Raw genomic sequence first — 55,663 nt, 5'->3', positions numbered from 1 at the left:
AGAATCAGCTCGCGGCCCTGGGGCCGGTGCCAGAAACCGGCACAGAAGCTGCGGATATTGCGATACGGCGCACCGACCTGAATACGCAGTTGGCGCGGCTTCAGGCCCCCGTTTCGGCAGCCGAGGAAGCCTATAGCCGGGCCAATGGGATAATCACTGAAATAGACCGCATTATCCGTGAACGGCAGGCTAATGCCCTGATCTCGATCGGACCATCGCCGCTGAATCCGGCCTATTGGAACAGTAGCGTCGACGAGCTCTCGGCGGCATTGTCAGGTCTGTGGAACGAGTTTGACGCCAACCGCAAGAGCGAGGTTCGGCAAGCAGCATTTCGTCAGAATATGCCGATCACGGTGGCGTTCGCGCTGACTGGGTTTGTGCTGCTTCTGCGCGGGCGTTGGTGGGCGGCGCTTCTCGGCCTGCGGGTGCACGACAGGGATCTTCGTGGCCGCGATGTGTGGCACTTCATGATCTCGCTGGGCAAAGTTCTGGTGCCGGTCGCCGGGCTGGTGTTGCTAACTCAGGCGGTACTGTCAAGCGGGTTTGTGGGCTTTAAAGGTTCGACTTTGGTCACCTCGATTCCGCAATGGGGCACCAATCTTTTGATTGTGCGCTGGCTGAGCGACCGGTTGTTTCCCGACGGTAGCTTGCCGACACCTTTTTCCGTAGCCCCCGAGCATCGCGCAGAGGTCCGCCGGTATGCCACCGCGTTGGCGGTGTTTGTTGTTCTGGCCGACGTGGCGCGGCAGCTTTCTGTTGTCGGCAATTTCAGCCCCAGTACCGACGCTGTGATCGGATTTCCGCTGGTGTTGTTGACCGGGTTGGTTTTGTTCCGTACCGGCCAGTTCCTGTTGGCCCAGATTGATCTGGGAGCCACGCCCGCGACCGAGGATTTGAACTATCGCTACCGGCTGGCGCGTCTTGTCGCGCGCGCGGCAGTTGTCGTGGCTGTTGTCGGGCCGCTGCTGTGGGCCGTGGGTTATCGCAATGCGTCCGAGGCGCTGATCTATCCGTCGGTGACGACGCTGGCGGTCCTTGGTATGGTGGTGGTTCTACAACGGTTGGTCAGCGATCTGTATGCGCTTGTCACAGGCCGCGATCAGGCCGAACCTGAAGCCCTGCTTCCGGTGCTGGTCAGCTTTGCGCTGACGCTGGCTGCGGTGCCGTTTCTTGCACTGGTCTGGGGCGCACGGGTGACCGACCTGACCGAGATCTGGAGCCGCTTTCGCGAGGGGTTCTCGGTCGGGGATACACGGATTTCACCCACCGATTTCCTGATGTTCGCGGTGGTGTTCGGGATCGGGTATATGATGACCCGCCTGATACAGGGGGCATTGCGCACATCGATTTTGCCCAAGACCAAGATCGACCCCGGCGGGCAGAATGCGATTGTGTCCGGTCTTGGGTATGTCGGTATATTCGTGTCGGGTCTGGTGTCGATCACCAGTGCCGGGATCGACCTTAGCTCAATTGCGATTGTCGCGGGCGCCCTGTCGGTCGGGATCGGTTTTGGTCTTCAAAACATCGTGTCGAATTTCGTGTCAGGCATTATTCTGTTGATCGAGCGTCCGGTGTCCGAAGGGGACTGGATCGAGGTTGGCGGCACGATGGGCTATGTCCGCGATATTTCCGTACGCTCGACCCGGATCGAGACCTTCGACCGTTCGGATGTGATCATTCCGAACTCGGATTTGATCAGCGGAACCGTGACCAATTACACCCACGGCAATACGCTGGGCCGGGTGATCGTTCCGGTCGGGGTCGCATACGGCACGGATACACGGAAGGTCGAGGCATTGTTGCGCGAGATCGGAGAGGCGCATCCAATGGCTTTGGCCAACCCAGCGCCTCAGATCTATTTCAGGGCGTTTGGTGCGGATTCTCTGGATTTCGAGATCCGGGTGATCCTGCGGGACGTGAACTGGTCGCTGACGGTAAAATCCGACCTCAATCATGAAATCGCCAAACGCTTTGCTGAAGAAGGGATCGAGATCCCCTTCGCTCAGCGCGATGTTTGGTTGCGCAATCCCGAGGTGCTGCGGGGGGCGCCGACTGCTGCGCCGCAAGCCGCGCCGGAAGCGGACGATATTCCTGACAAGCCAGAGACCACCGACGACGGAGAGATACCATGACCGACCCCTTGTTCCGCAACGACGCCTATCTGCGCCGGGCCAGCGGGACTGTCACGCAGATCACGCCCGAAGGTGGGATCGTTCTGGACCGCAGTCTGTTTTACCCGACTGGCGGTGGTCAGCCTGGGGACAGTGGGAAGATCACTTGGGGGGCCGCAACGCTAAGCATTGCGACAGCAGTGAAGGGCGAGGGCGACGCGATTGTGCTGATCCCGGCCGAGCCTGTGGCGCTGCCATCTGTGGGCATGCAAGTGGTGCAGGAGCTGGACTGGGAACGCCGCCACCGTCACATGCGGGTGCACACGGCGCTGCATTTGCTGTCAGTGGTGGTTCCGCTACCGGTCAGCGGTGGCGCAATCGCTGCCGAAAAAGGACGGCTGGATTTCGATATGCCCGAAGCCCCTCAGGATCGTGACGCGCTGGAGGCCGCATTGAATGATCTGGTGGATCGCGATCTTCCGGTGACCGACGACTGGATCAGTGATGACGAATTGCGGGCAAATCCGGGGCTGGTGAAAACGATGTCGGTGATGCCGCCGCTGGGGCAGGGTCGGGTGCGGTTGGTGCGGATCGGGCTGGGGCCGGATCAGATTGATCTGCAACCCTGCGGCGGCACACATGTGGCTCGCACCGGCGAGATTGGGCAGTTGCTGCTGGGCAAGATCGAAAAGAAGGGGCGCCAAAATCGCCGGGTGTCGGTGCTGCTGGGGAACTAAGGCGGGCAGATCACCCTTCAGAGTGCGAAATCCCGTCTTCTTTGGGTTCGGGCAACCCTTCACGCGAAAGCAGGATGGCAAAGGGGCGCAATGCGGGCACTTGACTGCATACGATCATCATTGCCACCATGATCGGCACCGACAAGAACATGCCCGGAATGCCCCAGACGGCGGCCCAGAAGGCAAGGCTGATGATGATGCCAAACGAGGATAGTCGAAGCGCCCGCCCCATCAGCATCGGGTCGATGATATTGCCGTTCACGAACTGGATCGCGCCAACCACCAGAAATACTGCCGCAGTTTGCCCTGGCTCGGCCGTCTGAACATAGGTGACTAGAGCCACCAGAACTGTCGCCACGATCGAGCCGATGTTGGGGATATAGTTCAGCACGAAGGTCAGGATGCCAAGTGCTCCGGCCAGTTCAAGTTCAAACAGCCGGGCAACGACAAAGACCATCAGCCCGGTCACGGCGCTAACAGCGGTTTTTACCAGCAGGTAGTAGTTTACCCGGTGAATGATCGTTCCCATTACCCGGCTGACCTGCCGCGCCTGAACGTCGTCGCCAAAAAAGTTTTCCAGCTTGGTCGAGAACCATATGCGTTCTGCAAACAGGAAACCGACAAAAAGGATGATCAGCACAGTCGCTGACATCAGATTTCCCGCCTGACCCGCAGCGCTGCGCAGGTAGCCCGAGACCTCGATCGAGGAGACAGAGTTGTAAACAGCACTCTGCGCATCGTCCCCCAGCCATGAAAACATTGCGGCAATAGCGGACGGAGCGCTTTCGGCATAGGCGAGGGTTGTGGCCAGAACGGTGTTGACCTGACTTAGGATGATTGAGGTCAGCGTTAGCAACGCCGCCGATATCAGCACTAGGGCACTGACAGATGCGACGAGGTTGGGAATACGGAAAGGCCCGATCCTGAGCCGGGCAATGAAATTTATCGCATCGCTGGTCAACGAGAACAGCACGATTGCCGTCGCCAAAGAGATAAGCAGGAAGCGCGCCTGAACGAGAAGAAACAACACCACGGCGAAGGCGATGATCATCAGAGCGCCGGTCTGCACCCGGTCCAGTTCGGGCCGCCGACTCGAGGTCGGCAGACTGCGGGGTTGAGGCGTCCGGCGGAGGGAATTGTTCATGAAACGGTTCTGATCTCTGGTCTGGTTTCAGCGCGTGTCAATCAGAGTATGTGCCAAGCCGGAGGCGGATACAACGGCTTGCGTATTAGCTGCATCTGGGGTCTTGCAATCGGTCCAAAGGTGAGGATAGAACGGCCTCCACGGACAGGTGGCCGAGTGGTCGAAGGCGCACGCCTGGAAAGTGTGTAGGCGGGAGACCGTCTCCAGGGTTCGAATCCCTGTCTGTCCGCCACTTGCACATTGCAAATCCGAAAACAGGTCCCTCGCGGGGCCTTTTTCTTTATGCGCCAAAGGGGTTTACAGGGACCATCCGCCCTTCGGAGACTGGCCGTCAGCGCGGGATCGGTCTCCGAACGCCCAACGTCTCTTTCCACCCGCCCTTCGCTCTCGGCGAGACGGATTCAAAATCCCCATATTTTTCAATGATCTGACGAAATCGCCTTGCGCCCCTGTTTCGCTGGTTCCGGCTTGTTTCGATGCAGGCGGAGACGCGACACGGGCGGCGTGGTGGTTCGTAAGGCTTGGGAGTTTCGCGCGAAGTCTCTGATGACAAAAGCAGTTTCACCCGGCAATGGCAACGAGCCAGCCAGGCGATAGATCGGCGCCAAACCTGCCATGACGGCCTACTCCGCGCCTTCAGGTTTGCCGGTCAGTATGGTGTTGATGATGGCGACGTAGCGGTCCGCGAGGTTGCGGACATTCTGGTGCGCGAGGTCAATGATCGCCCGCAACTGTGCGTGGTCCCCAATGGGATCATAGCCATGAGACTTCATATGCTCCTCGATGGCAGCGATCCTGATCGGATTGTCTGCTAGAAATTCGCGAAAGTCCTTTTCAGCCTTCCTCGCATTGCAGGCACGACAGCTGGGAACCAGATTGCCAAGCCGATGCTCGCCGAGTGCATGTTTGTTAATGGGCACGACGTGATCCATGACCTGTTCACGAAAGCGGGTTGATCGGTGAGGTTGGCGCGCTGCGGTTGTCCTGGGGATGGCCGACTGGGTCTCTCGGCTTCTCTGGGCCGCACAACGGCCGACCGATTCGAGGTGCTGCTGTCGCAACGTCTGATCCTGCGCGATCTTGGCGCCTTCATCGATCCTGATGCTATGCGGTGCCGCAGCCTGACCGTGCGCGAGGCCGACCGGCTGCAGACCGTCCCCGATGACTACTTGCTCTTATTGCGAACGTCACCGCGCTAGACCGGACCGGCCGTCAAGTTCGACGCATTTGCTGAAAACCTATGTGGTATCTTTTCTGACCAGAACCAACGCCGATCCATTTGCCAAGCGTTTGTGGCAGGCTCTGCCTGCACCGGAGACAGGTGCAAAAGAGTAGGGCCGCGCATATTTTGATAACGCGCGGCCCTGTTGGGTTCGCCGGGCAATCGTTTACCCGATGATTGCGTTCAGCGTCTGAGAGGGGCGCATCACAGCTGCGGTTTTGGCCGCATCCGTGTGATAGTAGCCACCTAGATCCGCGGCAGCTCCTTGAGCGGCAGCAAGTTCCGAGGTGATCTTTTCCTCGTTTGCGCTTAGCGCTTCTGCGACAGGCGCGAAGTGCGCGGCAAGCTCTGCATCGCTTGTTTGTGCCGCCAAAGCTTCGGCCCAGTAGCGGGCGAACCAATAGTGGCTGTCGCGGTTGTCAGGCTCGCCGACTTTGCGCGATGGCGAATGACCATTGTCCAGAATGCCTTGGGTCGCGGCATCCACCGCCGCCCCCAGCACGCGGGCTTTTTCGTTGCCTTTGGCATCGGCAAGGAAGGTCAGGCTTTCGCCCAATGCGCAGAACTCGCCAAGGCTGTCCCAACGCAGGTGGTTTTCCTCAACCAGCTGCTGAACGTGCTTGGGGGCCGAGCCGCCTGCGCCGGTTTCAAACAGCCCGCCGCCGTTCATCAATTTGACGATCGAAAGCATCTTGGCCGAGGTCGCCAGTTCAAGGATGGGGAACAGATCGGTCAGGTAATCGCGCAGAACGTTGCCAGTGATCGCAATCGTGGTCTCGCCCTTGGTGATCGTCTCGAACGACGCGCGGGTCGCCTCGCGCGGGGCCATGATCTCGAACTTGTCGGCAACGCCCTTGGCTTCAAGGATCGGTTTGACATAGGCGATCAGCTCGGCGTCATGGGCGCGGGCCGCGTCCAGCCAGAAAATCGCGCGGCAGCCTTCGGCCTTTTGGCGATCAATGGCCAGGTTCACCCAGTCCTCAATCGGTGCCTTGCGTGCGGAAGCTGAACGCCAGATGTCGCCCGCCTCAACCGCGTGGCTGTGCAGCACGGTGCCATCGTCAAGGATCATCTTGACGGTGCCTGCTTCGGGGATCTCGAACGTGGTCGGGTGCGAGCCATATTCTTCGGCTTTTTGCGCCATCAGACCGACGTTTTGAACGGTGCCCGCAGTGGCGGGGTTCAGCTTGCCGTGCTCTTTGAAGAACTTGATGGTTTCGTCATAAACCGGCGCATAGGAATTATCGGGGATCACACAGTTGGTGTCCGATTCCTTGCCATCCGGGCCCCAGCCCTTACCACCGGCGCGGATCAGCGCAGGCATGGACGCATCGATGATCACGTCGGATGGGACGTGCAGGTTGGTGATGCCCTTGTCGCTGTCGACCATATACATCGGCGGGCGCGATGCCATGCAGGCATCGATATCGGCCATGATCGCCACGTTGTCTTTGACGCGGGCCAGCAGGTCGCCAAGACCCGAATTCGGGTTCACACCCAGCTCGGTCATCGCAGCGCCGTGTTTGTCGAACACGGGCGCTAGAAAGGCTTTGACCGCGTGACCAAAGATGATCGGGTCAGAGACCTTCATCATCGTGGCCTTCATGTGCAACGAGAACAGCGTGCCTTCGGCTTTGGTTTTCTCGATCTCATCGGCCAGAAACGCATCAAGCGCGGCGGCGCTCATGAAGGTCGCATCAACAACAGTGCCAGCAGGATAGCTGACGGCGTCTTTCAGAACGATTTCACCAGCGGCTGTTTCCAGCACGATCTTGGCGGTGGCATCCTTGGCCAGCGTTGCGGACACTTCGTTCGAGAAGAAGTCACCACCAGACATAAAGGCAACGCGCGTTTTGCTGTCTGCGGTCCAGTCGCCCATGCGATGCGGGTTGTTCTGTGCAAAGCTTTTGACCGCCTTGGCCGCGCGACGATCCGAATTGCCCTCGCGCAGAACCGGGTTCACCGCCGAGCCCTTGAGCCCGTCATACTTGGCGCGCACAGCTTTTTCTTCGTCGGTTTTTGGCGCTTCGGGATAGTCCGGCAAAGCGTAGCCCTGAGACTGAAGCTCTTTGACCGCCGCGACAAGCTGCGGCACCGAGGCGGAAATATTCGGAAGTTTGATCACATTTGCGTCGGCTGTCTTCACCAGACGGCCCAGCTCGGCCAGATCATCGGACTGGCGTTGCGCTTCGCTCAGATATTCCGGGAAAGTAGAGATGATACGCCCGGCAAGGCTGATGTCCTTGGTGCCCACAGACACGCCAGCCGCAGCGGCGAATTTCTGGATGATCGGCAAGAAGGACGCAGAAGCCAACTCGGGCGCTTCGTCCACTTTGGTGTAGATGATATCTGACATAGGAAACCTCCTGAAAGTGAGTTGTCCGAGCTTTACCGGATGCATCTGGAGACGTCTACAGTATACCGTTGTATACGGCGCTAAATGTCAGGATAGGGGCAATTTGTCCCGCGTGATCTCAGCGCTGTGGTGATCAGATCGATGTTCGCAATAGGTAGTTAGTTCGGCTATTCATGCTTGCCCGCGCCACCAAAACCGCGCTGCGCCGCTGCGCGGCAGCCTGAAGCCCAAAAACTACAGGCACCTTTTATGCCGAAAGCCGAGGGGAGAAAGCGAGCGCGCGAAGACGTAGAAACCAGCTTTCAATTGCTATTTCACGTATCGGGAAAAACTGAAAAATTGGGCAGCGTGTTGATAATGCGATGGGTGCAGTGCGGTCTTCACAGTCTACGACTAGGTTTTTGGGCCCGAAAGCAGACCAGACATGTTTCGCTATGTCATAGCCGATATAGTCAATACTTGCTTCTATCAGGGTCACTATTATCCAGTTCCAAGGCCGTTCGCCCGGCTTTTAGGTCAATCAGCCGCGACCAAACGCCGAACTGCGCCCAGCCGACACATCGTCCACCCCGTGACAGCTTGTAGCATTCAACCTTTCAGTTGTTTCGCGCGATCCTCGGCAATTAGCTGTACCGCTGTAACCTTGAGAATGGCGAAGCCTTTGCGAACGTCCTCGTTCTGTGGATTTAGGAAACATTGGAGCGCGATGCCGAACGACGCGGAAAGTATGAAGCGGGCGAGGGCGGCGACCGGAAACCCCGCGACGCTGGTGGTCTTGGGCTCATAATTGGAAATACAGTTTTCGATCATCGTTGCGAGTTGCGATGTGAAGTCTGCGACTTCGGCCTGAAACGGTGCCGACGTCATTGCCACATTGGAAAATTCGAGGAAATTGCGATAGGTGTCGGGGCTGTCGTTCAGAATCGCCTCGTTATAGTCGATGAGCGCGATAATCTGAGCTTCAAGGGACACCAGCCCCTGAAGCCTTTCGCTCAGAGCCGCGATGTAGCCGCTTTGCATGCGCGTCATTACGGCCGAGAACAGGCTGTCTTTGTTGCCATAATAATAGCTGAGCTGGCTAAGCACCACGCCTGCTTCGTCGGCAATCCCCCGCAGCGTGACCGCTCCGCATCCACGTGTTGCGATCGAAGTGAAGGCCGCATCCAGGATACGTTCTGCCGTGGCCTCGCCCTTTGTGAGGGCTGCGGCGTGGCTTGTTGAAGCGCGTGATGTTGTCTGTCTCGGCGGCACCTTCGATCCCCTGCTGAGTTTGCGCGCCACAGAGGTGTGGCAAGCTCGCGTGGTGGGGAAGCTATGCCTTCGCGCCTTCAGCGTCCACCCAGCTTCTTGATGGCTACCCTGACGAGCGCTGTTGCCCCCGCGCCCCCGGCAAGGCCGCCCCCGGCATCGCCCAGCATGGCAAAGAATGAATTTGCATCGCCCACAAGTCCACCGACCAGCAAGCCGCAGGCCAACCCGCCGATAGCTCCGGCGATGATCTTGACGGGCTGTGTGATATCATTCCAACCACGGGAGGTACTGATCATCTGGCCACCGAAGATACCCATGATAATTTGCACGACAAACGTAACGAATATGTCCATTGCGGGTCTTTCCCTCATATGGCGCAAGCGCCGACTTCTGAAATGCAGGGGGCAGGCCACAGTGCCTGGCGCTGTTAGTTTTCTGCGACGGGTTGTACGCGGTGCAGGGCGGCCTGAAGAGCGGTTTCGAAGTGATTGGCAGCGATTGAGAACGATGTGAAGCCTTGCCCGGGCTGCGCTTGGACGGACCCGCTGATCGCCTGCATCTTCGCTGTTTGACAAAGAACTGCCAGATCGGCACCGGTCAACCCGTCTGACGCGGCAGCCAAACCAGCCAGATCAACGTCATCGGCAAGGGGGGCGCCCAGACAGTGCACCTGAAGGATGGCAAGACGGGTTTCGCGGTCCGGCGGGGGCAGTTCAATGACCAGATCAAACCGGCCGGGCCGCAGCAGCGCCTGATCGACAAGGTCAGGGCGGTTGGTCGCGGCCAGAACCACCACGCCTGAATCGCCATCGATTGCATCAAGTTCCAAAAGAAATTGCCCGACCATCCGGTCGCCGATCTGGCCGTCGCCGGTACTTTTCCCACGTGTTGGCGTGATTGCGTCGATCTCATCAAAAAAGATGATCGAGGGCGCAGATTGCCGCGCGCGGCGGAACACCTCGCGGATGCCGCGTTCGGATTCGCCCACCCATTTGGAAAGCAGTTCGGGCCCGCGCGCCACTATAAAGTTCATCTCTGTCGTGGTGCCTACCGCCTGTGCCAACAGCGTCTTGCCGGTGCCCGATTCGCCGGTGAGCAGGATGCCTTTGGGCGCATGGGCGCCAGCATGCTGAAATCGCGCGCCATATAGCAGCGGCCAGTCGAGCGCTTCCTTGAGCTGGCGCTTTTCCTCGCCCAGCCCGCCGATATCTTCCCATCGGGTCTCGGCAATGTCTGATGAAAGCTCGCGCATGGTCGAGAGGCGAAAATTCACCAGCGCCTGCTGGAAGTGAGCCAGCCGGACGAAGAACGGTGATCCGGCGTCCTCGGCGTGTCCATCGCGCGCACAGGCCATACCGGCCTCACGGCAGAGCGCAGCCAGATCCGCGCCAAGAAAGCCATGCGTTACTGCGGCTATCCACTCGAGATCGACATCGGCGGCTAGGGGCATGAAGCGCGTATGAATCTCGAGGATTTCGGCCCGCCCCGCCTTGGTCGGAGGGTTGATCGAAATTTCGCGGTCAAAGCGACCTGGACGGCGCAGCGCGGGATCGACCGAATTGGGCAGGTTGGTCGCTGCCATCACAACAACCTTGCCGCGCGAAGTCACACCGTCCATCAGCGCCAGAAGCTGCCCCACCACCCGTTTTTCGACCTCGCCCAATACCGTTTCACGGTTTGGCGCAAGTGCATCAATCTCGTCTATGAACAGGATCGTGGCGGGGTGTTTTTGCGCTTCCTCGAAAATCTTGCGCAAAAGCTCTTCAGACTCGCCATAGTGCTTTTGGATGATTTCTGGTCCGTTGATCGATAGGAAAAATGCATCGGTCTGCTGGGCGATCGCGCGGGCGATCAAGGTCTTCCCACAGCCGGGCGGGCCATAAAGCATCAGGCCGCGCGGCGCATCGACGCCAAGCTGTGCAAAGATTTCTGGACGGTGCAGCGGCAGTTCGACCATTTCACGGATGCGCGCAACCTCTGCGGAAAGGCCGCCGACATCTTGATATGAGGACCTTCTATTCTGGGGGTCTACGACGGAAATTGATGTGTTCCGATCCGCGACGACCGCCCCAGGGGGGATGGTTTCGACCACGCGCAGCCATGCGCCGCCGTGGTCGACGATACTGCCGCGCATCAACACGTGATCGCCAAGCGCCCGAATGTCCGGCGCCGACACGGGCCGGGGTGCGGGGGGCTCTTCGGTAGTAAAGAAGCGCGCCAGTGAGCTGCCCTCGGTTGGCGCGGCCCGCTGAACAACACCAAACACAATACGCTTGGCAGGTGATAGCGGTGTTGCTTCTACCGCTATCACGTCGCCCTCAGCCGCGCCGACACTGGCCCAGAGCATTGGCCCAAGGGCGAGGCTTCCCTGAGTGATGGAGCCCTGCGTGACAACGCGGCCCGCAGTCCGCGCAATCGCCGTGAGCGCTACGCAATCGCCGTCTTTCCAGCCATGTGCAACCATGTCACTAGGGGGCATTGCCACGGCATCTCGCATCCCGCCTGACACGGCAGGATGCGACGACAGCGTAAACATCGAAGTTTTGCCGTCTTTCATGGTCACCTCTGACGACGGCTGATGGCTTGCCCAATACCTGGCACAGCAGGGATGCGCACGCGCTTGATGTCCTTCACCAGGTACGGACCAAAGGCAAAGGTGAACAAGCCGTAGCTGATGAATGCCACATGGAAGGACCAGTAGCCGTTAAGCGCGAAGACACCTGTCTTGAAGTAGGGCAGGAAGGTCAGCGGCAGGAACGACAGGCCTGAGAACAACGCAAGTGATGCGACCCATTTCGGGACCAGCCCTGGTTCTTCCTTGTCGGTCATGACCATAATGAAGACGGCGATAACCTCGATGGTCGTGATCCAGTAGGTCATGTCAAAAAAGTACCAGCCGATAAAGTGGACCATCTTGATCGTCTCAGGATCGACGACCCCGGCGACTTCTGCGCACCAGGCCCACATCGCAGGGACGAACATCAGCACCCAGCCGGTCAGAAGGCCGCCACAGAGCTGAATAAGAGACAGGATCGGAACCGTCTCGCGGCGCCACATCTGAACGCTCACCTGACATGCCCAAACTAAATAGAGAATACCGAAAGCGGTGGACAGCGATTGTCCAAGCAGGATTCGGTCCTGATATTTCAGGTAGAAGTTGTCGACGAGTTCCTGCGCCGTGAACGACGGATCGGGGGGCGGATAATTGTGCGCCATGACCACCCAAGACAAGCCATACAGCACGACAAACGCCGGGCCGCACCAAGCGCATATTATCTGAATTTTTCGGGTTAACTTTTCATCCATGGCGGATTTCCTAACCTAAGCCAAATTTTGAACGGTCAAAAAAGGACGGTCGACCGATTTTGTTTGTATATAGGACAGGTGTCCAATTGCAAGCTGGGGTTCAGCGTCGGACTCAGGTTGCGTCGGTTCGTCGCAATGCAGCCAACCTCAAACGTTCAGGTCGGTCCAATGTTCACTGACGAAGCCGGGGAGGCCCACACGTAGCCGTGGCTGGCCGCGTGAGAGTGTGATTGTGTGTGATGTACGCAGGTCGTGGGAAATTTGTGTCCCGGTCCGACGGCCTGCCTCTTACAGACTCATGTTTTCATGGGAATGACGACGGCAAGACCGCACTCCATTTCCCCAAAAAGCGTGGAGGTTCGTCGAGGAACAAGCGCTTCGCATTGCGGACTAGGAGAGAATGCGTGGGTGCAACCGAGGATTGCCCGGAGCCGTCAGGTGGTGCGCGCGTGCAAGCGGCCAAACTGCGGGGCGTTGGGGGGGATCCCGGCCAGGTGCAACATGTGCCAGGCCAGCGCCAGATTGCTGGACAGCACCGGAACCCCGATCCGAGCTTCCGCCTGCGTCACGATCCCGGCCGTGCGCAGGTTGGTGCACGAGACGATGATGGCATCACAGGGGCCACGATCGGCGAGGTTCTCAATCGCGGCGAGGATCGATGCCTCGCTGATCCGCGCCACCACGCGGTCGTCGGATTCCTCGAACGAGCCAAAGGTGACAATCTGATTGCCTGCTGCCTCTAGTCGCGCCTGCATCCGGGCGGACACCTCTGGGACATAGGGCGTTAGAAATCCAATCCTGTGGGTGCCAAGCACATCGCAGGCAGCGATCAGCGCGCTCAGAGGGTCGGTCACGGCAACATCGGGCAGGGCAGAGTGTACGGCGTCCCGCACCCCGTCGGGGCCGATCACCGTCGCAGCAGAGGTGCAGCCATAGCCGATCACGTCGAACGGGGCCGAGGCAGGCAGCAATCCCGCAGCTGTTGGCAGGTCGGCCTTCATCTTCATCAAGGTGTCGGGCTGCACCTCAGTGTTCATCGGAATGCGGCTATGATACAGTGCCACGCCCGGACGCGGTAAAAGCTGGGCCAATTCTGGCTCCAGCGTTTCGTCGGTTTGCAACACGATCACCCCAAGCTTGGCTCTGGTGCCAATACCGGCGTCGGGCTTGAAATCGAGCTTCATCGGGGTCTCTCCAGTCAGATCACAGGTAATTCGGGGGCGGCGCGGGTCGTCAGCACGCGCGGCGCGCCGTTTTGGATGACGATATTTTCCTCGTGCACCATCATTCGACCATCCCCATAGCCAAGCGAAGGCTCCAGCGTTAGCACCATGTTCTCCGCAAGCACAGTGGTGTCGAAGGCGGCGTGCGACGGCCATTCGGTCAACTGCATCCCGAGCCCGTGCCCGAGCCGCCCAACATCGCCGCCTGCACTGTCCATTTCCGCGATCACTGTCTGCATGGCGGTGAACAGGTCGCGGCACGTGGCGCCGGGGCGTGCGGCCTCGATCCCGGCTTCGGTTGCGCGCCACAGGGTGTCATAGGCGCGGCGCGACAGGTCATCGGCGCGGGTGATGGCGAAGTTGCGGTCGAAATCGCAGAAGTACCCGTCATAGGTGGCGCCGGTATCCAGCATCAAAATATCCCCCGCCTGCAAAGGCCGGGCCGAGGGGGGCGAGATCACATCATGATAGCCGCCCTGATCCGCACCGCCAACCAGATAGGGCACATCGTCGGCCCCCTGCGCCAGCAGTTCACGGCGAAATTCGCGAAAGGTTTCGCTCAACGGTTGGCCCGCTTGGGCCAGTTCAGGCAATCGGGCAAACCCATGCGATCCGATCCCGCAGATATGGGCGAGTTTGCCGATTTCCGCCTCGGATTTTACCATGCGCATCGCGCGGATGATCGGCGTGGCATCGGTGATCCACAGGCCGGGAAGCGAGGTTATCAGCCGTTCATAGTCGCCCAGCGGCATCCGCAGGCTGGTCTCGTGCCCCATCGGCAGCCCCAGCCGCCCGCCCTGTTGGGCTAGCGGTGCCAGCAGTTCTTGCAGTAGGGAAATGCCGTCATCTTCGGGAGAGGGCGAGCTCCAGCAACGGATGTCGTCGATCCAGGTCTGGCGCATCAGCGCGGCGCCGATTTCGGGGATCACCGCGATCGGTTTACCGTTGGCGGGCACGAACAGGAACCACGGTCGCGTGGGGCTTTGCCAGAACAGCGTGTGGAAGCCGGTGAAATAGCGCACCTCGGCCTCGGTCATCAGCAGCATTCCGGCAAGGTCCTGCTGTGCCATCAGGATTTGGGCGCGGCGTAGGCGCGCCTGATATTCAACCGGGGCAAAGCCGCGGGGTGCGGCGTCAGCCATCTGCGCGCTCGCGCATGAGCGCTGCGAAAATGTCTGGATCGGTCACGCCCTCAGACCCGATCAGCAATACACGAGAGGTTGGTTTCAGCCCGAGTGCGGCGCGCAGCGGGGCCTGACGTGCCGCAGCGATCAGCCCGGCCAGACCCGCGACGCCGCTTTCGCCAGCCTCGATCGCCGGATCAATGCCGATGGGGCGGGCAAGGCGGCGGATCGTTGGGCCGATCAGGGTGTCGGGAATGGTCAGGTAGTCCCGCGCCAGCTCTGACAGGATGTCCCAAGCCATGCCCGAAGGTTCGCCGCACGACAGCCCTGCCATTATGGTTTCGCTCTCGATCTGCACCGTGGTGGCCCGGCCCTGTCGGGCGCTTTCGATGAGGCAGGCGGCCAGTTCTGGTTCAACCACGACAACGCTGGGGGCGTCAGCGCCCCAGTATTGCACCAGCCCGGCCGCGACAGATGCGGCCAAGCCGCCAACCCCGCCTTGCAGGAACACATGGGTCGGGGGGCGGTCCATCGCATCGCAACATTCGCGGGTCATCACGCCGTAGCCCGCCATCACATCGCGCGGCGGATCGGTATATCCGGGCCAAGAGGTGTCAGAGACCACGAACCAGCCATGCGCGGCGGCCTCGTCACGGGCTAGTGCAACGGAGGCGTCGTAGTCGCCCGCGATGCGGATCACCTCGGCACCCAAGGCGCGCATCGCCTCGGCGCGGGCCTCACTGACCTCGGCATGGATATAAATCCGGCAGGGTGCGCCGAACCGCTGACATCCCCACGCCAGCGAACGCCCGTGATTGCCATCGGTGGCCGATACAAGCGTGATCTTGGCGGCCTCGGTGGCAAGGGCACCGGTGCGGATGTCCTCCATCGTCACATCGCGGCCCAAGGCGGCAGAGATCTGTCGTTGCAGTACCCTGAGCGCGGCATAGGCGCCGCCAAGCGCCTTGAAGCTGCCAAGGCCAAAGCGCGGGCTTTCGTTTTTGTACAGAACCTCGTTCAGCGACAGGTCATCGGCCAGCTGTGGCAGCGATACAAGCGGCGTGGGGGCGTAGCCCTCCCAGCAGGTGATTTCCGTCATAGCACGGTCGAAATCAGCAGGCGTGATCACCCGCGTGGCGGCATCGCCGGGAGTGGGTTGGGCGGCGAAATGCGTAAGGCGGGCGTCGTCGAAAATTGTATAGGGCATTGGGCCTCCGACTGGGGATGGGGCGAACCTATACCAACCGCAGGAATGTTCCACGAGTTTTGCGGGTGCACGTGCGAATTTCGCCGTACCCAAGCGCTATTGTCGGAAAACCGACCGAGGCGGGCAGGGGCGGTCCTCGCCTCCGATCACGATCAATCGCCTGCCATTTTGGTGTTTCAGAGCTAGCTCTGTGGTCATTTGGGCAGATATCTGTGGTTCGGCGACTTGAAAGCCGACTCTCGCCCTTATCCCCCGGAATGTTCATATGAATATCAATTTGATTTCATATCGACGTTACAATGCACTCGTACCGCTGGCTGAAAGCAAGGACCAGCCCCGAAATGACCGACATCAGCGCAAAACTTTCGACGCGGCAATTCCAGATCCTCGAGCGGGTTCAGGCTGAGGGGTATGGCGCGATTGATGCCTTCGCGGCCGAGTTCGCGGTCTCGACGCAGACGATCCGGCGCGACGTGAATGCGCTGTGCGAAACTGGTGAACTGCGCCGGGTGCGCGGTGGGGTCGAGCCGATGCCCGCCAGTCAAAACCAGTTGTATGCCTCGCGGCAAATTCTCAACGCGGGCGCAAAGCGCCTGATCGCCGAAGGGGTGCGGCCCCAGATCGCGGATGGGGCGACGCTGGCGATCTCGATCGGCACAACGCCGGCAATCGTCGCGCGCTCGTTGGGCGACCTGGAGGATCTGACCATCCTCACCAACAATCTGAACATTGCGATGTGGGCCTGTGAGCGTCCGGGCTGGTCAGTGCGTGTTCCTGGTGGGCCGCTGCGTGCGGGCGACCGCGATATCCTTGGGCCCGAGGCGTTGAGCTTCTTCAACCGCTATCAGGTGGATGTCGGCCTGTTCGGGGTTGGGGGCGTGGCCAGCGACGGCACGCTGCTGGACTTTACCGAGGACGAGGTCGGCGCTCGGATGGCAATACTTCGGAACAGTCGACGCTCGTTTCTGGTGCTGGATCACAGCAAGTTCGGGCGCGTTGCCCATGTGCGCGGCGGCCATATTGGCGATGTTTCGGATATTTTCTGCGACCGCGCCCTGCCGGTCGAGATCGCGCAGATAGTGGCGCCCGGCGAGTCTCGCTTCACTCTGTGCGCGCAGGCTGATCAATGAGCGGTCGTAGTATCTCTTTGCACGGTGTGTGCAAAAGCTGGGGTGAAAACCAGGTACTCAAGGATATCAGCCTTGAGATCCCCGAGGGCAGCTTCACCGCGCTGCTTGGGCCTTCGGGGTGCGGGAAATCCACGCTGTTGCGGATCATCGCGGGGCTGGAAAGCGCCAACTCCGGACAGGTGCACATCGGCGAGGCTGATATGACCGCAGCTCCGCCCGATCAACGCAACCTGTCGATGGTGTTTCAATCCTACGCACTGTTCCCGCACCTGAATGTGGGGGACAACATCACCTTTGGCCTGCGCACCCGGCGCGTTCCCAAGGCCGAGCGCGCCGCGAAGCTTGAAGCCACGGCAGACCTGTTGGGCCTGTCCCCCTATCTGGATCGCAAACCTGCCGAGCTGTCGGGCGGGCAGCAGCAGCGGGTCGCGCTGGCGCGTGCTGTGATCGCCGATCGGCCCGTTTGCCTGATGGACGAGCCGCTTTCGAACCTCGATGCCAAGCTGCGCCAAACCATGCGGACCGAGCTGCGTTCGTTGCAACGTCAGTTGGGTTTTACCATGGTCTATGTGACCCATGATCAGGTCGAGGCGATCACGATGGCCGATCAGGTGGTGTTGCTCAACGAGGGGCGCATCGAGCAGGTCGCCGCGCCGCGCGATCTGTATGAATGTCCGGCGTCGCCCTTTGTGGCGCGCTTCATTGGCACGCCACCGATGAACATCCTGCCCGCGATGGCGCTGGGGCCGAAGGGGGCCGAGCTGGAGCGGCTGGCGGGTTGTGGCCTGTTGATCGGGATCCGCCCAGAGGCGTTGAGCCCTTGCGGCCATAGCTCGCTGCGGATGCGGCTTGTTGCGCACGAATATCTGGGGGCTGACCTGTTGCTGCAAGGCGATCTGGGCGCGGCGCCGCTGGTCGTGCGGGTCCACAGCCAAGGCTGGCCCGAAGCAACCGCGGATCTGCCCCTCGCGGTGCGGCCTGACGATTTTCACCTGTTTGATGCGACCTCTGGCCAGCGTGTGCACTTGGCCAGTCTCGCATCGTTCCTGACCGACTGGGGTGTCCCGGCGGCTGCGGCGGGCCACCACGCGCCCGCCACCCCACTTCAACCCGGCGTCGATGCGCCATTTATCACTCAAAAGGACCACTGACATGCTTGCCTTCTCACTCAAAAGCGTCGCCGCGTCCGCGGCCATCGCGCTTGCTTCGGCCCTTCCGGCTGGTGCCGTAGATCTGCAGTTCTATTTCCCCGTCGCTGTTGGCGGTGGTGCCGCTAACACCATCCAGTCGCTTACGGACGAGTATCTGGCCGCACATCCCGATGTGAAGATCGACGCGATCTATTCGGGTTCGTATCAGGATACGATCACCAAAGTGATCACTGCCGCCCGTGGCGGCAACGCGCCCCAACTGTCGGTCGCGCTTTCGGTGGATATGTTCACCCTGATCGAAGAAGACATGATCGTGCCGTTCGACGATTACCTGACCTCGGACGAGGACAAAGCATGGCTGGCCGGTTTCTATCCTGCATTCATGGAAAACAGCCAGACTGGCGGCAAGACCTGGGGCATCCCGTTCCAGCGGTCAACGCCGGTTCTGTACTGGAACAAGCAAGCCTTTGCCGAGGCCGGTCTTGACCCCGAAACCCCGCCAGCAACCTGGGAAGAAATGGTCGAGATGGGCCAGAAGCTGACAAAGAAAGACGCCAACGGAAATGTCACGCAATGGGGCGTGCGCATTCCGACCTCGGGCTTTCCCTATTGGCTGTTCCAGGGGCTGACGACGCAGAACGATGTGATCGTCGCCAACAACGAGGGCAACAAGACAAACTTTGACGATCCCAAAGTTGTCGAGGCGCTGCAATATCTGGTGGATCTGTCCGGCAAATACGGCGTGATGGAGCCTGGCATCGTTGAATGGGGTGCCACGCCCAAAGCCTTCTTCGAGGGTCAGACCGCGATGATGTGGACCACCACAGGCAACCTGACCAACGTCCGCACCAACGCACCGTTCGACTTCGGTGTGGCGATGCTGCCTGCAGGCAAACGTCGCGGCGCGCCCACGGGTGGCGGTAACTTCTATCTGTTCAAAGGCACCTCGGATGCGCAGATGCGCGCGGCTGTGGACTTCATCCAGTGGATCACCGCGCCCACGCAGTCGGCCAAGTGGACCATGGCAACGGGCTATGTCGCGCCGCGCCCCGAAACTTGGGAAACCGACACGATGAAAGCCTACGCTGCCGAGTTTCCGCCGGTTCTGGTCGCCCGTGACCAGCTGGAATTCGCCGTGGCAGAGCTGTCGACCTATGAAAACCAGCGCGTGACGCAGATCTTCAACGACGCGCTGGCAGCGGCCATCACCGGCCAAAAGGATGCGGCAACCGCGCTCAAGGATGCACAGGCGCAGGCCGAAGCGATCCTCAAGACGTACCGCTAAATACAACCGGCAGCGGGGCGGGCCAAACTGGCCTGTCCCGTTCCAACCCCGGAGGGATAAGATGAGCCGTCGTCACTGGATTCAGGCTTGGTTGTTATTGCTGCCAGCGATGGTTTTTCTGATCGCCTTCACCCATGTTCCCGCTGTCACCACGATCTGGAACAGCTTCTTTTCAACGCCGCGCGGCCGCCGCCCCAGTGTTTTTGTCGGGCTAGACAACTATGAACGTCTGGTCGCTGATCCGGTGTTCTGGAAGGTTCTGGGCAACAATCTGTGGTTCGCACTGGGTACAATCCCGATCTCCATCCTGTTGGCAATCGTGATGGCGCTATTTGTGAACCGCCAGTTCCGGGCACGCGGCTTGGTGCGGATGGCCTATTTCACGCCGACAGTTCTGCCGCTGATCGCGGTGGCGAATATCTGGTTGTTTTTCTATACGCCGGGCTTTGGCCTGATTGATCAGATACTTGGCTGGCTGGGCTTTGGTCAGACCAACCTGCTTGGCAGTCCCGATACCGCGCTGCCTGCGCTGATGGCAGTGACGATCTGGAAAGAGGCGGGGTTTTTCATGATCTTCTACCTCGCGGCGCTTCAATCCATCCCGCCCTCGCTGACCGAGGCGGCGCGGATCGAGGGCGCAGGCAGCTGGCGCATCTTCTGGCAGATCACCTTTCCGCTGATGATGCCCACCACTCTGTTCGTGTCGGTCAATGCGGTGATCAATTCGTTTCGCATGGTCGATCACATTTTTATCCTCACCGGTGGCGGGCCTGACAACGCCTCGTCGTTGTTATTGTACTATATCTACGAGACCTCGTTCAGATATTGGGACACTTCTTACGGCGCGACACTGACCGTGGTGATGATTGCACTTCTGTGCCTGATCGCCATCGGACAAGTGTTTTTCCTTGATCGCAAGGTGCACTACAAATGACCGGGTTTGACCGCCACCTGCAAACTTTCGGCGCGCTGATCCTGGCCGCACTTTGGGTTCTGCCTCTCGCCTATGCGATCTGGACCGCGATTCACCCCGCCGCCTATGAGGCCCACTTCGTCCTAAACGCCCCCCTGACCACGGATAATTTCGTCAAAGCGTGGAATGCGGCGCCGTTCGCGCGTTATTTCCTCAACACCTTTGTTCTGGTCACCGCGATCCTGGCGGCGCAATTCATCCTGTGTACGCTGGCCGCTTATGCCTTTGCCCGTTACCGTTTTCCGGGGCGGGGGTTTTTGTTCTTTCTGGTGTTGTTGCAATTGCTGGTCATGCCCGACATCCTGATCGTCGAGAATTATCGCATGATCCATAGCTTGGGGCTGGTCGATACGATCACTGCGATCGGGTTGCCCTATGCCGCCTCTGGCTTTGGCATCTTTCTGATCCGACAGACCTTTCTGACCATCCCGACCGAACTTGACGACGCCGCGCGGATCGAGGGGGCCGGTCCGCTGACGATTCTGTGGCGGGTCTATGTGCCGTTGGCCCGACCGACTTATCTGGCCTATGGGCTGGTGTCCGTCAGCCACCACTGGAACAATTTCCTCTGGCCGCTGATCGTCACCAACTCGGTCGAGACCCGGCCCGTGACCGTCGGATTATCGATTTTTTCGACCATCGACGCCGGGGTTGAATGGTCAGTCATCAACGCGGCGACGCTGATGACCTCGGGCCCCTTGCTGATTGGCTTTTTATTGTTTCAGCGCCAGTTCGTTCAGAGTTTCATGCGCGCCGGGATCAAATAACGCATTCGGAGCGCATGATACTTCCGCGTCTTGGCTTGCCGTCAAACGTGACGATCTGGCCCCGACGCAATACCGCGTTGGCCGACATGCCGGTTCGGCCACGTCCGATCGCTTGGGGGGCGTGACGGGGGGGAACTTTCGCCCCTGATTGCCCGTCTAGAGGCGCTTGGGCGGGCCTTCTGAGGTTGGTGTTCTCAGCCCACCGTGGTTTTTCGAAATGTTCACTTGAGCGTCATTGAGGTTCATATGAGTGTTACGGAATCGCTCTATTGCAGCGCAAGAGGCGACAATATCGTCTCTTACATCAACCGACATCTGTCCCGGCGCAGGCCTTTCTGCCACCGGGCCTGGGAGAGCGATATGACGTTCAAGACTGTTATCATGGCAACTGCGATGACCGCCGTTGCAACCACCAGTGCAATGGCCGCCGATAAGGCCGAGGTGCAGTTCTGGCACGCAATGGGCGGCGCGTTGGGCGAATTGACCGACAAATTCGCTGCTGACTTCAGCGCCAGCAGCGACACCTGCCACATCAACGCCACGTACAAAGGCAACTACACCGAGAACATGACCGCAGCGATAGCCGCGTTCCGTGCGGGCGAGCAGCCCCACATTGTTCAGGTATTCGAAGTTGGCACCGCCACCATGATGGCTGCCGAAGACAAAGGCGCGGTTTATCCTGTCTACAAACTGATGAAGGACGCTGGCATCGACTTTGACCAGTCGGCCTATCTGCCCGCCGTTATTTCCTATTATACCGACACTGAAAATAACCTGCTGTCGCTGCCATTCAACTCCTCCACCCCGGTTCTGTGGTACAACAAAACCGCGCTGGACGCCGCAGGTCTTGCCGTTCCCACCACATGGGACGAAGTCGAAGCTGCCGCCCGCGCGCTGAAGGCCAATGGCGTTGCCAAACCCTTCTCGTTTGGCTGGCAGTCCTGGACCCAGATCGAGAACTTCTCAGCTTGGCACGACATCGAGATGGGCACCAAGGAAAACGGCTTTGGTGGTCTGGACACCGAGTTCACCTTCAACAACGACGCTGTTGTAAACCACATCCAGCGCATCGCCGACATGGGCAAAGAGGGTCTGTTCGTCTATGGCGGTCGTCGCGGTGACAGCCGTGGCATGTTCACCAGCGGTGAAACTGCTCTCTGGATCAATTCCTCAGCCTATTATGGTGGGTTCAAGAAGGACATCGCCGATTTTGAATTCGGCCAGACCATGCTGCCGCTGGATACTGCGATTGCAGACGCACCGCAGAACTCGATCATCGGCGGTGCGACCCTCTGGGTTCTGAACGGCCACGATGCGCCCGAGTACAAGTGCACCGCCGAATTCTTCCAGTACCTGTCGGAGCCGGAACAACAGGCAATGTGGCATCAGAACACCGGCTATGTTCCGATCACCACTGCCGCCTATGAGCTGAGCAACACGCAAGGGTTCTACGAGACCGATCCGGGCACCGATACGGCGATCAAGGAACTGAGCCTGAACGCGCCGACCCCCAACTCCAAAGGCGTGCGTTTCGGTAACTTCGTTCAGATCCGTGACGTCATCAACGAAGAGCTTGAGGCTGTTTGGGCTGGCGACAAGGATGCCAAAACCGCGATGGATACCGCAGTTGAGCGGTCGAACGCGCTGCTGCGCAAGTTCGAAGCCGCCAACTAACACGGGAAAGTCGCGGGCCGGTATCACTCCTGAGCCGACCCGCTTCTCCAGCGCCGCCCCTGCACTTCGGTGTGGGGGCGGACAGACATGTGATCGAGCCCCATGCAAAAACGCGTCATATTCCGCTCGGCCTGGTTGCCGTATCTGCTGCTCCTGCCGCAGATCGCTGTCACGCTGATTTTCTTTTTCTGGCCCGCCTATCAGGCGCTCGAAAGCTCGTTCTTCATTGAGGATGCGTTCGGGTTTTCTCGCGATTGGGTCGGCCTGCAAAACTATGCCGAACTGTTCCGCGACGAGGGCTATATCCGCTCGTTCCGCACTACGCTGGTGTTTGGCCTGTCGGTCGCTGCATTGTCGCTCAGCGTCGCGCTGGTGCTGGCGGTCGCGGCCAATCGGGTGCTGCATGCGGCAACGGCATACCGGACGTTGCTGATCTGGCCCTATGCGGTGGCACCGGCCTTGGCGGGCGTGATCTGGTATTTCCTGATGAACCCCTCGCTTGGAATCGTCGCGTATTGGCTTAAGCTGATGGGGTATGACTGGAACCACTACGTCAACGGCGATCAGGCCCTGTTGATGGTCATCGTCGCCGCCGCGTGGAAGCAGGTCAGCTATAATTTCCTGTTCTTCCTAGCTGGGCTGCAATCCATCCCAAAATCCATGCTAGAGGCGGCCGCGATCGACCGGGCAGGGCCCATGCGCCGATTCTGGAGCATTACCTTCCCGCTGTTGACGCCGACGACCTTCTTCCTGCTGGTCGTCAATCTGGTCTACGCCTTTTTTGAGACCTTCTCGCTGATCCACGCCACCACCGAGGGTGGGCCGTATGACAGCACCTCAATCCTGGTCTTCCGAGTCTACAATACCGGTTTCGTCGGTCAGGATTATGGCTCCAGCGCGGCCCAGTCGGTGATCTTGATGATCATGGTCGTGCTGATGACCTTTTTCCAATTCCGGTTTGTTGAAAGAAAGGTGAACTACTGATGGTCGAGAACCGCCCCTTTCTCAGCTTCGTCACTCATGTCACGCTGATCGTTGGCGTTGGATTTTTGTGCTTTCCGGTCTGGATGGCGCTCGTCGCGTCGTCGCATGGGCCAGAGGCGCTGAGCCACAGCCCGATCCCACTGTGGTTCGGGGATCAGATGTGGCAGAATTATTCGGATCTGCTGTTTGGCGGCATGCCCCAGGTCGGCGGCGTTCCCGTGGGCCGGATGATGCTTAACAGCCTATGGATGGCGTTGGGGATCACGATCGGCAAGATCTCTGTCTCGATCCTCGCGGCCTTTGCGATCGTCTATTTTCGCTTTCCGTTCCGGATGATGTTCTTTTGGATGATCTTCGTCACTCTGATGCTGCCGGTCGAGGTGCGGATCCTGCCGACCTTTGATGTGGTCGCAAAGCTGGGCATGTTGAATACCCGTCAGGGCCTGATCATTCCGTTGATGGCGTCGGCCACGGCCACCTTCCTGTTCCGGCAGTTCTTCATGACGATCCCGGATGAGTTGGTCGAGGCCGCAAGGATAGACGGCGCCGGGCCGCTGCGCTTCTTCTGGGATATCCTGCTGCCACTCAGCCGTACCAATATCGCGGCGCTGTTCATCATCCTCTTCATCTTTGGCTGGAACCAGTACTTGTGGCCGTTGCTGATCACTGCTGACGAAAGCCAATACACTGTCGTGATGGGCATTCAGCGGATGGTTAATTCGGGCGAACAATTGCCGGTCTGGCATTACATCATGGGCACCGCGATCCTTGCGATGATCCCCCCGATTTTGGTGGTGGTTGCGATGCAAAAGCTCTTTGTCAAAGGGCTGGTCGAAAGCGAGAAATAAAATGGCTGAAGTCGAAATCAAACTCCTCAACAAGGTCTATTCGGGTAATACGCGGGCGGTGACAGATGTGAACGCCCATATCCGTGATGGTGAGTTCATCGTTCTGGTCGGCCCCTCGGGCTGTGGCAAATCGACGATCCTGCGGATGATCGCGGGGCTGGAAAGCATCTCAACCGGCGAGTTGTTCATTGACGGGCGCAAGGTCAACGGCGTTGAACCCGGCAAGCGCGACATTGCGATGGTGTTCCAGAACTATGCGCTTTATCCGCACATGTCGGTCCGCCGGAACATGGAGTACGGTCTCAAGAACGAAGGGCTTCCGCGCGACCAAATCGCGACCCGGATCGCCGAGGCCGCGCGCACGCTTCAGCTTGAAGACTATCTGGATCGCAAACCGCGCAACCTGTCGGGCGGCCAGCGCCAGCGTGTTGCCATGGGGCGCGCGATTGTGCGCGATCCCAAAGTGTTTCTGTTCGACGAACCACTCTCGAACCTTGATGCAAAACTGCGCACTCAACTGCGGTCAGAGCTGAAGGCCCTGCACCGGCGATTGGCCGCGACCTTTGTCTATGTGACCCACGATCAGGTCGAGGCGATGTCGCTGGCCGACAGGATCATCATCATGAACGCCGGTCGGGTCGAGCAGATCGGCACACCTCTGGATGTCTATGAACGCCCGGCGACGCGGTTTGTGGCTGATTTCATCGGCAACCCCTCAATGAACCTGATGACTGGCATCGTGGCCGAAGATCGGGCCCGCGTGGTGCTGACATCCGGGCCAACGATTGCGCTGTCCACTGAGGTCGAGGCTGCACCGGGTACTTCGGTGGATCTGGGCATCCGCCCCGAACACCTGCGCGTGTCCGATACAGGTGGGGCTGACCTGACACTTTCGGTGCATATGGTCGAACATCTGGGTGCGGACACCATCGTTCATGGCCACATCGGCCAAGACGCGGGTGCGCTGTCATTGCGGGTTGATGGGGTGCAGGACTTTCGCGAGCACACACAGGTCCCGCTTGCCATCGCGCCGGGCCACCTGCATCTGTTCGACACCCAAACCGGGCAGCGGTTGAATTGCGCATGAATGGACCATCCGCAATAGAGCCGCTCGTGCGGATCATCGGCCACCGTGGGGCGCGTGGGCTTTTGCCGGAAAACACACTGTCGGGGTTCCGGTTCTGTCTGGAAACCGGGGTTCGCTGGTTGGAGCTCGACATTCTGGGCTCGGCGGATGGGGTGCCGATGGTGGCGCATGATCCGCAGATCATTGGTGCCAAAACCCGTCGGGCCGATGGGCAGTGGCTTGGCGGAGACACGCCGCGCGTCGCCGACCTGACGCAGGCCGAGTTGCGCGGGTTGAACATTGGCGCACTATGCCCCAACAGCCCTGAGGCTGCGGAGTTTCCCGATCAGGCCAGCCTGTCACAGGCCGCGATCCCGACCCTCGAAGAGGTGCTGGCACTGGCCCAAAGCCACCCTGGCGCCCGGTTCCTGATCGAATTCAAATCCGATCCGCGCGACACCGCGCTCGCGGCATCGGCCCACAGCACCCTCGAAGCCTCGATCGCGACAATCCGCGCGCAGGGGCTGGCGGGGGAGGTCTGCCTTCAGTCTTTCGATTGGGCGATCCTTGATGCCGCCGACCAGATCGCGCCGGACATGGCGCGGGCCTATCTGTCGCTGAGCGAACACCCGGACCGCCGGATGTTTACCGCCTATGCGGGGTCGCCGTGGTTCGGTGCTGCGCGCGATGATGTTGATCCAACCGATCTGCCCGGGGCGATTCATGCACGTGGCGGCGAAGTCTGGTCGGCCTATCATCAGGACCTTACGCGCGATCAGGTGCGCCGGGCGCAGGATCTGGGGCTTCTGGTCTATGCTTGGACCGTGAACACGCCCGGTGCAATCGAGGCGATGCTGGACTTGTGGGTGGACGGGATCATCACCGACTATCCCGGTCGCGCACAGCGCGCCGTTCTGAACCGAGGGCGGATCGCATGTTGACACGTGACGCGGCAATTGATCGCTACAATGCCATCCGTGCACGTCTGCCGCAGGCGAGCGGCCCTGCCGCGTGGTCCAGCGCCAACAATCTTGGCGCTTTGGCGGCGGAATACGACGTTTTCGTCTTTGATGCCTTTGGGGTGCTGAACGTCGGCGCCACGCCAATCACGGGCGCACACGCGCGCATTCAAGCGCTTCAGGCGATGGGCAAGCAAACTTTCGTCCTGACCAATGCGGCCGGCCTGACCGATGCGCAGACCACCGCAAAATTCTGCGCCCTTGGGCTCGACTTCGAGGCTCTAGAGGTCATTTCAAGCCGTCAGATATGTCTGGAAGGTCTGAAGCGATCTTTCGACATTCGTCGCTGGGGGGTGATCTGCCCGGCTTGCGGCCTGCCTGATCTGCCGGGGATAGAGTTTGTCGACCTGATAACCGCGCCTGACGGCCTTGATGATGTCGACGGGATCGTCCTGCTCAGCACAACTGGCCTGCCTGACACTTGGTGCGACGGGCTTGAGGTCGCCTTGCGGGCGCGCCCGCGTCCCGTGGTCGTGGGCAATCCTGATCTTGTAGCCCCGCGCGAAACCGGTCTGTCAAAAGAGCCAGGATTTTATGCGCACGACCTGATCGACCGGCTGGGGATCGCGCCGGTATTCTATGGTAAACCCTTTGCCAACGCGTTCGAGGCGGTCGAACGTCGCCTGACGCCGGGGTTCCCCGCCGCAAAAATCGCCATGATCGGCGATACCCTGCACACCGATATTTTGGGGGCGGCGGCGCGCGGTTGGGGGACGGTTCTGGTGACCGGGCATGGGCTGTACCGTGGCGCCAATGTTGATCAACTGATCGAAATCAGTGGCATAGTTCCCAACTGGGTCATACCCTCGATATAATAGGGCGGAACGCGCAGTAGGACCGATGATCGAGCTTAATCCCAGACAAAGGGAAATTGTCGAACGTCTGCACTCTGCCGGACATCAGACCATTCAGGAGCTTTCGTTACATTTCAATGTGGCGACACAGACATTGCGCCGCGATATAAATGCGCTTTGCGATGCTGGTCTGGCACGCCGGGTGCATGGCGGCGTCGCACCGCCCAGTAACCCGGTCAACCTGAACTTTCATGCCCGGCGCATACTGAACGAAGGCATCAAGCGCGCCATCGGGCGCAAGACCGCCGGGATGATCCCGAACGGGGCAAGCGTTCTGCTGGGAATCGGTTCGACCGTGCATTACGTGGCCGAGGCGCTTTTGAACCACACCGACCTGATGATCGTCACCAACAATCTGGATGTTGCCTCGATCCTCTGTGCTGCCTCGACTGCCGAGGTGCATGTCATTGGCGGCGTGCTGCGCGGTGAAGACCGCGACATGGTTGGTGAAAGGGCCATGCGCGACCTTGCCAGCGTGGTGGCCGATTTTGGCATTATCGGCGCGGGCGCACTTGATCCGACGCATGGCATCATGGACTTCAAGCGCAGTGATGCGGATATGAACTGTGCCATCTTGCAAAACAGCCGCCGAACCATCCTGGTGTCCGACAGCAGCAAATGGGACAAACATGCCCATTTTCGCGTGTCCGGGTTTGAGGCGGTGGACGTCTTTGTCAGCGATGATCATGCGATGTCCCGGCATTTGAACGCGACCGCCCCGATCGAACTTGCACGCTGCGATCCTCTTTAGGCGCTTTTCTGAGCCGGGGCGGTTGCGATATCCGTCGTTCCCGCGTCCGGTACGTAGTGCTGAGGATCGTTTCCATGAACGTCGCATTGATGTGCACCACGAAATCGCCCGGTTCTGGTGGAACAGGCTGGCCTGCTATTCGCTTCGGCGAAGGGAAGGCCTTCTGCCGGGGCCGGAAACGGGAACTGCTCAAAAAGAAGTCGCGAAAACGCACATTCGACAAAACGTGCGGCGGAATTTGGATAATATTCATCTAAATATCCACGTGGCAGGAGTAGTTTTTTTGGTCACGCTTAGGGCGCCCCGCTTCAGGCGCTCGCGCATACAGAAGTACTAAGTCGCGCGCGAACCCGGTTTCGAATCGCGTTCCACTCGGAAGCGCCGAAACCTCTAAAGTTTCGATATTATCAATTTATTAGTGTGAATAATGATGCGAAGGGCATCAAGTCCCGCGGTTCGATTGACGCGCCGGTGGGTCTTCAGCCCGGACTGACTGTGCCAAATTTGGATGTGTAAACCAACAGAATTGGCGGGCTTTGGGGAATGCGTAATGTTTAATCATTTGCATGTAGGTTTTTGAACTTTAAGGGATTTATATGCGCTTTTCCTGCTGTTCTGGGTCTTTTTCTGCCTGTGTGGCGATAGTAGGCAGCGAAAACTCTATGCACATGATGCTGAAGCGGTAATATTCACATAAATGATATGAAAGACACGCCGATGAATGATCTCCTGTCCTCAATCATAACGCGCCCGCTGGCGCTTGGCGGTGTCGGCCCACGGGTGTTGGTCAAAGAATGTCTTGGGGTTGCGGGGATCGCCACGCGGTGCGGCTCGGCGGCTTTTGCGATGGCTCCAACTGAAACTCGGCACTCGGCGGTTGTGGACCGGTTGATTGACCAAGGGGCGCAGATCACGGGCACGGTCACGATGCACGAGCTGGCCTTTGGAGTGACGGGCGTGAACACCTTTGCAGGAACAGCACCGAACCCCGGCTGGCCCGACCGTATCCCCGGCGGGTCGTCGTCGGGCGCGGCGGCTGCGGTGGCGGCGGGGCTTTGTGATTTCGCAGTGGGCACAGATACCGGCGGCTCGATCCGCCAGCCGGCTTGCTGTTGTGGCGTGTTCGGCCTGAAGCCCAGTTTCGGCGCAATAGACCGCCGCGGTGCGATCCCGCGTTCTTCGTCGCTCGACGTGATCGGGCCATTTGCGGCCAGCGCCCCAATGCTGACCAAAGCCGCAGCGATGATGATCGAGGGGTTTGCGCCCACACATATCGACACGCCTCGGCTGATCCGGCTCGACGTGTCGGCAGATGCCGATATCAATGCGGCGGTGGATACTGCGTTGGCGGGGTTGAGCATTCCGATCATCGCGCTGCCTTCGTTCGAGGACGCGTATCGCGCGGGGCTGACGGTTATCAATTTTGAGCTGGCACAGGAATTTGGCCAACTGGCGCGCTCTGACGCGACGCTGGGGGTGGATGTTAGATCCCGTATCCTCGCGGCCCTTTCCCTTACGGTGCGGGAGATGGCCGAAGCTGAGGTCGTTCGCGCGCGCTTTACGGCTGAAGTGGATGCGGCGCTCGAGGGGGTTGATGCACTTGCGCTGCCCACCATGCCTTGCGTGCCGCCAACTCTGGATCAAGCACAGGATCCGCGCGCGCTTATCCCGCTCACCTCTCTGGTGCGCCCGTTTAACCTGTCGGGCCATCCCGCCATCACTCTGCCACTGCGTACTCATGCGGGCCTGCCCGCCGGGCTGCAACTTGTCGCCCGCAAAGGGGACGAGGCGCGACTTTGCGCACTGGCCGAGGCGTTGTCAGACCGGCTCGACCCCGTAGATTTCTCGAAGGACACGCAATGACCCGACCTGAACCTGATTTGGCAAAACAGGCGCAAGACGTCGCGCTGACGGAGCTTTGTGGCACGATCCGTGCTCGCCGCGCCGAGTTCGACACGCTGCGCCACATCCCCGGTGATATCGTGGAGGCCTTCAAGGACGTCGGCATATACCGCGCCTTTGTTCCCGAGCGTTTCGGCGGCGATGCGATCACGCCGATGGCATTTCTGAAGCTGATCGAGACGATTTCGTCCGCCGATCCCTCGGCCGGCTGGGTCGCCAGCTTTGGCGTGTCGTCAACATATCTTGCGGCGCTGCCCGAGGCGACCTTCGCGGCGATATATGGGGCGAACCCCGATACGGTGTTCGCTGGTGGCCTGTTCCCGCCGCAACCTGCTTTGCGTGTCGCTGGGGGGCTTGAGGTGTCGGGGCGGTGGCCGTGGTGTTCGGGCTCGATGGGGGCCGAGCTGTTGGGCGGGGGCATCAAGATCGAAGGGGACGAGACGCCGTTGCCCCGCACCGCCGTGATGCCCCGCGACAAGATCACGATCGACGAAACATGGAACACAATCGGCCTGCGCGGCACCGGCAGCCACGACCTTGTCGCTGAAAAGGTGATTGTGCCCGAGGACTGGACTTTCATCCGCGGGTCCAAATCCACGATGGAGGACGCGATCTTTCGCTATCCGGCGATGGCGCTGGCGGCGCAGGTACTGGCCGTTGTGGCGTTGGGGGCCGCGCGCGAGGCGCTGGATTTCATCCGTTCGGACGCGACGCAGCGGGCCTCGATCACCGGCGCGCCGAACCCTGGCGCGCGCGCATATGTGCAAAATCACCTCGCCCGCGCCGAGGCAACGCTGGCCGGTGCCCGCGCACAGTTTTACGACGTCACCGCGCAAGCTTGGGAGGAACTGCAGCACGCCCCCGAGGTCGGCCGCGAGACCCATGTCAAACTGCGCCTTGCCGCCACCATGGCGGCGCATGACGGCGCCGAGGTTGCGCGGCAGGCGTTTCTGATGGGCGGAGCCGGTGCGATGATGACGGGCCATCCGTTGGGCCGTTTGATGGTCGATGCGGCCTGCGTCGCCCAACACGCCTTTATGGGCGAAGGGACGTGGACCGCCGCCGGGGCGGCCATGTTCGGCGAACCAACCCCGCCGGGCTTTCCCTGATTTCTTTCTCTCGCTGCAGTCAAGACACCGAAACCACCGACAAGACCCCAGAACAGGATCCCAGATATGAGCGATGCAAAACCTCTCCGAACGCTTCTGTGCTTCAACAACCACCCGACCTTCTTCAGCTTGCCGTTCGACCAGATCGGCCCAGTCTGGCAGGCGACGCAACAACTGATGTCCGGGATCGCCAAGATGGAGGGCGTCGAGATCGTCGGCACCTTTGACGACGACCAGACCATGGTCGGCGCCTCGCAGGGGTTCCCCTTTACTTGGTACATTCTGGCCGATTTTCGCAGCCGTGACGACGTGCAGGCGGCCTGCAACCTGCTGAGGACCATCGTCGTGGGCGAGGGCAACGACCGGCTGTGGAAATACATGACGGTCGAGGCCCGCATGGGCCGCGCGCTGGAGATCCCCGACCTGTGAGCGATCTGGCCGATATCCTTGCCCGCCTTGAAAGGCTGGAGGCAGAGTCCGCCTGTCGCAAATGCCTGTCCGACTACATGGACATGTGCGACCGACTTGGCGCGGCCACCAATCTGGATGCGCTTGGTGTATTGTTCACGCGCGGCGCGGTCTGGGGCGGGGCGGGGGACCGCTATGCCAAGGATTTCGGCGCACATCACGGGCGGCAGGCGATCACGGATTGGCTGGGCCGCTTCTGCACCACGCCGCCACATTTTGCGATGAATGCGCATTTCCTGTCCTCTGAGGCGGTCACGCATAACGCGGACGGCACCCTGACCGGGCGTTGGCTGATGCTACAAACGCCGACGTTCGACGGCGGGCAGTCGTTCGTGATGGCCGCCCGGCTTGAGATCGACTTTGCCCATGAAGAGGGCGCTTGGCGAATGCACCGCTTTTCCACTCGCAATCTTTACGCGCGTCCGGTCGGCGACTGGAACGCACCCGCACAAATCCCGGCCCCGGCCGACACCTGAACTGGCACCCGAAAGGAGACCTCATGTCCTTGGATGAATTCCCCAGCGGCCCGCAGACCGATACTCTGATGAAGGGCGACCGCGTCGCGACCCCGATGTACGAAGACCCCGCGTTGTTTGATGCCGAGATGGAAAAGATCTTTGGTAAATGTTGGGTCTGGGTCGGTCACGAATCCGAAGTTCCCGGCAAGGGAAATTTCAAGCTAAGCTGGGTCGGCACCCAGCCGGTGATTATCTCACGCGACCGGAAGGGCGACTTGCATGTGCTGGTCAACCGCTGCCGCCACCGTGCGGCCACCGTTTGCGAGATCAAGAAGGGCAAGACGTCTTCCTTCCAGTGCCCCTATCACGGTTGGGGCTATGGGTTGGATGGCAGCCTGCGGGCGATCCCCTATACCGAGGGCTATTCCACCGATTTCGACAAGGCCAATTACGGGCTGAAAAAGCTGAAGGTGGAAACCTTCGAGGGCATGATCTTTGCCTCTTTCAATATGGATGTGGAGCCGCTGGAGGAGTTTCTGGGAAACGCCAAGCCGTGGATTAAGCTGTTCATGAAACAGGGCGGCGGGTTCCCGATCAAAGTGCTGGGCGAGCATCAGTTCAAGGTGCCGATGAACTGGAAAATCCAGCTTGAGAACACCACCGACGCCTATCATTTTCCCATCGTGCACAAGAGCTTCATGCAGTCGCTGGATGGCGAGGCCACCGCGCAGTTTTCGTTTCTCGACAACGGTGACGGCTGGGTCGAAGACCTTGGCAATGGGCATTCGGTCATGGTGATGATGCCCGAGCTGAACGATCTAGACGAGGGTCTGGACCGCCCGATCCCCGAGCGGTTTCAGGACTTGGCTGAGACTTTGCGCAAGGACTATGACGAGGATCAGGTGAAGCGCATCGTCCGCGCTGTGGGCGGCTGTGGGTTCAACCTCAACCTCTTTCCAAACGCCGCCTGTTCACTGTCGTTCTTCCGCATCCTGCGCCCGGTCAGCGTGGCCGAGACCGAGATCCGGCACATGGCGCTGGGGATGGACGGCGGGCCAGAGGCCGCGAACCAGATGCGGATGCGCCTGCATGAGCATTTCCAAGGGCCGATGGGCTTTGGCTCGCCCGACGATGCCGAGGTCTGGGAGCGGGTTCAGCGCGGGTCCGCCGGGGGGGCGGATATCGACGTGATGGTGAACCGTGGGTTGGGTCTTGAGGATACCAGCGAGAATGGGCTGCCCAAGGGCGATGTCAGCGCCGAGACCGGTATGCGCGCGGCTTACAAGATGTGGAAGAAGGTGATGGAACAATGAAGGATCTTCCCGTGAAAGGCGAAGTCACCCTGCAAGATGTGACCGAATTTCTGTGGCACGAGGCCGACCTGCTGGATCGCCGCGACTATGACACATGGCTGGCGCTTTGGGCCGAGGGTGGTTTCTATGTGATCCCGGTCGACAAAGAGTCCGAGGATTTCGCCAATCTGCTCAACATTGCTTACGACAACGCCACCATGCGCGAGATGCGGGTGCGGCGGTTTCAGCAGGGGTTCTCGATTTCGTCAGCGCCGCCCGCCGATTCCGTGCGGACCGTATCGCGCTTTGTCATCGAGGAACAAGATTCCGACACGGTCAGGGTGCGCGCCGCGCAGCATGTGGTCGAGGACAAATTCGGGCGCCAGCGAACGTTCGCGGCCAATGTGACTTGGGTGCTGCAAGTGACTGACGAGGGGCTGATGATCCGCGACAAGATTGTGCGGCTGCTCAACAGCGATGGGATGCTGACCTCGATCAGCTATCTGTTTTGATGGGGGCGCCTTTGCCGGATGTCATTCAAACAGCGGTGATCACGGGCGGTGCCAACGGCTTTGGCGCCTGCGCCACTCGCGCGCTGCACGCCGCAGGGTTTCGGGTTGTCATCACCGATATTGACCAAGAGGCCGCAGGCGCGCTGGCCTCGGAGTTGGACCTTGCCGGTGACACGGCGGTGACCGCCACACTGGACGTATCCAAGCCCGAGGATTTCCAGACCGTGCTTGACAAGGTGGTTGATCGTTGGGGCGGGGCCGAGGTCCTGGTGAACAACGCCGCGCTGACGCAGGCGATGCCGGTTCTCGACATTGATCCGGCCGAGTTCAACCGGATCATGGCGATCAACGCGGGTGGCTGCTTTGCCGGGTGCCAGACCTTCGGGCGGCACTTCAAGGCGCGCGGATATGGGCGGATCGTGAATATGGCGTCTTTGGCCGGGCAGAATGGCGGTACCGCAACGGGTGCGCATTACGCCGCCTCCAAGGGGGCGATCCTGACGCTGACCAAGGTTTTCGCCCGCGACCTGGCCGCCTTTGGTGTCACGGTCAACGCGATTTCACCGGGGCCGATGGATACGCCCATGGTTCACGGAATTGTGCCCGAGGACAAGATGGACGGTTTTCTGAAAAACATTCCCGTGGGCCAGCTTGGCGCGCCAGAGTTCGTCGCCAGGATGGTCACCATGCTCTGCGGGCGCGATGCCGCTTTCGTCACCGGCGCTTGCTGGGACGTCAACGGCGGCCTGTTCATGCGGTAAGGATATGAAAGACATGACGCACACCAACAGCCTTGTCCTGACAGTCGCCGAGCGGATCGATGATCTGGGCGACATCATGCGGCTGACATTGAAGGGCGAGGGGGATTTGCCGCCCTTTGCTGCCGGTGCCCATATCGATGTGCAGGTCGAAACCCCTGAGGGGCCTATCTGGCGGCAGTATTCGCTTTGCGGTGAACCGGGTAAGAGCGACGCCTATCACCTTGGCATCTTGCGCGACCCCGAAAGTCGGGGCGGTTCGGTAACGTTGCATGACTTGATGCGCGCAGGCGAAAAGCTGCATGCGGAAGGGCCGCGCAACCACTTTCCGCTGGCCGAGGGGGCGACGCGTTCAATCCTGTTTGGCGGTGGGATCGGAGTGACGCCGATGCTGGCAATGGCGTGGGAACTGCATCGCAAGGGGCAGGCGTTCACCCTGCACTATGCCACGCGATCCGCCGACCGTACCGCGTTTCTGGATGTGATCAAAGCGGCGCCGTTTCGCGACCACATCGTGTTGCACCACGATGACGGCGAAGGCGCCGCACCGATCAACCTGGCCCGCGATCTGCCAGCGGCTGAACCAGGGTGTCATGTCTATGTTTGTGGGCCGCAGGGCTTCATGGACTGGATCATTTCTGCAGCAGAATGTGCCGGTTATGCGTCGAATGTCATCCATCGCGAATACTTCTCGGCCGATGTCGATGCGCATGGCGAAAGCTTCGAGGTCTTCTGCGCTCAATCCGGGATTGCCGTTACTGTCGGCCCCGACGACACGATTGCCAAATCTTTGGTCAAAGCCGGGATAAAGATCGATGTGAAATGCGAAGAGGGCATCTGCGGCACTTGCGTCACCGATGTTCTTGAAGGTGAAATCGACCATCGGGACAAGTTCTTGACCGAGGAGGAACGCGAAGAGGGCGATCAGATCTGCGCCTGCTGCTCGCGCGCTCGCGGCGCCCGGCTGGTTCTGGATATTTGAGAGGCAGGATGATGGAAATGCGCGATCTTTTCCACGAGGGCATGAGCCGACTGGGCGCCGCCGTCACGGTCCTGACAACGGATGGCCCGGCAGGACGTCACGGAATGACGGCCTCGGCGGTGTGCTCGGTGACTGACAGCCCGCCGACCCTGCTGGTCTGCGTCAACCGTGGCAACCGCAGCCACGATATGTTCGTCAAGAATGGCACGCTTTGCGTCAATGTTCTGGGCAGCCAGCACCGCGACCTTTCTGGCCGTTTCGCTGCCAAAGGGGCCAAGGCACGGTTCGATCCTGCGGGCTGGACCACCCACGCCACCGGCGCGCCCGTGCTGTCGGATGCCATTGCCGCCTTTGACTGCCGTATCCGGTCGCGGGAAGAGGTCGGAACCCATTCCGTCTTTTTCTGCGAGGTTCAGGAGATCGCGCTGAGCAAGGGCGAAACCTCGGGCCTGATCTGGTTCGGACGTGATTTTCACCACCTGCGGGCGGCAAGTTGAACGCCACGCGATACGACCCCGCCTCCGCGAAGCGGGGCACTATAATCAACTTCAACAAGGGAACGCCAAAGATGAAACATTTTCTCTCAGCAACAGCACTCAGCCTCGCGCTTGCTGGTGCAGCCTCGGCCGAAACCGTGCTGACGGTTGCCAACTGGCTGCCGCCCTCGCATCCGCTGGTGTCCGAGGTCATCGTGCCGATGACCGAACAAATCGCCGCTGCGACCGATGGTGAGGTGAGCGCGAACATCCTTCTTGCCCCGCTTGGCCCTCCGGGGGCGCATTTCGATTTTGCGGTCAACGGCGTGGCCGATATCACATTCGGTGTTCAGGGCTATAACCCCGGACGGTTCAAGACGACAAATATCGCCGAACTGCCCTTCCTGGGCGACAGTGCCGAGGATGTCTCGGTCGCCTATTGGCGTGTGTTCGAGGACAAGCTTCGGGCTGCGGGCGAATATGACGGCGTTAAGGTGCTTGCTGTATTCACCCATGGGCCGGGCGAGATCTTCCTCAAGTCCGGCGATGCAAGCTCGCCCGATGTTCTGAAAGGTCAAAAACTGCGCGTCGGCGGCGGTATCGTGCACGAGGTGGCCACGACACTGGGGGCGGTCCCGGTCGAGGGGCCTTCGTCGAAAGCCTATGAGCTGCTGAGCCAAGGCGTGGCCGACGGTATTCTCTTTCCCTATGAATCTGTCGATTTCTTCAAGCTGATCCCGCAGCTTTCCGAGGGCATTTCGGTGCCGGGCGGGTTGTATAACACCTCGTTCTACATCGTGATGAACAAGGCCAAGTGGGACAGCCTGACCCCCGAGATTCAGGCCAAGATCGACAGCGTGACCGGCGAGGCGCTGGCGCGGATGGCGGGGAAGATGTGGGACAAGGTTGATGCCAAGGGGCTGGCCGCGATGGAGGGCAAGATCACGGTGACCCCGGCCACTGACGCCCAGTTGTCAGCCTGGACCGAAGCCCTGAAGCCGATCGTCGACGCCAAGCTGGCCGAGGTCGGTGAAACCGGTGTCGACGCGCAGGCGGCCTATGACATGCTCAAGGCCGAGATCGCCAAGGAAGCGGCGGCGGAATGAAGCCCACCACGTCGATCCACGCCTCACAGGAACCGGCAGCAAAATTGCTGCCGGACCCCAAGGGGCGGTTCAGCCTGCGCACCCTGCTGGCGTGCTTGGGCGGGGTGTTGTTGTTGGGGATGATGGGGCTGACCGTGGTCGATGTGATCGGGCGCTATCTTTTCAATGCGCCTTTGCTCGGAGCAATGGAGCTGACCGAGGTGATCCTGGCTGCGGTTATCTTTCTGGGGCTCACTGCGGTATCGCTGTCGGACGGACATGTGACGGTCGATCTGTTAACCGACCGGATGCCGATCCGCTGGCACCCGTGGCGGCTGGCGCTGACCGGGGTGTTTTCGGGTGTCGTTCTGTCGGTCGTGGCCTGGCGCATCTGGATCTATGCGAGCCAGATCGGCGGCTATGGCGGGTCAACCACCAGCCTTTCCATTCCCATCGCCCCGTTGGGGTATTTCTGCGCCATCTGCGCAGGCATTGGCGCGGTTCTGTCCGTGGCAGTGCCGCTGTATCGCCTGATCCTTTGGCTTAAACACAGGACGTGAGAATATGGAATACTGGCCTGTCGGCCTCGCCATCATCAGCTTTTTGCTGCTTATCGGAATACCGATCTCTTTCGCGCTGGCTGGGGTGGGGCTGGTTGGGGTGGCATCCATCATAGGCTGGACGCCTGCGCTGTCGCTGCTGGGGTCGACCTTTTTTGATAACGGGCGGGATTATACGCTGTCAGTTCTGCCGCTGTTCCTGATGATGGGGAACTTCGTGGTGCAATCGGGCATCGCGGAAGAGCTGTACAATTCGGCCTATGCCTGGTTGCGCCACCGCAAAGGCGGGCTGGCCACCGCCACAGTGATCGCTTGCGGGGCGTTTTCGTCGGTCTGCGGCTCGTCCATGGCGACGGCGGCGACCATGACGCGCATTGCGCTGCCATCAATGCGCCGGTTCGGCTATCCCGATCAGCTCTCGACTGCGTCCATCGCAGCGGGGGGGACGCTGGGCATCCTGATCCCGCCTTCGGTGATCCTGGTGTTTTACGGGATCATGACCCAGCAGGATATCGGCAAGCTTTTCCTCGCCGGGCTGATCCCCGGGGTGATCGGCGTGATTTTTTATGCGATCGCTGTGCGTATCTCGATCGTGTGGCAGGGGATCGATCTGCCGGTCGAGCCGAAACTGCCGCTGCGCGACCGCATCCGCGCACTCAAGGGGACCGCCGGGGTGTTGGTGCTGTTCTCTTTCGTGATGGGTGGTATCTATCTCGGTGTTTTCACGCCCACCGAAAGTGCCGGGATGGGCGCGGGCGGGGCGTTTCTGCTGGTGGTGCTGTCGGGCAAGTTCACGGTCGAAGGCCTGTTGAACGTGCTCTATGAGACGATGAAAACCACGGCGATGATGTTCTTCATCCTCTTTGGTGCGCTAACCTTCACCAACTATGTGAACATGTCGGGAATGACAGGGGACATTCAGGCGTTCCTCAGCCTGTTCGGGGATGCGCCTCTGCTTACGATCCTTGTCATTCTGTGCATCTATCTTGTCCTGGGTTGCGTGCTGGAAAGCCTGTCGATGATCATGCTGACGGTGCCGATCTTTTACCCGATCGTGGCGGCGCAGGGGGTCGACCTGATCTGGTTTGGCATCTTCGTCGTCATGGTGACCGAGATATCCTACATCACCCCGCCGGTGGGCATGAACGCCTTTGTGCTAAAATCCGTGGTGCCAGATGTGCGACTTGGCACGATCTTTCGCGGGCTTGGTCCCTTCGTGTTGATGGATGTGATTCGGGTCGGCCTGCTGACGGCGGTGCCGGGGCTCGTGTTGGTGCTGACATGAACATCGCGATCATAGGGGCGGGCAATATCGGAACCGCCATGGCGGCGCTTATCGGCTCTGCCGGGGGGGATGTTACTGTGGTCGCGCGCGGTCACCGGCTTGACACGATCCGCCGGGACGGGGTCAGCCTTGATGACCGTGGCACGCTGCATGCGGCGCAGGTGACGGCGGTCACTGCGCTGGATCAGGTTCATGACGCGGTGTTCTTATGCGTCAAGGCACAGGACCTGGGCGCGGCTGTTGCAGCCAACGCCGCCGGGATCGGGCCGGAAACGTTGGTTGTCCCGATGATCAACGGCTTGCCGTTTTGGTATTTCTACGGCGCAGGCGGCACGGTCCCCTTTTCCGATCCTGCGGGGCAGTTGGCATATCACCTTCGCCCCGAACAGGTGCTTGGCGCGGTTCTGCTGATGACCGTGCAGATGACGGCGGCAGGGCGGGCGGTATCGACCAACACTCCGACGCTTAGTCTTGCACCAGTGGTCGCGGGGGCGGACAGCGCCGCAATCAGCCGATTGATCGACCTGCTTTGCGCCAGCGGCGTGCGCACTGATCTGTCTGCCGATATCCGGCAACAAGTGTTGGTCAAGCTCATGAGCAATATCGCGACCAACCCGCTTTCGGCGCTGACGGGGGAAAACCTGGCCCAGATCGGCCGTGAACTCTCGTTGCGCAGTATCGCCTATCAGTTGGCGGATGAGGTCCGCGCTTGGGCCGACAGAATGCTGGGGCGCAGCCTGCCACCCAACGCGTGGTTGGGCGATCTGCTGCTTGATGCGGGGGATTTCCCGACCTCGATGTTACAAGACGCCCGCGCCGGGCGGGTGCTAGAGCTGGACGCGATCTGCCGGGCGCCGTTGGCACTGGCGGGCGAGGGGGCCATGCCGTGCCTTGCCGCGCTGGTTGCACAGCTTGACAGCGCGGACACGTTTCCGCTGACCGGCGCGCCGCGCAGCACCGCTGTTGAACGCCTGCTTTTTCTCACTTCACTCGAAAGGAATTCGGAATGAACGATGCGACCCCCATCCCCGATCCCATGGCCGACATGACCGAGGCCGAACTGCGGGTGCAACTGGCCGATTTTTATCACCTCGTGAGCTATCTTGGCTGGACGGAACTGATCTTCAACCACATCTCGGTTCGCCTGCCAGGCGAGGAGCACACCTATCTCGTGAACCCCTTCGGCCTGCATTATGATGAGGTGACACCGGAAAACCTTGTTGTCGTTGGTGTCGATGGCAAGCTGGCACGCGAAAGCCAATACAAGGCCAACCCGGCAGGCTTTGCCCTGCACGGCGTAATCCATGAGTTCCGCGAAGACGTCGGCTGTGTCGCCCATACCCATACGACGCCGATTTCGGCGATCACGATGAAGGGGTTCGACCTTGACCATAACAGCTTTTACGGTGCGCAGCTTCATGGTCGGGTTGCCTACCATGCCTTCGAAGGCATCACGATCTATGACGATGAACGCGAGCGGATGCTGAAGTCACTGGGCGATAAGCATGTTCTGGTCCTGCGTAACCACGGCATTGCAGTATGCGAGGCGGATATCCCGCTGACGTTCTTCTTGCTCTGGACGGTGCAACGCGCCGCCGAAATTCAATGCGCCGCCAGCGCCATTCCGGGGCCGAACACGGTTTTGACCGAGGACATCAAGCAAAAGTCCGCAGATGATGCCCAGCGGCTCAAGGACAGCGCCTCGTTCTCGTCGCTGTTGTTTGACGCGATGGTCCGCAAGATGAAGCGCGACTGCCCGCAATTCGCCTGACGCGCGTGCCTGCGCCCGCAGGGGGCAGGTGCTAGCTCAGCTTATTGTAGACTTTTTCCAGCAGCAGGTTCAGCACCATCTGCTCTTCGCGCGACAGATCCTCGAACGCGTGGGCAAATGTTTCGTCCGCGATGGCACGCGCTTTGCGCCGCATCGAGTGGCCCGCATCGGTCAGCCGCACCTCGGTCACCCGCCCATCGCTTTGACGCGGTCCGGTGGTGACAAGCTGTTGCGCGGTCATCCGCTGGATGATCTTCGTCGCGGTATTCGGCTTGATGATACAAAATGTCGAAATTTCCGAGATCGACAGCGCCTGATCTTCGTAAAGCGACATGAGAACCCGCCAATAGGCGATGTCCATGCCGATTTCCTTCAACCGCCGCTCCATCACCTGCATGTAGAGCGACGATGTCTGGGTAATCCAGTAGAACGGCCACTCAGCCTTGTGAAAATCCGCCTCATGCGGCGGTTTGGGGGGGGGCGAGGTATCTGTCATGATCGGGAACGTGTCGCTTTCGGCATTCATGTGCGGCGTGGGCAGCTTAGTCCATGCACAAAGCGACAGGAAGGGGGATGTGTTGACACAGCACAGTATCCTGATGATCGAGCGGAATTTTTTGCTGGCGATACGTGCGGCACCATAACCGAGTTCGCGCCGCCGATAATCAGCCGATCCGGCCTCTGACGGACAGAGCCGCTGTTACTTTTGCAGCGAGGAGAAAGTGGTGGGCGACCCTGGAATCGAACCAGGCGTGCGTCTCCGCGAGGGAGTTACAGTCCCCTGCCACACCTTGCGGCCTGTCGCCCACTTCCGACGGCGCTGCCGTCTGGTGAGGGGCTGATTACAAGCGTCGCAATGGGGCGTCAACAGGAAAATCCCTTGCAGGCGGATGCCGAGCAGCGCATTAACGCGACCACGGTTGGCACGAGGGGCAGGCACAATGAAGAAACCGAAATGGGTGGTCGAAAAAGAGCAGGCCAAGCGGGCCTCGGCTTCGGAAACGATCTGGTTGTTCGGATTGCACGCGGTGCGCGATGCGCTGATGAACCCGGCGCGCGTCAAGCTGCGGTTGGTGGTGACCAAGAACGCGATGGACAAGCTGGCCGATGCGATTGCCGTCTCGGGCGTCGAGCCCGAAGAGGTGGAGCCGCGCAAGTTCTCGGTGCCGATTGATCCGCAATCGGTGCACCAGGGCGCCGCGCTGGAGGTCAAACCGCTGGATTGGGGTCGACTGGCGGATACCTGTGTCGGCGTGCCGGACCGGGTGCCGCGCGTTGTGATGCTGGACCGGGTGACCGATCCGCATAACGTTGGGGCAATCCTGCGCTCGGCCGAAGTTTTCGGCGCCTGCGCCGTCATCGGCACCAAACACCATAGCGCCCCTGAGACCGGGGCCCTGGCCAAGACCGCCAGCGGTGCGCTGGAGCGGCAACCCTATCTGCGGGTGCGCAACCTGGCGGACGCGATGGAGGAGCTGCGGGCGATGGGGTATATCCTGCTGGGCCTGGACGGAGAGGCTGACATGACCATCGAACAAGCGCTGGAGGGGCGGCGTGACCGGCCTGTAGCGCTGATTCTGGGCGCCGAGGGGCCAGGCCTGCGTGAAAAGACCAAGGAAACCTGCGATCACCTTGTGAAAATCGCGTTCGCGGGCGGGTTTGGGTCGTTGAATGTGTCGAACGCGGCGGCAGTGGCGCTCTATGCGTCGCAAGAGCACTGAGGCGGGCGCCATAGATGTTTGCGGCGCGGCACGAACGATTGACGCCCCGTTCACAGAAACTTGAGGCAGTCTTTTATGTCGCGCAATGACACCTATGTAACATTGCACAAGCGCAGATGCGGAACCTCTGCGCTTTGTTTCACTGTCCCTCGTTCCGTGACTGGCGCCCAGGATTTTCCTGGGCGTTTTTTTCTTTTGCCAATGGATGTCGCGAGGTATCGGTAGAGCATGAGCGAACAATATTCCGACGAATTCCTGAAAACCGTCCTGACACGCACAAAACGCGTGGCCGTGGTCGGCGTGTCGATGAACCCGGTGCGGCCAAGTTACTATGTAACGCGGTATCTGAGCCTGAAGGGGTATACGGTGCTTCCGGTCAACCCCGGCCATGCGGGCGAGATGTTGTTCGGCCAGACCGTGCGCGCGTCTTTGGCAGAAATCGAGGGCGGGGTGGATATGGTGGATATTTTTCGCCGCTCAGACCACGTGCTACCAATTGTCGATGAGGCGCTGGCCTGTTTTCCTCAGCTGCAGACGATCTGGATGCAGATCGGTGTGGAGCACGCAGGCGCGGCAGAGGTTGCGCGGGCACGCGGTGTGGATGTGGTGATGAACCGCTGCCCCAAGATCGAGTATCAGCGCCTGTTCGGTGAGCTGCGCATGGGTGGGTTTGCCACCGGGATTATTTCGTCAAAACTGTAATCGCCTGCGGCGGGCAGGGCGGGGGCTGTCTGCCCCCACCGTTGGAAATCTGTGGATTTCCAACGCCCCCGAGGATATTTTGAAAATGTGAAAATGTGAAAATGAATTAGGATTCGGGGCGCGCGGCTTTTTCTGCGATGCCGGATGTGCCTTGGCGGCGGGCGAGTTCGGCCATGACGTCGGACAGGGGGACGTCACGAGATTGCAGCATCACCAGCAGGTGGAACAGGACATCGGCGGCCTCGGAGGTGAGGCGGGTGCGGTCGCCTTTGATGGCTTCGATGATGGCCTCGATGGCTTCTTCGCCAAACTTCTCGGCGCATTTTTCCGGGCCTTTGGCCAGAAGTTTGGCGGTCCAGCTTGACTCGGGGGCTGCGGACGCGCGCGCGGCGATGGTGTTGGCCAGATCGTCGAGTGTCATTCGAGCCTCATGGGGATGCCGGCGGCGGCCATGTGATCTTTGGCCTGACGGATGGTGTAATCGCCGAAGTGAAAGATTGAAGCCGCGAGGACGGCAGAGGCGCCGCCTTTGGTCACGCCTTCGACCAGATGATCAAGGTTGCCGACACCGCCTGACGCGATGACGGGAATATCCACCGCGTCGCTGATCGCGCGGGTCAGCGGCAAGTTGAAGCCTTGCTTGGTGCCGTCACGGTCCATCGAGGTCAGCAAGATCTCGCCCGCCCCCTTCGCCGCCACGAGCTTGGCAAACTCCACGGCGTCGATGCCGGTGGGTTTGCGTCCGCCATGGGTGAAAATCTCCCACTTGCCCGGCGCGACAGTCTTGGCGTCGATGGCGACCACGATGCATTGGCTGCCGAACTGGTCAGCGGCTTGGGCCACGACATCGGGATTGGCAACGGCGGCGGAGTTGAAACTGACCTTATCGGCGCCAGCCAGAAGGAGCGCGCGGACGTCGGCCACAGTGCGAACGCCACCGCCAACGGTTAGCGGGATATAACACTGCTCGGCCGTGCGGGTGACCACGTCGAACATGGTGCCGCGGTTTTCGTGGGTGGCGTGGATGTCGAGAAAGCACAGCTCGTCCGCGCCGGCGGCATCGTAGGCGCGGGCGGATTCGACCGGGTCGCCCGCATCGCGCAGGCCGACGAAATTCACGCCCTTGACCACGCGGCCATCGGCGACATCAAGGCAGGGGATGATACGGGTTTTCAGCATGGCCTGACCTTACTGGGTTGTGGTCTGTTTCGGCAAGCATCGTGACGCTGGCGCAGGTTGGTTGGAGTATTTGGGGCAAGACAAAAACACAGTATGCCCCAAAACGGTGCTGTTCATTGGCGAAGGGTTTGCAGCGCTTCTTTTAGATCAATCGCGCCGTCATAAAGCGCGCGGCCAGAGATGGCCCCATTCAGAGGCGCGCCGCAGTTTTTCAGGGCGATCAGATCGTTGATTGACGACACGCCGCCGCTTGCGATCACCGGGATCGACACCGCGTTGGCGAGGGCGGCTGTCGCCTCGATGTTAGGGCCTTGCATTGCACCGTCGCGGTTGATGTCGGTGTAAATGATCGCGGCCACGCCTGCGTCCTCGAACGAGCGGGCCAGATCGGTGACCTGCACATTGGTTTCCTCGGCCCAGCCTTTGGTGGCGACAAAGCCGTTGCGGGCGTCAATGCCGACGGCAACCTGACCCGGAAAAGCCTTGGCGGCCTGCCGCACCAGTGCGGGGTTTTCCACCGCTACGGTGCCCAGGATCACACGGGCCAGACCCCGCGACAGCCAGCGTTCGATCGTGGCCATGTCGCGGATGCCGCCGCCAAGCTGGGCGGGGACTTTGGTCCGACGCAGGATTTCTTCGACCGGGGCGGCATTTACCGGCTCGCCTGCGAAGGCGCCGTTCAGATCCACCAGATGCAGCCATTCGCAACCCGCCTCGACAAACTCTATCGCTTGGGCGGCGGGGTCGTCGTTGAAAACGGTGGCGCGGGTCATCTCGCCTTTGACAAGGCGCACGGCCTTGCCATCCTTGAGGTCAATCGCGGGGTAGAGGATCATCGGGCGCGCCTTTATCTGTCTTGGTTGCAGCCGTTTTGCACGGGCGGGGGGGAAATGCAACTTGACCCTATGTCAGACTTGATCGCGCGGGGCCCTGCGGGGCAGGATCACGGCGCGATCATGGGAGGATTGAACAATGAATAAACTGACACTTGCGATAGCGTTTGCAGTGGTTGGCGCGGGCGCGGCCCTCGCCGACCCGGTTGAGGGCGTGTGGAAAACACAGGTCGACGATGGTGCATATGCGCATGTCGCGATTGCCCCGTGCGGCGCCAAGATCTGTGGTACGATTACGCGCACCTTCAATTCAGGTGGCGAATATAAATCCGGTAATATCGGCAAGAAACTGGTCTGGGATATGCAGGCAAATGGCAAGGGCCATTACGCGAGCGGCAAGATCTGGCAGCCTTCTTCGGACAAGGTCTATCGGTCGAAAATGGCGCTGTCGGGCGATACGTTGAAAGTGTCGGGCTGCATCGGGCCGATTTGTAAGAAACAAAGCTGGAACCGCGTCAAATAACAGCGATCTGGGCGAAAACCTGCCTTTTGCGTGCGGCGGCAGAAGGCAGGGTGCGGCACCCCATTTGGGCAGGGCGCGACTTGTGATATGATCACTCATGTCTTTTGCGGAGTGTGCTGAGATGTGGTTGCGGTTTTCTGTTTGCGTTGTTGCTCTGGCCTTGATGGCCGTGCCTGCCTTGGCGGATGCTTTGCTTGGGGTGTGGCTGACCAAACCGGACAAGAAGGGGCAGGTGGCACATGTCGTGGCTGCGCCCTGTGGCCAAGGCGTTTGCGGCACGATCGCGCGCACGTTCGACAAGGCAGGCAAAGCGATTACCACACCAAACATTGGCAAGCGGATTTTCTGGGATATGAAACCGGTTTCTCCCGGCGCCTATGAGGGCCGCGCCTGGCTGCCGCTGCACAGGGTCGAATTTGACGGCAAGATGGCGGTCAACGGGGACAAGCTGACCGTCAGAGGCTGTATTGCGATGGTGTGCCAGTCGCAGGTTTGGACCCGCCTGCGCTGAACCGATCATGTTGCCTGACGTGTCGTCACTTCATCGTGAGAGCGATGGCCGCAGCGTTGCCGATCGCCTGAGACTGTGCGTGCATCTGACACGCAACAGGACAGGAAGGAACATCGTATGCTGATGCCGCGCCAGAAGACACCCGACCTGCGGGTCGACACGGTTGGAACGGGGGCAGGGGTGTTTACCCTGTCACAGGAAACATCGGAACGGGGCACCGTTGTGTGCTTTTACCGCGGGCTGCACTGCCCGATCTGCGCCAATTATCTGAAGGAATTTGAACGGCTTGTGCCCGAGTTTGCCAAGCGTGGCGTGGGCTGCATCGCAGTCAGTTCGGACCCGCAGGACCGGGCCGAAGCCATGGCCGAGAAGATCGGCGCATCGGGTCTGCGGATCGGATATGGTCTGCCGCTGAGCGTGGCGCGCGACTGGGGGCTGTATATCTCGACCTCGCGCGGGGTGACGTCGATCGGGATCGAAGAGCCTGCGCTATTTTCCGAGCCGGGCCTGTTCATGGTCTCGCCGGATCAGGCGCTGTACTATGGCTCGGTGCAGACGATGCCGTTTGTGCGGCCGCATTTTTCCGAGCTGCTAAGCGCACTGGATTTTGCAATCGACAAGAATTATCCCGCACGCGGCGAATATAGCGGCGCGGTCTAAGTGCTTGATTGGGCGCCGGATTACGGCGCCCAGTTCAGGAAGTTTCCGATCAGGCGGAGCCCGGTTTTTTGGCTTTTTTCCGGGTGGAACTGCATGCCAAGCAGGTTGTCGCGCCCGACAATCGCGGTGATTGGCCCGGCGTAGTCGACATGCGCCAGCAAATGCGCGGGGTCTGCAACTTTCATGTGATAGCTGTGCACGAAATAGGCGTGATCGCCGGTTTTGATCCCGTCAAACACCGGATGCGGCTGGTCGATGACCAGATCGTTCCAGCCCATGTGGGGCACTTTCAGATGCGGGTCAGTAGGGGTGATGCGGTCGACGGTGCCGCCGATCCAGTCGAAACCGGGGGTTTCGGCGTATTCCATGCCGCGCGTTGCCAGCATCTGCATGCCGATGCAAATGCCAAGGAACGGCTTGCCGCCGGTGATCACGGCCTCTTCCATCGCTTCGAACAGGCCACGGTGGTCGAACAGTTCTTTGCGGCAGGCGGGAAACGCGCCATCGCCGGGCAACACAACCCGGCTGGCGCGGCGCACCGTGTCAGGGTCCGAGGTGACGATGACCTCGCCCGCGCCGACCTCGCGCGCCATGCGCTGAAAGGCTTTTTCGGCCGAGTGCAGGTTGCCGCTTTCGTAATCGACAATAACGGTGGTCATCGTAAGCTTCCTTTTTCGCGCAGTTTTTCGCTCAGTCTGATCCGAAAACCGGGACCCATTTTCGGGGTGGGTTCAGAGCGCGCCTTTGGTCGATGGGATGGCGTCGGATTTACGCGGATCGACCTCGACGGCCTCGCGCAGGGCGCGGGCGACGGATTTAAACGCGGCTTCGGCGACGTGGTGCGCGTTGAAGCCGTGCAGCTGATCGACATGCAGGGTGATGCCGCCATGGGTGCTAAGGGCTTGAAAAAACTCACGAACCAGTTCGGTATCGAAGGTGCCGATCTTGGGCGCTTTGAATTCGACGTTCCAGATCAGATAGGGGCGCGCGGACAGATCCAGCGCACAGCGCACCTGTGCATCATCCATCGGCAGCAGGCAGCTGCCGTAGCGGCGGATGCCCTTTTTGTCGCCCAGAGCCTGCGCCAGCGCCTGACCCAATGCGATGCCGGTATCCTCGACCGTGTGGTGATCGTCGATGTGGTAATCGCCCTTGGCGCTGATGGTCATGTCGATCAGCGAATGGCGCGCCAGTTGATCCAGCATGTGGTCGAAAAAGCCGACCCCGGTCTGGTTGTCATACGCGCCGGTGCCGTCAAGATTGACGGTGACCGAAATCTCGGTCTCGGCGGTGGAGCGGGTGATCGTGCTGCTGCGCATGGCGGGCATCCTTTGTTCGTTGCTGCCGCTTATAGGCGGCGATGGCGGTGCAGAAAAGCCTTTCTGAGCAAAGCGCTGTTTCGGGGTGAGCTGATCCCCGGGCGGCGGCGGCATCAAGTATTCCGTCAACGGGCGCAGCCGTGCTAGGGTGGGGCATTTAAGGGAGATTTTGGTATGCGGTATTACGTCGGTATTACGTCGGTATTTTGTCTGTGCGCCGCGCTTGCGGCCTGCACGGTAACAGACCGGGGATATCGACGGCTTTCAACCCAGAACGAGGCCTGCGCCGGTGTGGTGGCGCTGTCCGAGCGCAACACCGAGGGCAAGGCCTTGGAGGTGGGCGCGCAGACGCTGCGGGCGAGCGACGATGATTATCCGCTGAACTGCTATTTTCAGTCGCACCGCCTGCCGGGGGTCGGCGCGTGGCAGCAGCAGGCGGAGGCTGTCGGCAAGGTGGTGGCGGATGTGGACCGTTTTGATCTGGCCTTCGTCGAGATCTCGGATCAGGGGCAGTTGCACGACGCGGCGCAGCTGAGCACGTTGTTGGAGCGGTTGCGCCAGAATGACCGCGACGGGCGGCAGAATTTCGTGGTGACCTATGTGCATGGCTGGCGGCATGATGCGGTGTTGCGCGACCGCGATTTGCAGAAATTCCGGATCTTGCTGGGCTATTCCCGCGCGGCGCTGAATGCGCGCTGTATTGACGGCGGAGATTATTGCAACGCGCGTCTGACCGGGGTGTTCATCGGTTGGCGCGGGCGGGCGTTTGCCGAGCCGCCGCTGACCTCGGACTTTGGGGTGACGCCGTTTGTGGCGGGGGCCTTGCCGACGATTTTCAACCGCAAGACCAAAAGCGATGACCTGGGGCGCGGGCGAGAGTCGGTGTTGGGGCAGGTGCTGAAGGCGGTCGAGTATCCGCTGGCGTTGAAGCAGGGCGATCCGCGGGCGGACAAGCTGTTGATCGTGGGCCATTCATTGGGCGGGAATATGCTGTCGGGGGTGGCAGAGGATTACGCGCTGGACGCGATTGCGAAGCAGCGGTTGCCCAGCCGCAATGGTGATGATGCCCCGGTGATGAAGCCGTTTCTGGGCGATCTTGTGGTGCTGCTGAACCCGGCGGCGGAGGCGGCAAAGTGGACATCCTTGCAGCGGGCGATGCGGCAGCGGGCGGGATTGCGCGACGATGAATTTCAGATTGTCGGCAATGTCGGCGGCTATGATCCGGTGTTTCGCAAGCGGGTCAGGCCGTGGCGATTGATGTTTCCGCTGCATCAGCGGCCGGTCTATATCTCGATCACGGCGACGGCGAACTGGTTTCAGAATGCACAGAACAGCCGCGAGGTGCGCAGTGACTTTGCCACCAGCACGCTGTTTCCTATCACCCGCAGCCTGATCGGCAAGAAAGGCGCCGAGGAGACCAAGGCAATCGGGCATTTGGTGCCGACCTACAGCAAGGCGCCGGACAATCCGCGCCCGTTGTCGCAGGTCGAGCGGGGCCGGGCGCAGCCGCGCGAGATTCTGGTCGGGCCGCCGATTGGGGCAACGCATGAGATGAGCGTGAACGACAGCGGCGGGGCGCCTGCGAGTTATGGCAACAGCACGGTGCCGGATCTGTCGTGGTGCAGCGCCGCGAATGGGTGGTTGTATCAGGCGCGCCGCGCCAAGAAGGCATTGAATGGCGGTGGGGTGAATGCCACCGATGCCGGGTGGGAATACGGGTTGGAGCGCGCGCCGGACGGGCCGTTGCAGGCGATGCCGAATATTGCGGTGGGGCACAACGCGGCCTCGGTGCAGTGGCGGCATGCGCTGTATCTGAGGGGGCGGGAAAATCGCGCCTCGGTCGCGTCGTCGCGCAGCCCGTTCTGGAATGTGCGGGCCTATGATACGGCGGTGAAAGAGCATGCCGGCTGGGTCAGCTATCCGATGTGGTGTGCGATCAATCAGCTGGTGCTGGACGATGTGACCTATCGCGGGCGGCCGGATGAGATTGTGGCCGAGGTGATTGAAGAGCAGATCGAGGAGGAGAAGGCGGTGCGGGCGCTGAACCCGTAAATCGCCGTTGCGGTGCGGGCGCGGACGTGACAGCCTGCGCCCAGCAAGAATGAGGCCCAGATGACAACCTGTGTATTTGTCCAGATCCGATGCAAGCCCGGCACCACCTATCGTGTGGCCGAGGAAATCGTCCTGCGCGAGATCCATTCCGAGCTGTATTCCACCAGCGGCGATTTCGACCTGCTGATGAAGCTGTATATTCCGACCGATCAGGATGTCGGCAAGTACATCAATGACCAGCTGTTGGATATTGCCGGGATCGAGCGGTCGTTGACGACGCTGACCTTCAAGGCGTTCTGATCGCGGGGATGGCCGCGGCGACGCGCAGCAAAAAGCGGCGCAGGTCATCCGGGGCAATCGGTTTATAGAGCAGATCAAGTCCGGCGTCTTGTCCGGCCCGCGCCACAACCGCCGAGCGGTTGGCGGTGGCAAGGCAGGCCGGGACCGGGCCGATTGCGCGGCGCAACGCGCGGATGACATCCGAGCCCAGCTCGCCATGATCCAGTTGATAATCGGCCACGATCACGTTGGGGGCCACGTCGGCTTCGGCCAGAAGGTCGCGCGCGTCGGCGCCGCTGGCGCAGGCCAGAACGGCAACGTCCCATTGCTCCATCGCGACGGTCAGGGCGTCGCGCAGGGCATCGTCGTTTTCAATCAGCAGGACAATCAGGTTGCGCAGGCTGGGGTGCGGCGTGCCTTGGCTGGGCAGCGGCGGCGGTGCTGGCGGCGCGGGGGCGCGTTTGGCCAGCGGCAGTTCGACCGAGAACAGCGTGCCCTGTCCGGGCCGCGAGGTCAGGTGCAGCGGGTGGTTCAGCAAGGCGCAGGCGCGTTCGACGATGGCCAGCCCCAGCCCCAGGCCTTCGCTGGCGCTGGCGGTCAGGCCGACGCGGTGAAACTCGCGAAAGATCAGGTCCTGTTGGTCCTCGGCAATGCCGGGGCCGGTGTCGTGCACCTCGATCCGGATGCTGGTTTTGGTGCGTCGCGCCCCCACCAGAACCCGCCCGGTTTCGGTATAGCGCACAGCGTTGGCCATCAGGTTTTGCAGGATGCGGCGCAGATAGGTGGCATCGCTGGCGACCAGCGCCTGACTGGGCACGACCCGCAGGTCCAGCCCCTTTTGACGCGCCAGCGGGGCCAGTTCATCCGCGAGCTGGGTCATCACCCGGTGCAATGAGACCGTGCCGATGGTCACGTCAGCGCGCCCCGAATCGAGTTTGGAGATGTCCAGCAGCGCCCCAAGGATGCTTTCGACGCTGCTGAGCGCGTTGTTGGCGCGGGTCAGCACGGCGCGGGTCTGACTGTCGGGGTGATCGGAGGCCACGGATTCGACATAGAGCTTGGCCGCAGACAGCGGTTGCAGCAGGTCGTGGCTGGCGGCGGCCACGAACCGGGACTTGGAGGCGTTGGCGCGCTCGGCCTCGGCCAGCGCGTCTTCGAGTTCCAGTGTGCGTTCGATCACGCGCTGTTCGAGCTTCTGGTTCGCGTCATAGACGGCGCGCACGGCCGCGCGTTCGCGGGTGACGTCGGTGAAGGAGAACACGAACCCCTTGTCGGGCATTTCCTGCGCAAACACCGTCAGCGTTTTGGAGTTGCTGTGCGACACCTCGAACGACAGGGGCGGGCGGTCGCCTTCGGTGGTCACCCAGTCTTCGATTTCTTGGGCGGACAGGTGGCTGGGCGCGCGCATTTCGTGGCGGAAGCGTTCGAACAGCATCAAAAAACCGATCCCCATGCGAAACCGGCTGAGCGAGATTGACAGCAGTTCGCTGGCGCGCTGGTTCCAGCCCACCAGCCGGGCGTGGCTGTCGAAGATGCACACGCCCTGATCGAGATGTTCCAGCGTGGCGCGGATCAGCTTGGCCTGATCATCCAGCATCCGGTCGCGTTCCTGCCGTTGCAGGCGGATGATGTCGGTCACGTCGGTTTGCAGGATCACCGTGCCCCGGTCGGGGGTGCGGTGTTCGCTGACCTGCACCCAGCGGTTCCAGATCATGCGGACGTTGAAGATGACGTGGTTGTCCTTGTGCCGTGTCATCCGGCGCGCGGCCCAATCCTGTGGGCGCTCGGCATCAGACAGGGACAGGAACTGCGAATGGCTGACCAGTTCGATATAGTCGCGAAAGCTGAGCCCCGGCACCAGATGGTCGCGGATATCGGGCATGTGCATGCCGAAGCGGCTGTTGCACATCACCAGCTGTTCATCGGCGTTGAACAGCGCGAAGCCTTCCTGCACGGTTTCGATGGCGTTGGTCAGGTTGGCGCGGGCGGATTCGGTTTCGCGGTTGGCCTCGGCCAGCTGGGCGTTGGACAGGTTTAGCAGGTCCAGCGCGCGGGCAAGATCGCGGGTGCGGGCGCGTACTTCTTCTTCCAGCATGACGGCGCGCTGAAACTGCGTGAAGGCGGCGCCCGAGGCATCGGAGCCCTGTTCGACCCGGCGCATCAGGGCGGCGCTGATTCTGAGCAGCTTTTCATTCTGCCGCTCGAGCGTGTCGTGCGGATCAATCAGCGCGTGGGTCATGGCCGGGCCTGCGTTTTGGGCGGGTAGATCGCCACGCCGGTCAGGGTCTGGTTCACATGCATTGAATTCATCTGCTCGCCGTAGGTGGAAAACCCGACCACCCTGTTGCGCGCCAGAATGTCCGAGATCCGCCCGGTGATCTGTTTTTGCTGCGCCTCGATTTTGCGCAGGATGCAGTCGCAGGCCAGAATGGTATCGGGGGCGCCGTGGGCTGACAGGGCGGCAATTTCGTTTTCCAGATGGCGGGCCATGTTCATCGGTTCGGCCAGGGTCAGCACGAGGCCTTCGTCGATGGCCGAATAGAACACCAGATCGCCGTTGCGTTCCACCCGCTGGATCGAGCGCACGTGGTGCTGCCCGCCGATGCGCACCACAAGCGGGTGGGCGGCAAAGGTGAAGGTGGTCAGCTGTTCGGGGTCCTTTCCCAGCACGCGGGCGTATTCGCGGGCCGCAGGCTCGGCGTTGATTTCATGCACGATGCGGCGGTCAGGGTGGGCGCCGGTGACCACCATGCGCTGTTGGGTGGGGACAAAGTGGTCGGTTTTGAACACTTTGATCGGGCAGGTCGTGCGCAGCTGCGCAACGAGGGCGGCATTGCCGTACGCGCGGCCATTGGCCAGCACGAAGGTCTGGGCAAAGGTGTCGCCATCGCCGGCCGAGCCGCCGAACAAGGGCACCGGCCCAAGCCCCATGGCCAGTTCGGCTGTCAGCTCGTCCTCGCGGCGGGACAGACCGTCGATCATCAGAAAGTTGAATTCATAGTCCCAGTCGGGCTGTTCGCGTGCCATCGCATTGCGCGATTGGATCATGCGGTCGATCAGGGGCGGGCCATCGAAGTTGTTCAGGTCCTCGATCAGCAGCATCCGCGCCCGGAATTGCGCACGCGGAAAGCCGACGGCAACGATTTCACCGTCGGAGTACCCTTTGCCGGAGATCTCGCCGGCGGTGGTGCAGCCCAGCACGAGCGCGTCGCCAAAGGCGCCCTGTGCACGGCGTGCGATGGCGGCAATATCGGCGTGCGACGAGACGAACAGCAGCACCAGTTCAAGCGGGGTGTCACCAAGGGCAAGCGCCAGATCGGTCAGCGGGTCTGTCGCGTCGCAGGGAACCGTTGCTGTGCGCACGATCCGGGGTGCGCAGGACTGTGCCTGCGTCGGACCTGTGATCTGGTCCATGCTGTTGCCTCCTCCACTGGCGATTGGCTGATCTTGGCGGTTCAGGGGCCGTCTTGCAAGATGCTGCTAAAGCTTGTTTCCTTGGCAATCAGCACGGCCTGAGTGCGGCTTTGGACGCCCAGCTTGCGCATGATCGCGGTGACATGCGCCTTGACGGTGGTTTCGGCGATCGACAGGTCGAAGGCGATCTGCTTGTTCAGTTTGCCGACGCAGATCAGGTGCAGGATGCGCGCCTGTTGATTGGTCAGAGTGGCCAGGCGGGCGCTGGCATCGTCGCCGGGCACGGTGTCGGTCCGGTCGGGCAGGTCGTGACCGTCGGGGATGAACACCTCGCCCCGGCTGAGTGCTGCGATCGCGGCGCGAAACACGTCGCGCTGGCTGTGTTTGGGCACGAAGCCTGAGGCACCGGCGTGAATGGCGGAACTGATCATGCGGGTTTCGGCCATCGAGGACACCACGACCACCGGCACCTGTGCTGTGGCCTTCAGCCGGATCAGCCCGTCGAACCCGTCGACGTCGGGCAGGTTCAGGTCCAGCACGATCAGGTCGGGGGCGCCGTGGGTGGCGATGTCGTTCAGGGCCTCGGCCAGGCTGGCGGCGTTGCGGATGTCTTTCAGCCCGGTCACGGTTTGCAGCGTCATCGACAGGGCGTCACAGAACAGCGGATGGTCATCCACGATCAGGGCCGACCGGAATGGCACCTCGTCCGGTGGGGCTGGGGTTTGGGGCATGGTGCTTGGTATCCGTGCGAAAGTGTGTGGGGGTAGAGTATCAATCCGCGCCTGTCGTGCAACGGGGCCATTGGTCGTAGGCATCGGGGTGTTGCCGAGAAAAGGCGGCGGACTAGGCCATTGGTCGAATAGTCTGGCGCTGCGGCTTTGCGTAGCGTGAGGGGATTACGCATGGGAGGACAGGAATGCAGCTTACCGATTCTCGCGAGATCGCAGCCGACCGGACTGAAATATGGGCGGCTTTGCTGTCGGCAGAGGTGCTGAAAGAATGCGTGCCGGGCTGTCAGAGCATGTCCGGTTCGCCGGAGGAGGGGTTTGAGGCCACGGTGGTGCAGAAGGTTGGCCCGGTCAAAGCCACATTCGTGGGCGCGGTCACCCTGTCGGACATGGTGCCGGGGCAAAGCCTGACCTTGTCGGGCGAGGGCAAGGGCGGTGCGGCAGGATTTGCCAAGGGCGCCGCCAAGGTTACGCTGGAGGATATCCCCGGTGGCACCCGGTTGGACTATGAGGTTGAGGCCAAGGTGGGCGGCAAGCTGGCGCAGCTGGGCAGCCGGATCATCGACGGGTTTGCCAAAAAGATGGCCGATCAGTTTTTCGAAAATTTCCAAAATGCTGTTGAAGGGGCCGGAGAGGCGGCCCCCGAAGAGGAGGTCATCGAGGAGGACGCCGTTGCGGCGGGCGATGAGGGACAGAAAAAGGGCTGGCTGAAGCGCGTCTTCACCAGCTGAGCGATGCAAACACGAGGGAGGAAAATATGACTGAGGTTTCAATGGTCGTGAACGGGAAAAAGGTTTCCCGTAACGTCGAGGGGCGCACGCTTCTGGTGCAGTTTCTGCGCGAGGGGCTGGAGCTGACGGGGACGCATGTTGGCTGCGACACCAGCCAATGCGGCGCCTGC

The 55,663-nt window shown here is 60.8% G+C and carries 57 protein-coding genes and 2 tRNA genes (1 of these 59 cut by a window edge); 39 read left to right on the top strand and 20 right to left on the bottom strand.

Annotated features, from left to right (window positions below; translation table 11 throughout):
* Positions 1–2,132 carry the 3' portion of a DUF3772 domain-containing protein gene (locus BSF79_RS15805; protein ID WP_090270789.1) on the top strand. Its footprint begins 298 nt before the window's first position, so only the last 2,132 of its 2,430 coding nucleotides appear in the window; its start codon lies off the left edge, out of view; it ends in the stop codon at positions 2,130–2,132.
* Entirely contained in the window at positions 2,129–2,848 is a 720-nt protein-coding gene (locus BSF79_RS15800) for an alanyl-tRNA editing protein (RefSeq protein ID WP_090270788.1), read from the top strand. Before BSF79_RS15805 ends, BSF79_RS15800 begins: the two co-directional genes overlap by 4 nt.
* 10 nt (positions 2,849–2,858) lie before the next feature.
* Here BSF79_RS15800 and BSF79_RS15795 read toward each other — a convergent pair whose 3' ends face one another.
* A complete protein-coding gene (locus BSF79_RS15795) occupies positions 2,859–3,992 on the bottom strand; it encodes an AI-2E family transporter (protein WP_090270787.1) in 1,134 nt (377 codons plus the stop codon).
* A gap of 142 nt (positions 3,993–4,134) precedes the next feature.
* Between BSF79_RS15795 and BSF79_RS15790 the strand changes: the two genes are divergently transcribed.
* A tRNA-Ser gene (locus tag BSF79_RS15790) sits at positions 4,135–4,224 on the top strand.
* A 391-nt stretch (positions 4,225–4,615) separates the two neighbouring features.
* On the opposite strand, the gene BSF79_RS15785 is transcribed toward BSF79_RS15790, so the two are convergent.
* The 9 genes from BSF79_RS15785 to BSF79_RS15745 all read right to left on the bottom strand — a co-directional run bounded on the left by BSF79_RS15785 (position 4,616) and on the right by BSF79_RS15745 (position 15,681).
* On the bottom strand, positions 4,616–4,924 hold the full coding sequence (locus BSF79_RS15785; protein WP_090270786.1) for an HNH endonuclease: 309 nt from the start codon (positions 4,922–4,924) through the stop codon (positions 4,616–4,618).
* A gap of 456 nt (positions 4,925–5,380) precedes the next feature.
* Positions 5,381–7,570: an NADP-dependent isocitrate dehydrogenase gene (locus BSF79_RS15775; RefSeq protein WP_090270784.1), complete on the bottom strand. Its 2,190-nt coding sequence runs from the start codon at positions 7,568–7,570 to the stop codon at positions 5,381–5,383.
* Positions 7,571–8,158: 588 nt separating this feature from the next.
* Positions 8,159–8,851, bottom strand: a complete 693-nt coding sequence (locus tag BSF79_RS15770) for a TetR/AcrR family transcriptional regulator (protein WP_175545354.1) — start codon at positions 8,849–8,851, stop codon at positions 8,159–8,161.
* 47 nt (positions 8,852–8,898) lie between these two features.
* Positions 8,899–9,174: a hypothetical protein gene (locus tag BSF79_RS19835; protein WP_175545353.1), complete on the bottom strand. Its 276-nt coding sequence runs from the start codon at positions 9,172–9,174 to the stop codon at positions 8,899–8,901.
* 74 nt (positions 9,175–9,248) lie between these two features.
* The gene (locus BSF79_RS15765; protein ID WP_217650091.1) at positions 9,249–11,378 is read right to left on the bottom strand and encodes an AAA family ATPase; all 2,130 of its coding nucleotides are present in this window, start codon (positions 11,376–11,378) and stop codon (positions 9,249–9,251) included.
* A 2-nt stretch (positions 11,379–11,380) separates the two neighbouring features.
* Positions 11,381–12,127, bottom strand: a complete 747-nt coding sequence (locus tag BSF79_RS15760) for a hypothetical protein (protein ID WP_090270782.1) — start codon at positions 12,125–12,127, stop codon at positions 11,381–11,383.
* Positions 12,128–12,561: 434 nt separating this feature from the next.
* Complete coding sequence (locus tag BSF79_RS15755; protein WP_090270781.1) at positions 12,562–13,311, bottom strand: maleate cis-trans isomerase family protein; 750 nt, start codon at positions 13,309–13,311, stop codon at positions 12,562–12,564.
* 14 nt (positions 13,312–13,325) lie between these two features.
* Positions 13,326–14,492, bottom strand: a complete 1,167-nt coding sequence (locus tag BSF79_RS15750; RefSeq protein WP_090270780.1) for a M24 family metallopeptidase — start codon at positions 14,490–14,492, stop codon at positions 13,326–13,328.
* The gene (locus tag BSF79_RS15745; RefSeq protein ID WP_090270779.1) at positions 14,485–15,681 is read right to left on the bottom strand and encodes a diaminopropionate ammonia-lyase; all 1,197 of its coding nucleotides are present in this window, start codon (positions 15,679–15,681) and stop codon (positions 14,485–14,487) included. Before BSF79_RS15745 ends, BSF79_RS15750 begins: the two co-directional genes overlap by 8 nt.
* Before the next feature lie 341 nt (positions 15,682–16,022).
* On the opposite strand from BSF79_RS15745, the gene BSF79_RS15740 reads away from it, so the two are divergent.
* The 27 genes from BSF79_RS15740 (at position 16,023) to BSF79_RS15615 (ending at position 40,841) form a co-directional block, all read left to right on the top strand.
* Positions 16,023–16,811 (top strand): DeoR/GlpR family DNA-binding transcription regulator, encoded by a 789-nt coding sequence (locus BSF79_RS15740; RefSeq protein WP_090270846.1) that lies wholly within the window; start codon positions 16,023–16,025, stop codon positions 16,809–16,811.
* Positions 16,808–17,962: an ABC transporter ATP-binding protein gene (locus BSF79_RS15735; protein WP_090270778.1), complete on the top strand. Its 1,155-nt coding sequence runs from the start codon at positions 16,808–16,810 to the stop codon at positions 17,960–17,962. Before BSF79_RS15740 ends, BSF79_RS15735 begins: the two co-directional genes overlap by 4 nt.
* A 1-nt stretch (position 17,963) precedes the next feature.
* Complete coding sequence (locus BSF79_RS15730) at positions 17,964–19,247, top strand: ABC transporter substrate-binding protein (RefSeq protein ID WP_090270777.1); 1,284 nt, start codon at positions 17,964–17,966, stop codon at positions 19,245–19,247.
* 61 nt (positions 19,248–19,308) lie between these two features.
* Positions 19,309–20,181, top strand: a complete 873-nt coding sequence (locus tag BSF79_RS15725) for a carbohydrate ABC transporter permease (RefSeq protein WP_090270776.1) — start codon at positions 19,309–19,311, stop codon at positions 20,179–20,181.
* Complete coding sequence (locus BSF79_RS15720) at positions 20,178–20,987, top strand: carbohydrate ABC transporter permease (protein WP_090270775.1); 810 nt, start codon at positions 20,178–20,180, stop codon at positions 20,985–20,987. The genes BSF79_RS15725 and BSF79_RS15720 overlap by 4 nt, the downstream gene beginning before the upstream one ends.
* Positions 20,988–21,347: 360 nt before the next feature.
* Entirely contained in the window at positions 21,348–22,661 is a 1,314-nt protein-coding gene (gene ugpB / locus BSF79_RS15715; protein ID WP_090270774.1) for a sn-glycerol-3-phosphate ABC transporter substrate-binding protein UgpB, read from the top strand.
* Positions 22,662–22,763: 102 nt separating this feature from the next.
* Positions 22,764–23,645, top strand: coding sequence for a sn-glycerol-3-phosphate ABC transporter permease UgpA (gene ugpA / locus BSF79_RS15710; RefSeq protein ID WP_090270773.1), 882 nt, complete (start codon positions 22,764–22,766; stop codon positions 23,643–23,645).
* Positions 23,645–24,493, top strand: a complete 849-nt coding sequence (ugpE, locus tag BSF79_RS15705; RefSeq protein ID WP_090270772.1) for a sn-glycerol-3-phosphate ABC transporter permease UgpE — start codon at positions 23,645–23,647, stop codon at positions 24,491–24,493. The genes ugpA and ugpE overlap by 1 nt, the downstream gene beginning before the upstream one ends.
* A gap of 1 nt (position 24,494) precedes the next feature.
* The gene (locus BSF79_RS15700) at positions 24,495–25,580 is read left to right on the top strand and encodes an ABC transporter ATP-binding protein (RefSeq protein ID WP_090270771.1); all 1,086 of its coding nucleotides are present in this window, start codon (positions 24,495–24,497) and stop codon (positions 25,578–25,580) included.
* Positions 25,577–26,500: a glycerophosphodiester phosphodiesterase family protein gene (locus BSF79_RS15695; protein WP_090270770.1), complete on the top strand. Its 924-nt coding sequence runs from the start codon at positions 25,577–25,579 to the stop codon at positions 26,498–26,500. The genes BSF79_RS15700 and BSF79_RS15695 overlap by 4 nt, the downstream gene beginning before the upstream one ends.
* Positions 26,494–27,393 (top strand): HAD-IIA family hydrolase, encoded by a 900-nt coding sequence (locus tag BSF79_RS15690; protein ID WP_090270769.1) that lies wholly within the window; start codon positions 26,494–26,496, stop codon positions 27,391–27,393. Before BSF79_RS15695 ends, BSF79_RS15690 begins: the two co-directional genes overlap by 7 nt.
* Positions 27,394–27,418: 25 nt before the next feature.
* Complete coding sequence (locus BSF79_RS15685; RefSeq protein WP_090270768.1) at positions 27,419–28,183, top strand: DeoR/GlpR family DNA-binding transcription regulator; 765 nt, start codon at positions 27,419–27,421, stop codon at positions 28,181–28,183.
* A 74-nt stretch (positions 28,184–28,257) separates the two neighbouring features.
* The gene (locus BSF79_RS19830) at positions 28,258–28,440 is read left to right on the top strand and encodes a hypothetical protein (RefSeq protein ID WP_175545352.1); all 183 of its coding nucleotides are present in this window, start codon (positions 28,258–28,260) and stop codon (positions 28,438–28,440) included.
* A gap of 460 nt (positions 28,441–28,900) precedes the next feature.
* The gene (locus BSF79_RS15680; protein ID WP_090270845.1) at positions 28,901–30,046 is read left to right on the top strand and encodes an amidase; all 1,146 of its coding nucleotides are present in this window, start codon (positions 28,901–28,903) and stop codon (positions 30,044–30,046) included.
* Complete coding sequence (locus BSF79_RS15675; RefSeq protein ID WP_090270767.1) at positions 30,043–31,194, top strand: acyl-CoA dehydrogenase family protein; 1,152 nt, start codon at positions 30,043–30,045, stop codon at positions 31,192–31,194. Before BSF79_RS15680 ends, BSF79_RS15675 begins: the two co-directional genes overlap by 4 nt.
* A 66-nt stretch (positions 31,195–31,260) precedes the next feature.
* Positions 31,261–31,623 (top strand): hypothetical protein, encoded by a 363-nt coding sequence (locus BSF79_RS15670; RefSeq protein ID WP_090270766.1) that lies wholly within the window; start codon positions 31,261–31,263, stop codon positions 31,621–31,623.
* Positions 31,620–32,138, top strand: a complete 519-nt coding sequence (locus BSF79_RS15665; protein WP_090270765.1) for a nuclear transport factor 2 family protein — start codon at positions 31,620–31,622, stop codon at positions 32,136–32,138. Before BSF79_RS15670 ends, BSF79_RS15665 begins: the two co-directional genes overlap by 4 nt.
* Positions 32,139–32,161: 23 nt before the next feature.
* Positions 32,162–33,433: an aromatic ring-hydroxylating oxygenase subunit alpha gene (locus BSF79_RS15660; protein ID WP_090270764.1), complete on the top strand. Its 1,272-nt coding sequence runs from the start codon at positions 32,162–32,164 to the stop codon at positions 33,431–33,433.
* Positions 33,430–33,924 carry an aromatic-ring-hydroxylating dioxygenase subunit beta gene (locus BSF79_RS15655; protein ID WP_090270763.1) on the top strand — a complete coding sequence of 165 codons (495 nt, stop codon included), beginning with the start codon at positions 33,430–33,432 and terminating at the stop codon, positions 33,922–33,924. Before BSF79_RS15660 ends, BSF79_RS15655 begins: the two co-directional genes overlap by 4 nt.
* A gap of 11 nt (positions 33,925–33,935) precedes the next feature.
* Positions 33,936–34,685 carry an SDR family NAD(P)-dependent oxidoreductase gene (locus tag BSF79_RS15650; RefSeq protein WP_245776431.1) on the top strand — a complete coding sequence of 250 codons (750 nt, stop codon included), beginning with the start codon at positions 33,936–33,938 and terminating at the stop codon, positions 34,683–34,685.
* Positions 34,686–34,698: 13 nt separating this feature from the next.
* On the top strand, positions 34,699–35,664 hold the full coding sequence (locus BSF79_RS15645; RefSeq protein ID WP_217650090.1) for a PDR/VanB family oxidoreductase: 966 nt from the start codon (positions 34,699–34,701) through the stop codon (positions 35,662–35,664).
* A 17-nt stretch (positions 35,665–35,681) separates the two neighbouring features.
* Positions 35,682–36,161, top strand: coding sequence for a flavin reductase (locus BSF79_RS15640; RefSeq protein ID WP_245776430.1), 480 nt, complete (start codon positions 35,682–35,684; stop codon positions 36,159–36,161).
* Between the two features lie 71 nt (positions 36,162–36,232).
* Positions 36,233–37,246, top strand: a complete 1,014-nt coding sequence (locus BSF79_RS15635; RefSeq protein WP_090270760.1) for a TRAP transporter substrate-binding protein — start codon at positions 36,233–36,235, stop codon at positions 37,244–37,246.
* Positions 37,243–37,785, top strand: a complete 543-nt coding sequence (locus tag BSF79_RS15630) for a TRAP transporter small permease (protein WP_090270759.1) — start codon at positions 37,243–37,245, stop codon at positions 37,783–37,785. Before BSF79_RS15635 ends, BSF79_RS15630 begins: the two co-directional genes overlap by 4 nt.
* A 4-nt stretch (positions 37,786–37,789) precedes the next feature.
* Complete coding sequence (locus BSF79_RS15625; protein ID WP_090270758.1) at positions 37,790–39,070, top strand: TRAP transporter large permease; 1,281 nt, start codon at positions 37,790–37,792, stop codon at positions 39,068–39,070.
* Entirely contained in the window at positions 39,067–40,080 is a 1,014-nt protein-coding gene (locus tag BSF79_RS15620) for a ketopantoate reductase family protein (RefSeq protein ID WP_090270757.1), read from the top strand. Before BSF79_RS15625 ends, BSF79_RS15620 begins: the two co-directional genes overlap by 4 nt.
* Positions 40,077–40,841 carry a class II aldolase/adducin family protein gene (locus BSF79_RS15615; protein WP_217650089.1) on the top strand — a complete coding sequence of 255 codons (765 nt, stop codon included), beginning with the start codon at positions 40,077–40,079 and terminating at the stop codon, positions 40,839–40,841. The genes BSF79_RS15620 and BSF79_RS15615 overlap by 4 nt, the downstream gene beginning before the upstream one ends.
* A gap of 31 nt (positions 40,842–40,872) precedes the next feature.
* Here the strand turns inward: BSF79_RS15615 and BSF79_RS15610 are convergent, their stop codons facing one another.
* Entirely contained in the window at positions 40,873–41,367 is a 495-nt protein-coding gene (locus tag BSF79_RS15610) for a MarR family winged helix-turn-helix transcriptional regulator (RefSeq protein WP_217650088.1), read from the bottom strand.
* A 197-nt stretch (positions 41,368–41,564) separates the two neighbouring features.
* Positions 41,565–41,648: transfer RNA gene (locus BSF79_RS19825), tRNA-Tyr, on the bottom strand.
* 134 nt (positions 41,649–41,782) lie between these two features.
* On the opposite strand from BSF79_RS19825, the gene rlmB reads away from it, so the two are divergent.
* A complete protein-coding gene (rlmB, locus tag BSF79_RS15605; protein WP_090270756.1) occupies positions 41,783–42,562 on the top strand; it encodes a 23S rRNA (guanosine(2251)-2'-O)-methyltransferase RlmB in 780 nt (259 codons plus the stop codon).
* 228 nt (positions 42,563–42,790) lie between these two features.
* Complete coding sequence (locus BSF79_RS15600) at positions 42,791–43,264, top strand: CoA-binding protein (RefSeq protein ID WP_090270755.1); 474 nt, start codon at positions 42,791–42,793, stop codon at positions 43,262–43,264.
* 106 nt (positions 43,265–43,370) lie between these two features.
* Here BSF79_RS15600 and BSF79_RS15595 read toward each other — a convergent pair whose 3' ends face one another.
* The 3 genes from BSF79_RS15595 to hisA form a co-directional block, all read right to left on the bottom strand.
* On the bottom strand, positions 43,371–43,685 hold the full coding sequence (locus tag BSF79_RS15595) for a phosphoribosyl-ATP diphosphatase (RefSeq protein WP_090270754.1): 315 nt from the start codon (positions 43,683–43,685) through the stop codon (positions 43,371–43,373).
* Complete coding sequence (gene hisF / locus BSF79_RS15590; RefSeq protein WP_090270753.1) at positions 43,682–44,443, bottom strand: imidazole glycerol phosphate synthase subunit HisF; 762 nt, start codon at positions 44,441–44,443, stop codon at positions 43,682–43,684. Before hisF ends, BSF79_RS15595 begins: the two co-directional genes overlap by 4 nt.
* Before the next feature lie 113 nt (positions 44,444–44,556).
* Positions 44,557–45,279: a 1-(5-phosphoribosyl)-5-[(5-phosphoribosylamino)methylideneamino]imidazole-4-carboxamide isomerase gene (gene hisA / locus BSF79_RS15585; protein ID WP_090270752.1), complete on the bottom strand. Its 723-nt coding sequence runs from the start codon at positions 45,277–45,279 to the stop codon at positions 44,557–44,559.
* A gap of 136 nt (positions 45,280–45,415) precedes the next feature.
* Here hisA and BSF79_RS15580 point away from each other — a divergent pair, with 136 nt between their 5' ends.
* The 3 genes from BSF79_RS15580 (at position 45,416) to BSF79_RS15570 (ending at position 46,970) form a co-directional block, all read left to right on the top strand.
* Positions 45,416–45,799 (top strand): DUF2147 domain-containing protein, encoded by a 384-nt coding sequence (locus BSF79_RS15580; RefSeq protein ID WP_090270751.1) that lies wholly within the window; start codon positions 45,416–45,418, stop codon positions 45,797–45,799.
* A gap of 97 nt (positions 45,800–45,896) precedes the next feature.
* Positions 45,897–46,310 carry a DUF2147 domain-containing protein gene (locus BSF79_RS15575; protein ID WP_245776429.1) on the top strand — a complete coding sequence of 138 codons (414 nt, stop codon included), beginning with the start codon at positions 45,897–45,899 and terminating at the stop codon, positions 46,308–46,310.
* A gap of 117 nt (positions 46,311–46,427) precedes the next feature.
* On the top strand, positions 46,428–46,970 hold the full coding sequence (locus BSF79_RS15570; protein ID WP_090270750.1) for a peroxiredoxin-like family protein: 543 nt from the start codon (positions 46,428–46,430) through the stop codon (positions 46,968–46,970).
* 20 nt (positions 46,971–46,990) lie between these two features.
* On the opposite strand, the gene hisH is transcribed toward BSF79_RS15570, so the two are convergent.
* Together hisH and hisB are read right to left on the bottom strand one after the other, a co-directional pair.
* A complete protein-coding gene (gene hisH, locus BSF79_RS15565; protein WP_090270749.1) occupies positions 46,991–47,629 on the bottom strand; it encodes an imidazole glycerol phosphate synthase subunit HisH in 639 nt (212 codons plus the stop codon).
* Between the two features lie 72 nt (positions 47,630–47,701).
* Positions 47,702–48,289, bottom strand: coding sequence for an imidazoleglycerol-phosphate dehydratase HisB (gene hisB / locus BSF79_RS15560; RefSeq protein ID WP_090270840.1), 588 nt, complete (start codon positions 48,287–48,289; stop codon positions 47,702–47,704).
* A 174-nt stretch (positions 48,290–48,463) separates the two neighbouring features.
* Here hisB and BSF79_RS15555 point away from each other — a divergent pair, with 174 nt between their 5' ends.
* The gene (locus tag BSF79_RS15555; RefSeq protein WP_090270748.1) at positions 48,464–50,341 is read left to right on the top strand and encodes a hypothetical protein; all 1,878 of its coding nucleotides are present in this window, start codon (positions 48,464–48,466) and stop codon (positions 50,339–50,341) included.
* 60 nt (positions 50,342–50,401) lie between these two features.
* Entirely contained in the window at positions 50,402–50,641 is a 240-nt protein-coding gene (locus BSF79_RS15550) for an Lrp/AsnC family transcriptional regulator (protein WP_090270747.1), read from the top strand.
* Here BSF79_RS15550 and BSF79_RS15545 read toward each other — a convergent pair.
* The 3 genes from BSF79_RS15545 to BSF79_RS15535 are packed head-to-tail and all read right to left on the bottom strand — an operon-like array spanning position 50,628 to position 54,765.
* Positions 50,628–52,859: a hybrid sensor histidine kinase/response regulator gene (locus BSF79_RS15545; protein WP_090270746.1), complete on the bottom strand. Its 2,232-nt coding sequence runs from the start codon at positions 52,857–52,859 to the stop codon at positions 50,628–50,630. The two genes, BSF79_RS15550 and BSF79_RS15545, sit on opposite strands and share 14 nt — an antisense overlap.
* The gene (locus BSF79_RS15540) at positions 52,856–54,034 is read right to left on the bottom strand and encodes an FIST N-terminal domain-containing protein (RefSeq protein WP_090270745.1); all 1,179 of its coding nucleotides are present in this window, start codon (positions 54,032–54,034) and stop codon (positions 52,856–52,858) included. Before BSF79_RS15540 ends, BSF79_RS15545 begins: the two co-directional genes overlap by 4 nt.
* Before the next feature lie 41 nt (positions 54,035–54,075).
* Complete coding sequence (locus BSF79_RS15535) at positions 54,076–54,765, bottom strand: response regulator (RefSeq protein WP_090270744.1); 690 nt, start codon at positions 54,763–54,765, stop codon at positions 54,076–54,078.
* A gap of 185 nt (positions 54,766–54,950) precedes the next feature.
* Here BSF79_RS15535 and BSF79_RS15530 point away from each other — a divergent pair, with 185 nt between their 5' ends.
* Both BSF79_RS15530 and BSF79_RS15525 read left to right on the top strand, forming a co-directional pair.
* Positions 54,951–55,493, top strand: a complete 543-nt coding sequence (locus BSF79_RS15530; RefSeq protein WP_090270743.1) for an SRPBCC family protein — start codon at positions 54,951–54,953, stop codon at positions 55,491–55,493.
* Between the two features lie 26 nt (positions 55,494–55,519).
* The coding region (locus tag BSF79_RS15525) for a 2Fe-2S iron-sulfur cluster-binding protein (RefSeq protein WP_139246467.1) at positions 55,520–55,663 on the top strand (144 nt) is incomplete at its 3' end.

Source organism: Thalassovita taeanensis, from assembly GCF_900110775.1.
GTDB lineage: Bacteria > Pseudomonadota > Alphaproteobacteria > Rhodobacterales > Rhodobacteraceae > Litorimicrobium > Litorimicrobium taeanense.
The sequence above is the reverse complement of the archived record's forward strand: the minus strand, read 5'-3'. Positions and strand labels throughout refer to the sequence as shown.

Coding starts and splice junctions, on each gene's coding strand:
- BSF79_RS15540 (WP_090270745.1), bottom strand. CDS start 54,034: ATGGACCAGATCACAGGTCCGACGCAGGCACAGTCCTGCGCACCCCGG.
- hisB (WP_090270840.1), bottom strand. CDS start 48,289: ATGCGCAGCAGCACGATCACCCGCTCCACCGCCGAGACCGAGATTTCG.
- hisF (WP_090270753.1), bottom strand. CDS start 44,443: ATGCTGAAAACCCGTATCATCCCCTGCCTTGATGTCGCCGATGGCCGC.
- BSF79_RS15775 (WP_090270784.1), bottom strand. CDS start 7,570: ATGTCAGATATCATCTACACCAAAGTGGACGAAGCGCCCGAGTTGGCT.
- BSF79_RS15575 (WP_245776429.1), top strand. CDS start 45,897: ATGTCTTTTGCGGAGTGTGCTGAGATGTGGTTGCGGTTTTCTGTTTGC.
- BSF79_RS15625 (WP_090270758.1), top strand. CDS start 37,790: ATGGAATACTGGCCTGTCGGCCTCGCCATCATCAGCTTTTTGCTGCTT.
- ugpA (WP_090270773.1), top strand. CDS start 22,764: ATGCAAAAACGCGTCATATTCCGCTCGGCCTGGTTGCCGTATCTGCTG.
- BSF79_RS15555 (WP_090270748.1), top strand. CDS start 48,464: ATGCGGTATTACGTCGGTATTACGTCGGTATTTTGTCTGTGCGCCGCG.
- BSF79_RS15645 (WP_217650090.1), top strand. CDS start 34,699: ATGACGCACACCAACAGCCTTGTCCTGACAGTCGCCGAGCGGATCGAT.
- ugpE (WP_090270772.1), top strand. CDS start 23,645: ATGGTCGAGAACCGCCCCTTTCTCAGCTTCGTCACTCATGTCACGCTG.
- BSF79_RS15800 (WP_090270788.1), top strand. CDS start 2,129: ATGACCGACCCCTTGTTCCGCAACGACGCCTATCTGCGCCGGGCCAGC.
- ugpB (WP_090270774.1), top strand. CDS start 21,348: ATGACGTTCAAGACTGTTATCATGGCAACTGCGATGACCGCCGTTGCA.
- hisH (WP_090270749.1), bottom strand. CDS start 47,629: ATGACCACCGTTATTGTCGATTACGAAAGCGGCAACCTGCACTCGGCC.
- BSF79_RS15600 (WP_090270755.1), top strand. CDS start 42,791: ATGAGCGAACAATATTCCGACGAATTCCTGAAAACCGTCCTGACACGC.
- BSF79_RS15690 (WP_090270769.1), top strand. CDS start 26,494: ATGTTGACACGTGACGCGGCAATTGATCGCTACAATGCCATCCGTGCA.
- BSF79_RS15680 (WP_090270845.1), top strand. CDS start 28,901: ATGAATGATCTCCTGTCCTCAATCATAACGCGCCCGCTGGCGCTTGGC.
- BSF79_RS15785 (WP_090270786.1), bottom strand. CDS start 4,924: ATGGATCACGTCGTGCCCATTAACAAACATGCACTCGGCGAGCATCGG.
- BSF79_RS15695 (WP_090270770.1), top strand. CDS start 25,577: ATGAATGGACCATCCGCAATAGAGCCGCTCGTGCGGATCATCGGCCAC.
- BSF79_RS15620 (WP_090270757.1), top strand. CDS start 39,067: ATGAACATCGCGATCATAGGGGCGGGCAATATCGGAACCGCCATGGCG.
- BSF79_RS19835 (WP_175545353.1), bottom strand. CDS start 9,174: ATGGACATATTCGTTACGTTTGTCGTGCAAATTATCATGGGTATCTTC.
- BSF79_RS15630 (WP_090270759.1), top strand. CDS start 37,243: ATGAAGCCCACCACGTCGATCCACGCCTCACAGGAACCGGCAGCAAAA.
- BSF79_RS15635 (WP_090270760.1), top strand. CDS start 36,233: ATGAAACATTTTCTCTCAGCAACAGCACTCAGCCTCGCGCTTGCTGGT.
- BSF79_RS15755 (WP_090270781.1), bottom strand. CDS start 13,311: ATGAAGCTCGATTTCAAGCCCGACGCCGGTATTGGCACCAGAGCCAAG.
- BSF79_RS15595 (WP_090270754.1), bottom strand. CDS start 43,685: ATGACACTCGACGATCTGGCCAACACCATCGCCGCGCGCGCGTCCGCA.
- BSF79_RS15545 (WP_090270746.1), bottom strand. CDS start 52,859: ATGACCCACGCGCTGATTGATCCGCACGACACGCTCGAGCGGCAGAAT.
- rlmB (WP_090270756.1), top strand. CDS start 41,783: ATGAAGAAACCGAAATGGGTGGTCGAAAAAGAGCAGGCCAAGCGGGCC.
- BSF79_RS15685 (WP_090270768.1), top strand. CDS start 27,419: ATGATCGAGCTTAATCCCAGACAAAGGGAAATTGTCGAACGTCTGCAC.
- BSF79_RS15765 (WP_217650091.1), bottom strand. CDS start 11,378: ATGAAAGACGGCAAAACTTCGATGTTTACGCTGTCGTCGCATCCTGCC.
- BSF79_RS15660 (WP_090270764.1), top strand. CDS start 32,162: ATGTCCTTGGATGAATTCCCCAGCGGCCCGCAGACCGATACTCTGATG.
- BSF79_RS15530 (WP_090270743.1), top strand. CDS start 54,951: ATGCAGCTTACCGATTCTCGCGAGATCGCAGCCGACCGGACTGAAATA.
- BSF79_RS15535 (WP_090270744.1), bottom strand. CDS start 54,765: ATGCCCCAAACCCCAGCCCCACCGGACGAGGTGCCATTCCGGTCGGCC.
- BSF79_RS15740 (WP_090270846.1), top strand. CDS start 16,023: ATGACCGACATCAGCGCAAAACTTTCGACGCGGCAATTCCAGATCCTC.
- BSF79_RS15745 (WP_090270779.1), bottom strand. CDS start 15,681: ATGCCCTATACAATTTTCGACGACGCCCGCCTTACGCATTTCGCCGCC.
- BSF79_RS15725 (WP_090270776.1), top strand. CDS start 19,309: ATGAGCCGTCGTCACTGGATTCAGGCTTGGTTGTTATTGCTGCCAGCG.
- BSF79_RS15720 (WP_090270775.1), top strand. CDS start 20,178: ATGACCGGGTTTGACCGCCACCTGCAAACTTTCGGCGCGCTGATCCTG.
- BSF79_RS15795 (WP_090270787.1), bottom strand. CDS start 3,992: ATGAACAATTCCCTCCGCCGGACGCCTCAACCCCGCAGTCTGCCGACC.
- BSF79_RS15640 (WP_245776430.1), top strand. CDS start 35,682: ATGCGCGATCTTTTCCACGAGGGCATGAGCCGACTGGGCGCCGCCGTC.
- BSF79_RS15670 (WP_090270766.1), top strand. CDS start 31,261: ATGAGCGATGCAAAACCTCTCCGAACGCTTCTGTGCTTCAACAACCAC.
- BSF79_RS15655 (WP_090270763.1), top strand. CDS start 33,430: ATGAAGGATCTTCCCGTGAAAGGCGAAGTCACCCTGCAAGATGTGACC.
- BSF79_RS15570 (WP_090270750.1), top strand. CDS start 46,428: ATGCTGATGCCGCGCCAGAAGACACCCGACCTGCGGGTCGACACGGTT.
- hisA (WP_090270752.1), bottom strand. CDS start 45,279: ATGATCCTCTACCCCGCGATTGACCTCAAGGATGGCAAGGCCGTGCGC.
- BSF79_RS15700 (WP_090270771.1), top strand. CDS start 24,495: ATGGCTGAAGTCGAAATCAAACTCCTCAACAAGGTCTATTCGGGTAAT.
- BSF79_RS15550 (WP_090270747.1), top strand. CDS start 50,402: ATGACAACCTGTGTATTTGTCCAGATCCGATGCAAGCCCGGCACCACC.
- BSF79_RS15610 (WP_217650088.1), bottom strand. CDS start 41,367: ATGAATGCCGAAAGCGACACGTTCCCGATCATGACAGATACCTCGCCC.
- BSF79_RS15760 (WP_090270782.1), bottom strand. CDS start 12,127: ATGGATGAAAAGTTAACCCGAAAAATTCAGATAATATGCGCTTGGTGC.
- BSF79_RS15615 (WP_217650089.1), top strand. CDS start 40,077: ATGAACGATGCGACCCCCATCCCCGATCCCATGGCCGACATGACCGAG.
- BSF79_RS15580 (WP_090270751.1), top strand. CDS start 45,416: ATGAATAAACTGACACTTGCGATAGCGTTTGCAGTGGTTGGCGCGGGC.
- BSF79_RS15750 (WP_090270780.1), bottom strand. CDS start 14,492: ATGGCTGACGCCGCACCCCGCGGCTTTGCCCCGGTTGAATATCAGGCG.
- BSF79_RS15730 (WP_090270777.1), top strand. CDS start 17,964: ATGCTTGCCTTCTCACTCAAAAGCGTCGCCGCGTCCGCGGCCATCGCG.
- BSF79_RS15675 (WP_090270767.1), top strand. CDS start 30,043: ATGACCCGACCTGAACCTGATTTGGCAAAACAGGCGCAAGACGTCGCG.
- BSF79_RS15735 (WP_090270778.1), top strand. CDS start 16,808: ATGAGCGGTCGTAGTATCTCTTTGCACGGTGTGTGCAAAAGCTGGGGT.
- BSF79_RS19830 (WP_175545352.1), top strand. CDS start 28,258: ATGAACGTCGCATTGATGTGCACCACGAAATCGCCCGGTTCTGGTGGA.